At 62.8% G+C, this 54,504-nt stretch carries 57 protein-coding genes, 3 tRNA genes and 1 pseudogene (1 of these 61 only partly in view); 44 read left to right on the top strand and 17 right to left on the bottom strand.

What is annotated here, in order from left to right; genetic code table 11:
- Positions 1 to 527 (bottom strand): biotin/lipoyl-containing protein (locus ACFPU0_RS25395; RefSeq protein WP_377696066.1); only part of this gene is annotated, 527 nt, incomplete at its 3' end.
- 11 nt (positions 528 to 538) lie between these two features.
- A complete protein-coding gene (gene aceE, locus ACFPU0_RS25400; RefSeq protein WP_377696067.1) occupies positions 539 to 3,184 on the bottom strand; it encodes a pyruvate dehydrogenase (acetyl-transferring), homodimeric type in 2,646 nt (881 codons plus the stop codon).
- Between the two features lie 334 nt (positions 3,185 to 3,518).
- Here aceE and ACFPU0_RS25405 point away from each other — a divergent pair, with 334 nt between their 5' ends.
- The 8 genes from ACFPU0_RS25405 (at position 3,519) to ACFPU0_RS25440 (ending at position 11,291) form a co-directional block, all read left to right on the top strand.
- Entirely contained in the window at positions 3,519 to 4,385 is an 867-nt protein-coding gene (locus tag ACFPU0_RS25405; RefSeq protein ID WP_377696068.1) for a pirin family protein, read from the top strand.
- A 315-nt stretch (positions 4,386 to 4,700) separates the two neighbouring features.
- Positions 4,701 to 5,327: an isochorismate family cysteine hydrolase YcaC gene (gene ycaC, locus ACFPU0_RS25410; RefSeq protein WP_377696069.1), complete on the top strand. Its 627-nt coding sequence runs from the start codon at positions 4,701 to 4,703 to the stop codon at positions 5,325 to 5,327.
- A gap of 144 nt (positions 5,328 to 5,471) precedes the next feature.
- Positions 5,472 to 6,035 (top strand): NADPH-dependent FMN reductase, encoded by a 564-nt coding sequence (locus ACFPU0_RS25415; RefSeq protein WP_377696070.1) that lies wholly within the window; start codon positions 5,472 to 5,474, stop codon positions 6,033 to 6,035.
- 27 nt (positions 6,036 to 6,062) lie between these two features.
- Complete coding sequence (locus tag ACFPU0_RS25420; RefSeq protein ID WP_377696071.1) at positions 6,063 to 7,007, top strand: pirin family protein; 945 nt, start codon at positions 6,063 to 6,065, stop codon at positions 7,005 to 7,007.
- Positions 7,008 to 7,032: 25 nt separating this feature from the next.
- Entirely contained in the window at positions 7,033 to 9,189 is a 2,157-nt protein-coding gene (locus ACFPU0_RS25425) for an FUSC family protein (protein WP_377696072.1), read from the top strand.
- On the top strand, positions 9,179 to 9,385 hold the full coding sequence (locus ACFPU0_RS25430) for a DUF1656 domain-containing protein (protein ID WP_377696073.1): 207 nt from the start codon (positions 9,179 to 9,181) through the stop codon (positions 9,383 to 9,385). The genes ACFPU0_RS25425 and ACFPU0_RS25430 overlap by 11 nt, the downstream gene beginning before the upstream one ends.
- A gap of 10 nt (positions 9,386 to 9,395) precedes the next feature.
- Positions 9,396 to 10,337 carry an HlyD family efflux transporter periplasmic adaptor subunit gene (locus ACFPU0_RS25435; protein WP_377696074.1) on the top strand — a complete coding sequence of 314 codons (942 nt, stop codon included), beginning with the start codon at positions 9,396 to 9,398 and terminating at the stop codon, positions 10,335 to 10,337.
- A gap of 42 nt (positions 10,338 to 10,379) precedes the next feature.
- Complete coding sequence (locus tag ACFPU0_RS25440) at positions 10,380 to 11,291, top strand: LysR substrate-binding domain-containing protein (RefSeq protein ID WP_377696075.1); 912 nt, start codon at positions 10,380 to 10,382, stop codon at positions 11,289 to 11,291.
- 482 nt (positions 11,292 to 11,773) lie between these two features.
- Here the strand turns inward: ACFPU0_RS25440 and ACFPU0_RS25445 are convergent, their stop codons facing one another.
- Entirely contained in the window at positions 11,774 to 11,974 is a 201-nt protein-coding gene (locus tag ACFPU0_RS25445) for a hypothetical protein (RefSeq protein WP_377696076.1), read from the bottom strand.
- Positions 11,975 to 12,505: 531 nt separating this feature from the next.
- The gene (locus tag ACFPU0_RS25450) at positions 12,506 to 12,988 is read right to left on the bottom strand and encodes a hypothetical protein (protein ID WP_377696077.1); all 483 of its coding nucleotides are present in this window, start codon (positions 12,986 to 12,988) and stop codon (positions 12,506 to 12,508) included.
- On the opposite strand from ACFPU0_RS25450, the gene ACFPU0_RS25455 reads away from it, so the two are divergent.
- From ACFPU0_RS25455 to ACFPU0_RS25505, 11 genes are all read left to right on the top strand, one after another.
- Entirely contained in the window at positions 12,987 to 13,424 is a 438-nt protein-coding gene (locus ACFPU0_RS25455; protein ID WP_377696078.1) for a hypothetical protein, read from the top strand. The genes ACFPU0_RS25450 and ACFPU0_RS25455 overlap by 2 nt on opposite strands.
- Before the next feature lie 442 nt (positions 13,425 to 13,866).
- On the top strand, positions 13,867 to 14,619 hold the full coding sequence (locus tag ACFPU0_RS25460) for a tetratricopeptide repeat protein (protein WP_377696079.1): 753 nt from the start codon (positions 13,867 to 13,869) through the stop codon (positions 14,617 to 14,619).
- A gap of 102 nt (positions 14,620 to 14,721) precedes the next feature.
- Positions 14,722 to 15,144, top strand: coding sequence for a hydrogenase (locus ACFPU0_RS25465; protein ID WP_377696080.1), 423 nt, complete (start codon positions 14,722 to 14,724; stop codon positions 15,142 to 15,144).
- A gap of 181 nt (positions 15,145 to 15,325) precedes the next feature.
- Entirely contained in the window at positions 15,326 to 15,859 is a 534-nt protein-coding gene (locus ACFPU0_RS25470) for a DUF4345 domain-containing protein (protein WP_377696081.1), read from the top strand.
- 493 nt (positions 15,860 to 16,352) lie between these two features.
- The gene (locus ACFPU0_RS25475) at positions 16,353 to 18,026 is read left to right on the top strand and encodes a multicopper oxidase family protein (protein WP_377696082.1); all 1,674 of its coding nucleotides are present in this window, start codon (positions 16,353 to 16,355) and stop codon (positions 18,024 to 18,026) included.
- Between the two features lie 39 nt (positions 18,027 to 18,065).
- Positions 18,066 to 18,689, top strand: a complete 624-nt coding sequence (locus ACFPU0_RS25480) for an SCO family protein (protein WP_377696247.1) — start codon at positions 18,066 to 18,068, stop codon at positions 18,687 to 18,689.
- 290 nt (positions 18,690 to 18,979) lie between these two features.
- Complete coding sequence (gene uvrY / locus ACFPU0_RS25485; RefSeq protein ID WP_377696083.1) at positions 18,980 to 19,624, top strand: UvrY/SirA/GacA family response regulator transcription factor; 645 nt, start codon at positions 18,980 to 18,982, stop codon at positions 19,622 to 19,624.
- Between the two features lies 1 nt (position 19,625).
- On the top strand, positions 19,626 to 21,449 hold the full coding sequence (gene uvrC / locus ACFPU0_RS25490; RefSeq protein ID WP_377696084.1) for an excinuclease ABC subunit UvrC: 1,824 nt from the start codon (positions 19,626 to 19,628) through the stop codon (positions 21,447 to 21,449).
- Positions 21,450 to 21,481: 32 nt separating this feature from the next.
- Positions 21,482 to 22,042 (top strand): CDP-diacylglycerol--glycerol-3-phosphate 3-phosphatidyltransferase, encoded by a 561-nt coding sequence (gene pgsA / locus ACFPU0_RS25495; protein WP_377696085.1) that lies wholly within the window; start codon positions 21,482 to 21,484, stop codon positions 22,040 to 22,042.
- Positions 22,043 to 22,112: 70 nt separating this feature from the next.
- Positions 22,113 to 22,188, top strand: a tRNA-Gly gene (locus tag ACFPU0_RS25500).
- A gap of 41 nt (positions 22,189 to 22,229) precedes the next feature.
- A tRNA-Cys gene (locus ACFPU0_RS25505) sits at positions 22,230 to 22,303 on the top strand.
- A gap of 566 nt (positions 22,304 to 22,869) precedes the next feature.
- Here ACFPU0_RS25505 and ACFPU0_RS25510 read toward each other — a convergent pair.
- On the bottom strand, positions 22,870 to 23,157 hold the full coding sequence (locus tag ACFPU0_RS25510; protein WP_377696086.1) for a hypothetical protein: 288 nt from the start codon (positions 23,155 to 23,157) through the stop codon (positions 22,870 to 22,872).
- A 347-nt stretch (positions 23,158 to 23,504) separates the two neighbouring features.
- On the opposite strand from ACFPU0_RS25510, the gene ACFPU0_RS25515 reads away from it, so the two are divergent.
- Together ACFPU0_RS25515 and ACFPU0_RS25520 are read left to right on the top strand one after the other, a co-directional pair.
- Entirely contained in the window at positions 23,505 to 23,717 is a 213-nt protein-coding gene (locus tag ACFPU0_RS25515) for a BPSL0761 family protein (RefSeq protein ID WP_377696087.1), read from the top strand.
- Positions 23,718 to 23,837: 120 nt separating this feature from the next.
- Complete coding sequence (locus ACFPU0_RS25520) at positions 23,838 to 24,536, top strand: hypothetical protein (protein WP_377696088.1); 699 nt, start codon at positions 23,838 to 23,840, stop codon at positions 24,534 to 24,536.
- A 111-nt stretch (positions 24,537 to 24,647) separates the two neighbouring features.
- Here the strand turns inward: ACFPU0_RS25520 and ACFPU0_RS25525 are convergent, their stop codons facing one another.
- Positions 24,648 to 25,007 carry a hypothetical protein gene (locus ACFPU0_RS25525; RefSeq protein ID WP_377696089.1) on the bottom strand — a complete coding sequence of 120 codons (360 nt, stop codon included), beginning with the start codon at positions 25,005 to 25,007 and terminating at the stop codon, positions 24,648 to 24,650.
- A gap of 284 nt (positions 25,008 to 25,291) precedes the next feature.
- Here ACFPU0_RS25525 and ACFPU0_RS25530 point away from each other — a divergent pair, with 284 nt between their 5' ends.
- On the top strand, positions 25,292 to 25,546 hold the full coding sequence (locus ACFPU0_RS25530) for a hypothetical protein (RefSeq protein WP_377696090.1): 255 nt from the start codon (positions 25,292 to 25,294) through the stop codon (positions 25,544 to 25,546).
- 170 nt (positions 25,547 to 25,716) lie between these two features.
- On the opposite strand, the gene ACFPU0_RS25535 is transcribed toward ACFPU0_RS25530, so the two are convergent.
- Positions 25,717 to 25,944, bottom strand: coding sequence for a hypothetical protein (locus ACFPU0_RS25535; protein ID WP_377696091.1), 228 nt, complete (start codon positions 25,942 to 25,944; stop codon positions 25,717 to 25,719).
- Positions 25,945 to 26,214: 270 nt separating this feature from the next.
- Here ACFPU0_RS25535 and ACFPU0_RS25540 point away from each other — a divergent pair.
- From ACFPU0_RS25540 to ACFPU0_RS25570, 7 genes and pseudogenes are all read left to right on the top strand, one after another.
- Positions 26,215 to 26,300 (top strand) — tRNA-Leu (locus tag ACFPU0_RS25540).
- A gap of 160 nt (positions 26,301 to 26,460) precedes the next feature.
- Positions 26,461 to 27,774: a tyrosine-type recombinase/integrase gene (locus tag ACFPU0_RS25545; protein WP_377696092.1), complete on the top strand. Its 1,314-nt coding sequence runs from the start codon at positions 26,461 to 26,463 to the stop codon at positions 27,772 to 27,774.
- A gap of 289 nt (positions 27,775 to 28,063) precedes the next feature.
- Positions 28,064 to 28,585, top strand: a pseudogene (locus ACFPU0_RS25550) (DUF3631 domain-containing protein); the annotation flags it as partial.
- Positions 28,534 to 29,298, top strand: a complete 765-nt coding sequence (locus tag ACFPU0_RS25555; protein ID WP_377696248.1) for a phage major capsid protein — start codon at positions 28,534 to 28,536, stop codon at positions 29,296 to 29,298. The pseudogene ACFPU0_RS25550 and the gene ACFPU0_RS25555, both read left to right, overlap by 52 nt.
- Before the next feature lie 45 nt (positions 29,299 to 29,343).
- On the top strand, positions 29,344 to 30,006 hold the full coding sequence (locus ACFPU0_RS25560) for a hypothetical protein (RefSeq protein ID WP_377696093.1): 663 nt from the start codon (positions 29,344 to 29,346) through the stop codon (positions 30,004 to 30,006).
- Complete coding sequence (locus ACFPU0_RS25565; RefSeq protein ID WP_377696094.1) at positions 30,006 to 30,335, top strand: hypothetical protein; 330 nt, start codon at positions 30,006 to 30,008, stop codon at positions 30,333 to 30,335. The genes ACFPU0_RS25560 and ACFPU0_RS25565 overlap by 1 nt, the downstream gene beginning before the upstream one ends.
- Positions 30,336 to 30,648: 313 nt before the next feature.
- Entirely contained in the window at positions 30,649 to 30,960 is a 312-nt protein-coding gene (locus tag ACFPU0_RS25570) for an HNH endonuclease (RefSeq protein WP_377696095.1), read from the top strand.
- 633 nt (positions 30,961 to 31,593) lie between these two features.
- Here the strand turns inward: ACFPU0_RS25570 and ACFPU0_RS25575 are convergent.
- The 4 genes from ACFPU0_RS25575 to ACFPU0_RS25590 all read right to left on the bottom strand — a co-directional run bounded on the left by ACFPU0_RS25575 (position 31,594) and on the right by ACFPU0_RS25590 (position 34,461).
- Positions 31,594 to 32,082 carry a hypothetical protein gene (locus ACFPU0_RS25575; RefSeq protein WP_377696096.1) on the bottom strand — a complete coding sequence of 163 codons (489 nt, stop codon included), beginning with the start codon at positions 32,080 to 32,082 and terminating at the stop codon, positions 31,594 to 31,596.
- Positions 32,083 to 32,384: 302 nt separating this feature from the next.
- Entirely contained in the window at positions 32,385 to 33,428 is a 1,044-nt protein-coding gene (locus ACFPU0_RS25580) for a serine/threonine-protein kinase (protein ID WP_377696097.1), read from the bottom strand.
- Position 33,429: 1 nt separating this feature from the next.
- The gene (locus ACFPU0_RS25585; RefSeq protein WP_377696098.1) at positions 33,430 to 33,876 is read right to left on the bottom strand and encodes a hypothetical protein; all 447 of its coding nucleotides are present in this window, start codon (positions 33,874 to 33,876) and stop codon (positions 33,430 to 33,432) included.
- 45 nt (positions 33,877 to 33,921) lie between these two features.
- A complete protein-coding gene (locus ACFPU0_RS25590) occupies positions 33,922 to 34,461 on the bottom strand; it encodes a hypothetical protein (RefSeq protein WP_377696099.1) in 540 nt (179 codons plus the stop codon).
- 955 nt (positions 34,462 to 35,416) lie between these two features.
- Between ACFPU0_RS25590 and ACFPU0_RS25595 the strand changes: the two genes are divergently transcribed.
- The 3 genes from ACFPU0_RS25595 (at position 35,417) to galU (ending at position 38,070) form a co-directional block, all read left to right on the top strand.
- On the top strand, positions 35,417 to 35,728 hold the full coding sequence (locus ACFPU0_RS25595; RefSeq protein ID WP_377696100.1) for a hypothetical protein: 312 nt from the start codon (positions 35,417 to 35,419) through the stop codon (positions 35,726 to 35,728).
- 93 nt (positions 35,729 to 35,821) lie between these two features.
- Entirely contained in the window at positions 35,822 to 37,183 is a 1,362-nt protein-coding gene (locus ACFPU0_RS25600) for a UDP-glucose dehydrogenase family protein (RefSeq protein ID WP_377696101.1), read from the top strand.
- A 47-nt stretch (positions 37,184 to 37,230) separates the two neighbouring features.
- A complete protein-coding gene (galU, locus tag ACFPU0_RS25605; protein WP_377696102.1) occupies positions 37,231 to 38,070 on the top strand; it encodes a UTP--glucose-1-phosphate uridylyltransferase GalU in 840 nt (279 codons plus the stop codon).
- 423 nt (positions 38,071 to 38,493) lie between these two features.
- Here galU and ACFPU0_RS25610 read toward each other — a convergent pair whose 3' ends face one another.
- Entirely contained in the window at positions 38,494 to 38,916 is a 423-nt protein-coding gene (locus ACFPU0_RS25610) for a VOC family protein (RefSeq protein WP_377696103.1), read from the bottom strand.
- Between the two features lie 94 nt (positions 38,917 to 39,010).
- Here ACFPU0_RS25610 and gorA point away from each other — a divergent pair, with 94 nt between their 5' ends.
- The 9 genes from gorA to ACFPU0_RS25655 all read left to right on the top strand — a co-directional run bounded on the left by gorA (position 39,011) and on the right by ACFPU0_RS25655 (position 48,325).
- Positions 39,011 to 40,369 carry a glutathione-disulfide reductase gene (gene gorA, locus ACFPU0_RS25615; RefSeq protein ID WP_377696104.1) on the top strand — a complete coding sequence of 453 codons (1,359 nt, stop codon included), beginning with the start codon at positions 39,011 to 39,013 and terminating at the stop codon, positions 40,367 to 40,369.
- A 6-nt stretch (positions 40,370 to 40,375) separates the two neighbouring features.
- Positions 40,376 to 40,999, top strand: a complete 624-nt coding sequence (locus ACFPU0_RS25620; protein WP_377696105.1) for a trimeric intracellular cation channel family protein — start codon at positions 40,376 to 40,378, stop codon at positions 40,997 to 40,999.
- A gap of 118 nt (positions 41,000 to 41,117) precedes the next feature.
- Entirely contained in the window at positions 41,118 to 41,927 is an 810-nt protein-coding gene (locus ACFPU0_RS25625) for a dienelactone hydrolase family protein (RefSeq protein ID WP_377696106.1), read from the top strand.
- Positions 41,928 to 42,027: 100 nt separating this feature from the next.
- Entirely contained in the window at positions 42,028 to 42,537 is a 510-nt protein-coding gene (locus ACFPU0_RS25630; protein WP_377696107.1) for a TRAP transporter small permease subunit, read from the top strand.
- On the top strand, positions 42,534 to 43,868 hold the full coding sequence (locus ACFPU0_RS25635; protein WP_377696108.1) for a TRAP transporter large permease: 1,335 nt from the start codon (positions 42,534 to 42,536) through the stop codon (positions 43,866 to 43,868). Before ACFPU0_RS25630 ends, ACFPU0_RS25635 begins: the two co-directional genes overlap by 4 nt.
- A 157-nt stretch (positions 43,869 to 44,025) precedes the next feature.
- The gene (locus ACFPU0_RS25640) at positions 44,026 to 45,075 is read left to right on the top strand and encodes a TRAP transporter substrate-binding protein (protein ID WP_377696109.1); all 1,050 of its coding nucleotides are present in this window, start codon (positions 44,026 to 44,028) and stop codon (positions 45,073 to 45,075) included.
- A gap of 58 nt (positions 45,076 to 45,133) precedes the next feature.
- On the top strand, positions 45,134 to 46,522 hold the full coding sequence (locus ACFPU0_RS25645) for an aldehyde dehydrogenase family protein (RefSeq protein ID WP_377696110.1): 1,389 nt from the start codon (positions 45,134 to 45,136) through the stop codon (positions 46,520 to 46,522).
- An 8-nt stretch (positions 46,523 to 46,530) separates the two neighbouring features.
- On the top strand, positions 46,531 to 47,700 hold the full coding sequence (locus ACFPU0_RS25650) for an iron-containing alcohol dehydrogenase (protein WP_377696111.1): 1,170 nt from the start codon (positions 46,531 to 46,533) through the stop codon (positions 47,698 to 47,700).
- 175 nt (positions 47,701 to 47,875) lie between these two features.
- Positions 47,876 to 48,325 (top strand): GFA family protein, encoded by a 450-nt coding sequence (locus ACFPU0_RS25655; protein ID WP_377696112.1) that lies wholly within the window; start codon positions 47,876 to 47,878, stop codon positions 48,323 to 48,325.
- A 90-nt stretch (positions 48,326 to 48,415) separates the two neighbouring features.
- On the opposite strand, the gene ACFPU0_RS25660 is transcribed toward ACFPU0_RS25655, so the two are convergent.
- On the bottom strand, positions 48,416 to 49,291 hold the full coding sequence (locus ACFPU0_RS25660; protein ID WP_377696113.1) for a LysR family transcriptional regulator: 876 nt from the start codon (positions 49,289 to 49,291) through the stop codon (positions 48,416 to 48,418).
- A gap of 94 nt (positions 49,292 to 49,385) precedes the next feature.
- On the opposite strand from ACFPU0_RS25660, the gene ACFPU0_RS25665 reads away from it, so the two are divergent.
- Positions 49,386 to 50,435: an NAD(P)H-dependent flavin oxidoreductase gene (locus ACFPU0_RS25665; RefSeq protein ID WP_377696114.1), complete on the top strand. Its 1,050-nt coding sequence runs from the start codon at positions 49,386 to 49,388 to the stop codon at positions 50,433 to 50,435.
- A gap of 286 nt (positions 50,436 to 50,721) precedes the next feature.
- Here ACFPU0_RS25665 and ACFPU0_RS25670 read toward each other — a convergent pair whose 3' ends face one another.
- Complete coding sequence (locus ACFPU0_RS25670; RefSeq protein ID WP_377696115.1) at positions 50,722 to 50,928, bottom strand: tautomerase family protein; 207 nt, start codon at positions 50,926 to 50,928, stop codon at positions 50,722 to 50,724.
- Positions 50,929 to 50,941: 13 nt separating this feature from the next.
- Entirely contained in the window at positions 50,942 to 51,679 is a 738-nt protein-coding gene (locus ACFPU0_RS25675) for an SDR family NAD(P)-dependent oxidoreductase (RefSeq protein ID WP_377696116.1), read from the bottom strand.
- Positions 51,680 to 51,813: 134 nt separating this feature from the next.
- On the opposite strand from ACFPU0_RS25675, the gene ACFPU0_RS25680 reads away from it, so the two are divergent.
- The gene (locus ACFPU0_RS25680; protein WP_377696117.1) at positions 51,814 to 52,770 is read left to right on the top strand and encodes a LysR family transcriptional regulator; all 957 of its coding nucleotides are present in this window, start codon (positions 51,814 to 51,816) and stop codon (positions 52,768 to 52,770) included.
- A 37-nt stretch (positions 52,771 to 52,807) separates the two neighbouring features.
- Positions 52,808 to 53,308: a VOC family protein gene (locus tag ACFPU0_RS25685; protein WP_377696118.1), complete on the top strand. Its 501-nt coding sequence runs from the start codon at positions 52,808 to 52,810 to the stop codon at positions 53,306 to 53,308.
- 150 nt (positions 53,309 to 53,458) lie between these two features.
- Here ACFPU0_RS25685 and ACFPU0_RS25690 read toward each other — a convergent pair whose 3' ends face one another.
- Both ACFPU0_RS25690 and ACFPU0_RS25695 read right to left on the bottom strand, forming a co-directional pair.
- Positions 53,459 to 54,442 carry an MDR family oxidoreductase gene (locus ACFPU0_RS25690; RefSeq protein ID WP_377696119.1) on the bottom strand — a complete coding sequence of 328 codons (984 nt, stop codon included), beginning with the start codon at positions 54,440 to 54,442 and terminating at the stop codon, positions 53,459 to 53,461.
- A 48-nt stretch (positions 54,443 to 54,490) separates the two neighbouring features.
- Positions 54,491 to 54,504, bottom strand: the 3' portion of a protein-coding gene (locus tag ACFPU0_RS25695; protein WP_377696120.1) for a TetR/AcrR family transcriptional regulator. The gene runs 619 nt beyond the window's last position; 14 of the gene's 633 nt are visible here — the last part of the coding sequence; its start codon lies beyond the right edge, outside the window; the stop codon is at positions 54,491 to 54,493.

A 54,504-nucleotide genomic window follows, 5' to 3' on the forward strand; every position in this document is an offset into this window, starting at 1 on the left:
TGCATCATGGCCTTGACGTAGGCCTGCACGTCTTCCTTGAGCACACGACCGTGCGGGCCGGTGGCCGGAACGGCGGTCAGGTCGACGCCGAACTCACGGGCCAGCTGGCGGACCGCCGGACCGGCATGGACCTTGGCGCCGCTGGAGCGCTCCGGCACGCCGGGGCTGCCGGCGGCAGCGGCGGACAGTGCGGCAATGGCCTTGACCTCGGCGGCGGCGATCGGGTGGGCGCCTTCCGGGATGCGATGCACAGGCTGCTCTGCGGCGGGGGCCGGCGCGGGCGCTGCGGCGGCACCCTCTGCTTCCAGTTCCAGCAGCTCGTCGCCTTCCTTCAGGTGATCGCCGAGCTTGACCTTCAGGCTCTTGATCACGCCGGCCTTGGGGGCCGGGATTTCCATGCTGGCCTTGTCGGATTCCAGGGTCAGCAGGCTCTGGTCGGCCTCGATACGGTCGCCAACCTTGACGAACAGCTCGATCACTTCACCTTCGCCGCTGCCGATGTCGGGTACGCGAATCAGTTCACTCATCGCTAGGCTCCTTAGCAGTCCAGCGGGTTGCGTTTTTCAGGATCGATGCCGAACTTGGCGATGGCTTCGGCCACCACCTTGGGTTCGATCTCGCCGCGGTCCGCCAGCGCTTCCAGGGCCGCCAGGACTACCCAGTTACGGTCCACCTCGAAGAAGTGACGCAGTTTCTTGCGGGTGTCACTGCGGCCGAAGCCGTCGGTGCCGAGGACCTTGTATTCCTTGCTCGGCACCCACTGGCGGATCTGGTCGGCGAACAGCTTGATGTAGTCGGTGGACGCCACGACCGGGCCCTTGCGGTCGGCCAGGCACTGCTCGACGTAGGTCTGCTTGGGTTTCTGCTCCGGGTGCAGGCGGTTGTGACGCTCGACGGCCAGGCCTTCGCGGCGCAGTTCGTTGAAGCTGGTGACGCTCCAGACGTCGGCACCGACGTTGAACTGCTCGCGGAGGATCTTCGCCGCCTCGCGGACCTCGCGCAGGATGGTGCCCGAGCCCAGCAGCTGCACGTGGTGCGCGGCGTCCTTCTTGTCCTCTTCGAGCAGGTACATGCCCTTGATGATGCCTTCCTCGGCACCGATCGGCAGCGCGGGTTGCTGGTAGGCCTCGTTCATCACGGTGATGTAGTAGAAGACGTGTTGCTGTTCTTCGATCATCTGGCGAATGCCTTCGCGGATGATCACTGCCAGCTCGTAGCCGTAGGCGGGGTCGTAACTGCGGCAGTTGGGGATCACTGAGGCCAGGATATGGCTGTGGCCATCCTCGTGCTGCAGGCCTTCGCCGTTGAGGGTGGTCCGGCCGGAAGTGCCGCCGACCAGGAAACCGCGGGCGCGGCTGTCACCCGCCGCCCAGGCCAGATCGCCCACGCGTTGCAGGCCGAACATCGAGTAGAAGATGTAGAACGGCAGCATCGGCTGGTTGTGGTTGCTGTAGGAGGTGCCGGCGGCGATGAAGGAGGACATGGCGCCCGCTTCGTTGATGCCTTCTTCGAGGATCTGGCCCTTCTTGTCCTCGCGGTAGAACATCACCTGGTCCTTGTCGACGGGCTCGTAGAGCTGGCCGACCGAGGAGTAGATGCCGAGCTGGCGGAACATGCCTTCCATGCCGAAGGTACGGGCTTCGTCCGGGATGATCGGGACGATGCGCTGGCCCAGTTCCTTGTCCTTGACCAGCTGCGCGAGGATGCGCACGAAAGCCATGGTGGTGGAGATTTCACGGTCGCCCGAGCCGTCGAGGATGGCTTTCAGGGTGTCCAGCGGCGGGGTCGGGATGCTGAAGCTGTTGGCGCGGCGCTTCGGCATGAAACCGCCCAACGCGGCGCGGCGTGCCTGCATGTACTTGAATTCGGGGCTGTCCTCGGCGAAGCGCACGAAGGGCAGTTGTTCCAGGTCGGCGTCGTTGACCGGGATGTCGAAACGGTCGCGGAACAGCTTCAGGCTTTCGATATCGACCTTCTTGACGTTGTGGGCGATGTTCTTCGCTTCGCCGGCGCCAGTGCCATAACCCTTCACCGTCTTGGCCAGGATGACCGTGGGCTGGCCCTTGTGGTTGACCGCCTGGTGGTAGGCCGCATAGAGCTTGTAGGGGTCGTGGCCGCCACGGTTGAGCCTCCAGATCTCATCGTCGGACAGGTCCTTGACCATCTCCTTGAGTTCCGGGGTGTTGAAGAAGTTCTCGCGGACGTACGCGCCGTCCTTGGCCTTGTAGTTCTGGTACTCGCCGTCGACCACTTCGTCCATGCGGCGCTGCAGGCTACCGTTCACGTCCTTGGCGAACAGCGGGTCCCAGAAGCGGCCCCAGACCACCTTGTTGACGTTCCACTGGGCTCCACGGAACACGCCTTCCAGTTCCTGGATGATCTTGCCGTTGCCGCGAACCGGGCCGTCGAGGCGCTGCAGGTTGCAGTTGATGACGAAGATCAGGTTGTCCAGTTTCTCGCGGCCGGCCAGGGAAATGGCGCCCAGCGCCTCGGGCTCATCACACTCCCCATCACCGAGGAAGCACCAGACCCGCTGCTTGCCGGCGGGAATGAAGCCGCGGCTTTCCAGGTACTTCATGAAGCGTGCCTGGTAGATCGCCTGGATCGGGCCGAGGCCCATGGACACGGTGGGGAACTGCCAGAAGTCCGGCATCAGCCAGGGGTGCGGGTAGGAGGACAGGCCCTTGCCGTCCACCTCCTGGCGGAAGTCATTCAACTGCGCTTCGCTGATGCGGCCTTCGAGGAAGGCACGGGCGTAGATGCCGGGGGCGATCGGCCCCTGGATGAAGATCAGGTCGCCGCCATGCTCGTCGGTGGGGGCCTGGAAGAAGTGGTTGAAGCCAACGTCGTAGAGGGTGGCCGAGGAGGCGAAGGTCGAGATGTGCCCGCCAAGGTCCGGATCCAGCCGGTTGGCACGCATGACCATGGCCACCGCGTTCCAGCGGATCAGCGAGCGGATGCGGCGTTCCATGAACAGGTCACCGGGCATGCGGGCTTCGTGGGTCACCGGAATGCTGTTGCGATACGGCGTGGTGATGGCGTAGGGCAGTTGGGTACCGCCGCGGGTGGCCAGCTCGCCCATGCGGGTGAGCAGGTAGTGCGCGCGGTCTTCGCCTTCGTACTCGAGAACGGACTCCAGGGAATCCAGCCATTCCTGGGTTTCGACGGGATCGAGGTCTTGCATGACGGGCTCCACAGGTTGGGCCCCACCGGCGTGGGGCTGGTGTCATCGTCTGTGCCCACCGTCTGGTCGAGCACTGTAATGGCCGACGACATCCTGAGGCGCACTCCTCGGGACAATGTCAGTCGCGCCGTGGAAACGGGTATCAATCCAATGGGGCGTCCTACCGATTGTCGCGCCTGGTTGGAGAGTTACCGCGCTTGAAGGACCACGTTTTTACCACCGATGGGAGAGGATTCGGTGTTCACGAAATAGAACTCTGAGGGCGAATCAATGGGGCTACCGAGGTTGTCGTTGCGGAGCTAGCGTTACTGCCACTGGCTTCAGGAGCTCCGCAATGAAGAAGATTCTCGGCGTCTACACCAGTCCTCGGCCCCATTGGGTGGGTGACGGCTTCCCGGTTCGCACGCTGTTTTCCTACGATAGTCTGGGCAAGCATGTGAGTCCCTTCCTGCTGCTCGACTTTGCGGGGCCGCATGATTTCCCACCGACCTCCCAGCGCCGAGGTGTAGGTCAACATCCGCATCGTGGCTTCGAGACGGTGACCATCGTTTATCGGGGAGAGCTTGCGCACCGCGACTCCACCGGTGCCGGCGGATTGATCGGCCCCGGTGACGTGCAGTGGATGACAGCGGCCTCGGGCATCCTCCATGAGGAGTTCCATTCCGAGGCCTTTGCCCGCAGCGGCGGCACCCTGGAAATGGTGCAGCTCTGGGTAAACCTGCCGGCCCGCGACAAGATGTCGGCTCCGCGCTATCAGACCATCCTTGACCAGTCTATTCCTGCCATTCCTCTTGCCGGCGGCGCCGGGTCACTGCGGCTGATCGCCGGGGAATTCGAGGGGCGCCGAGGGCCGGCGCAGACCTTCACGCCGATCGATGTCTGGGACCTGCGGCTCAAGCGCGAAAAGCCGGTGTCATTGCCAATGGTCGAGGGGCGCACCTCTGCCTTGGTGGTACTGCGCGGCACAGTGCAGGTGAATGGTTCTCAAGTGGTCCGCGAGGCGCAGACAGTACTTTTCGATCGGACCGGCGACGAGGTTCTGCTGGAGGCCAACGATGAGGCGCTGGTGCTACTGCTCTCAGGCGAACCCATCGATGAGCCCATCGTTGGCTACGGGCCCTTCGTCATGAACAGCGAAGCAGAGATACGCCAGGCGATCGAGGATTTCCAGGCCGGCCGCTTCGGCCAGATGAACGACTGACGGTCAGATTTCGGACCGGGTCATTGCCTAGTCTGATTAATCCCCACAGTGGACTTGTGGGCCTGCGGCTCGACCGCCATGGCCGGGATGGCCGGTTCCCGAACAAGAGGAGAGGACTATGAGCAATTTTGCACAGGTCGCCAACTTCAACGGCAGGGTCCCAGGATTGACCGCGATGACGTAGCGATGCTTCAGAGCGATCAACATGAACGCCCGGCACGGGCCAAGGACAAGAAAGTGCTGGATTCCCGGCACAACTGATCCCCAGACCTGCCCCATAAGGACGGGTCCTTAACCAAAGCAAGGAGACTCACCATGTCTTTCCAATACAAGCGTCTGGACAAGAACAACGCCGCTGTACTGCTGGTTGACCACCAGACCGGTCTGCTCTCGTTGGTGCGGGATATCGAGCCGGACAAGTTCAAGAACAACGTGCTGGCCCTCTCCGATCTGGCCAAGTACTTCAAGCTGCCGACCATCCTCACCACCAGTTTCGAGAACGGCCCCAACGGCCCGCTGGTGCCGGAGCTGAAGGAACAGTTCCCCGATGCGCCCTACATCGCCCGTCCCGGCAACATCAACGCCTGGGACAACGAAGACTTCGTCAAGGCGGTGAAGGCCACCGGCAAGAAGCAGCTGATCATCGCCGGCGTGGTCACCGAGGTGTGCGTGGCCTTCCCGGCACTGTCGGCGCTGGAAGAGGGCTTCGACGTGTTCGTGGTCACCGACGCTTCCGGCACCTTCAACGAAGTCACCCGTGACGCCGCCTGGCGCCGCATGGAAGCCGCCGGCGCCCAGCTGATGACCTGGTTCGGCGTGGCCTGCGAACTGCACCGCGACTGGCGCAACGACATCGAAGGCCTGGGCACGCTGTTCTCCAATCACATCCCGGACTACCGTAACCTGATGACCAGCTTCTTCACGCTGAATTCGGGTAAGTGACCTTCAATCCTGGTAGCCATGCCTCAGTGCATGGTTACCGGGCTGGCCACTTCAATATTCGCGGGAGGTGCAGGGTTGCACCTCCCGTGATGAGAGGATCAGGCGTTTCACAATCAGCCAGATTATCGAGTGAGGAGAGCGGCCATGACCGATGCGCCCTTGATCAAGGTATTGGGCATTTCCGGCAGTTTGCGGCGCGGCTCCTTCAATACCGCGGCGCTGCATGAGGCCACGCGCCTGGCGCCAGCGGGCATGGTCATCGAGCTCGCCGATATCAGCGAGATTCCGCTCTACAACGAAGACATTTACGCGCATGGTTTTCCGCCCGCCGTCGAGCGCTTGCGCGAACAGATCCGCGCTGCCGATGCGCTGCTGATCGCCACGCCGGAATACAACTATTCAGTGCCAGGGGTGCTGAAGAACGTCATCGACTGGGTTTCGCGTCCGCCGGAGCAACCCTTCGCCGGCAAGCCTGTCGCCCTGATGGGGGCCAGTGCCGGCCGCTTCGGCACGGCGAGGGCCCAGTACCACTTGCGGCAAAGCATGGTCTTCCTGGACATGCGGCCGCTGAACCGGCCCGAGCTGATGATCGCCACCGCCCAGAAGCTGTTCGATGAGCAGGGGAACCTGACCGACGAGGCGACCCGCGAGTACCTTCGCGGCCTGCTCGTCGCGCTCCAGGACTGGGCCCTGAGTCACAGGAGCTGAGTGGCCCCGGATGATGGAGACCAAGCGATGAGTACCCACGAAACCCGCTGTGAGCTGTCCTCTTCCTGCGACTGTCCGGTGAAGGATGGCACTCGCGCCATCCAGCGGATCACCTCCCGTAGTGCCGAGATCGGCGGTGGCATTTCGGTCAGCCGGCTGCTGCCCTCGCGGCATCGGCGCATGGTCGGCGCCTGGTGTTTCCTCGACCATGCCGGCCCGGCGGTCTTCAAATCCGGCGATGGCCTGCGGGTCGGGCCGCATCCGCATATCGGCCTGCAGACCTTCACCTGGATGATCGAAGGCGAAGTGTTGCATCGCGACAGCCTGGGCAATGCCCAGGTGATCCGTCCCGGCCAGGTGAACCTGATGACCGCCGGTCACGGCATCGCCCATACCGAGGAGTCCTTGCTGGGCGAGGGCCGTCTTCACGCCGTGCAGTTGTGGATCGCCTTGCCGGCCGTGGAGCGTGATCGTGCCCCGGCATTCGAGCACCATGCCGAACTGCCTCGTTGGCAGGCCGACGGTTTCAGCTTCACGCTGCTCGCCGGGAATTCTGGCCGGCGCGGAGCTCCCGTCAGGACCTTCTCGCCACTGCTGGGCATCGACCTGGCCACCCTTGATGCCGCGAACACCCGGCTGGATCTCGATCCGACCTTCGAATACTGCGTCCTGCCGCTGATCGGCGAGTGGCGGATCAATGGCGAGTCCTTTGCCGAAAATGAACTGGCTTATCTCGGCCGCGGCCTGGAGTCGCTCGAACTGGGCGCCCCGGCCGGCGCGAGGGGCATCCTGCTTGGCGGCGTGCCATTCACCGAGGAGATCTTCCTGTGGTGGAACTTCGTCGGTCACAGCAAGGCCGAGATTGCTGACGCACAGCGTGACTGGGAGGAGGGGAGCGCCAGGTTCGGTGAGGTGATCGGGTTCGATGGACCTCGCCTGGTTGCGCCCGCTCTGCCCTGGCGAGCGTCGTAGCGGCCGGTTTGTTCCAGGGCACTCAATGAACCCGCTGATCACCTACTTCAAGATTGCCCTGCGTCCGGGGCGTGAGGTCCTGCTGTTTGCGTTGCGTACCGTGGCGGCCGGCTTGCTCTGCCTGTACCTGGCTTTCATCTTCGATCTGGATCAACCGAAGTGGGCCTTGATGACGGTGGTCATCATCAGCCTGCCGTTGGCCGGCATGACGCTGAAGCGCAGTTTCGCCCAAGTGCTGGGGACCGGATTGGGCGCCGCCGTGGCAGTGTTGATCATGGCGGTGTTCCCGCAGGCGCCGGGGCCGTTCCTGATCTGCCTGGCGTTGTGGCTGGCGTTCTGCACGGCGGGCGGTACGCTGCTGCGTTACACGGATTCCCATGCCTTCGTGCTGAGCGGATTCACCGCCGTGATCGTCGCCATGCTGGCTATTCCGGAGCCGGATGGCACGCTGCTGCTGGCCATCACGCGGCTGACGGAGACCCTCCTGGCAGTGGCCTGTGTCGGTTTCGTCAGCCTGCTGACGGCGCGTCCCCAGGCGGTGGCCAAAGGTTACTTCGCCAAGGTCGACGGCCTGGTCAAACTCATCGCCGTTCACGCTGCTGCGGTGATTCGAACCGAAGAGGATGAGGCCGCATTTCGCCAGCGCCAGGCACAACTGGTCAGCGAGATCAGCGCACTGGAGAGCCTGCGCCGCCACCTCTACTTCGATGCGCCGCACCTGCGGAGCGCCGATGGCCTGGTGCAGCTGTTCGCCAATCAATTGGTCCTGCTGACCTCACGCCTGCTGGTCCTGCGGCAGCAGCGCGAGCTGATCCGGCAGCACTGGCAAGGGCCGTTGCCAGCCGACATCCAGCTGCTGCGCCAGCGCGAACTGGCCAGCCTGGACGAGCTGGCGCGTGATGGCATGGCCTTGCCACCGGCCAGCCGTGACGCTCTTCGGAATATTCATCAGGGCTTCGACGAGGCTGCTGACCGGGCCGAGTTCCTGATCGAACCGCTGCCTACCCACCTGCGCTCCCTGGCCTGGGCGTTGCGCTGGGAGCAAGCCCGCCTGCTGCAGCAACTGGATGAACTGATAGAGCTCAACGAGGCCATCCAGCAGGGGAGAGCGGCCAGTTGCCCCTATGGCCGGGGTGGCCTGAATGCGCTCCACCTGGACTTCCGCCTGGCCGGTATGAATGCCGTGCGTGCCTTCCTGGCGCTTTCCCTCGCGGGCTACCTCTGGATCGAGACGGCCTGGGACGGGGCGCGGGCCGGTCTGATCCTGGTGGCGGTCATGTGTTCGCTGATGGCCACTTTCCCGCGCCCGTTGCTGGCCAGCCAGAATTACAACAGAGGGCTGGTGGTGGCCATCGGCCTGTCGGCGATCTACCAGTTCGCCTTGCTGCCGGTCTTTGGCGATTTCGAGATGCTCGCGCTGTGCCTGGCGCCCTTGCTCTATCTGGTGGCGGTGGGGCTGGCCAGCCCCGTGACCGCCGGCATCGGCATGGGCATCGGCCTGATCACGCTGCTGATGGTCGGTCCGCAGAATGTCGGGATCTACCACAACACTGCGATGCAGTGGTTCGAGTTCGCCGGGGCGTACCTGGCAGGCGGGCTCCTCTCGATGGTGGTGTTTGCGCTGGTGTTTCCCTTCAATCCAGAGCAACGGATCGCCTGGCTGTTCCGCACCTCCCGCGAGGATGTCCGCCGGCAGGTCACCGGGACGGCCAGCCCAGCCGGGCAATTCGATTTCGAGAGCCGCATGCTGGATCGACTCGCGATGATGATCGGCCTGCTGCCGGCAACCACTGGTTCACGCTCCAGGGAGGTCTTCGAATGCAACCTGATGTGCGTCGGCCTGGCCGTGGCGCTGGCGCAAGCGAACGAACAGTGCGCGAGCAGCAAGGCGCTGCCAACGGAAGTCCGGGCGGCGTTGCAGCAGGGACTGCGGGATATGGCCGATTACATAGGGGGATGCCGGGTCGTCGACCTGAACGGACTGCTGCAGGAAATGCAGCGGATTGGCCGGTCGATGGACGAGCTTCATGAGGCGCACCTGAACCATGGCCGTGAAGAGCTGCGCAGGCTGTTCATCATGCGCGTGGCGCTGTCGATCGCGGTGGCGTTGTTGCAGCGCTACCACCATCTGATGGATTTGCCGGGTCCGTTGCCGCGAGAGGAGGGCGCCTATGCCCGCTGATTTCGAACTGGGCGGCGTCTACCTGCCGCCGATTGCCCAGGTGCTGCTGCTGAGCCTGCCGCTGTTCCTGCTGCTCGATGCGCTGTTGCGGCGCCTGGGCGTCCTGGCGTTCGCCTGGCATCCGGCGTTATTCCAGGGGGCCTTGTATGCAGCGATCTGTGCGGTTCTGGTGATTTTGATGGGAGTTAGTGTCTGAAATGCCTGCGATGAAACCCTTGCTGTCCAGGTCGCTGACCCTCGCCGCAGTGCTCGCTGCATTCGGCCTTGGCTGGTTCGCCTGGGAGCATTACACCCGTGCCCCCTGGACCCGTGATGCCCGGGTGCGGGCCGATGTGGTGACGCTCTCCGCCGAGGTGAGCGGGCGCATCGTCGAGCTGCCATTGCAGGACAACCAGTTCGTCAGGAAGGGCGACCTGCTCCTGCAGATAGATCCAGCCCGCTACGAGCTGGCCGTGCTGCATGCGCAACGGGCGGTGGAAGTGGCGCGCGCCGCACTGGGGCAATCGCAGGCATCCATAGTCGCCAACCAGGCGCTGCTGAGGCAGCGCCGCAGCGAGGAGCAGCGCCGCCAGAAGCTGAGGCTGAGCTCGGCGATATCCAACGAAGAGTGGGAAAAGGCCAGCACCGACGTCGCCGTCGCTGAGGCCGAACTGCTCAAGGAGCAGTCCAACCTGGGCCTGGCACAGGCCAACGTCCAGCTTGCCGAGGCTTCGTTGCAGCAGGCGCGCCTGGATCTGGAGCGCACCCGATTGCTGGCGCCGGTAAGCGGTTATGTCACCAACCTGCTGACACGCAAGGGCGATTTCGCCCAGCCGGGATCACCACTGTTGGCCCTGGTGGACAGCGACTCCTTCCATGTCAGTGGTTATTTCGAGGAAACCAAGCTGCCGCGCATCCGCGTCGGTAGCCGCGCCCGGATCGCGCTGATGAGCGGAGAGGAGCTGGAGGGCACGGTGGAAAGCATCGCCTTCGCCATCACCGATCGCGAGAACCTTCCGGGCAGCCGCCTATTGGCGAACGTCAATCCGAGTTACACATGGATAAAGCTCGCCCAGCGTATCCCGGTTCGCCTGCGCCTGGACCCGCGCCCTGAAGGGGCATCGCCGCTGCGGGCCGGGACCACTGCCACCGTCACCATTCTCGAGTAGGTCCGGGATGATGCATGCAGCAATGCGATCGGGCATGTCGCCATGTTCGATCTGAACGATCTGTACTTGTACGCCAAGGTTGTCGAACACGGCGGGTTCGCCCCCGCTGGCCGCAAGCTGGGCCTGCCCAAGTCCCGTCTGAGTCGGCGTGTTTCGCTGTTGGAAGAGCGCCTGGGCGTGCGCCTGATCCAACGCTCGACTCGACATTTTTCCGTCACCGAAGTCGGCCTGGAGTATTACCACCATTGCGTGGCGATGCTGGCGCAGGCCCGTGCGGCCGAGGACGTGATAGAACGGACCCGGGCCGAGCCACGCGGCGTGGTGCGAATCGCTTGTTCGACACCCTTGCTGGACTCCCGACTGGCGCCCATGCTGGCGCGATTCATGGCTCAGTGCCCGGTGGTGGAGTTGCTGGTCAAGAGCTTAAATCGGCGCGTCGATGTCATCAGCGAAGGCTTCGATCTGGTCCTGAGCGTCCGCCACCAGCCGTTGGAAAGCAGTGAGCTTGTCATGAGGACATTGGCGCAGAGTCGTCAGTGCCTGGTGGCGGCACCGTCCGTTCTTGCGGGGCACACGGGTTCCCTCGGGCCAGCGGACCTGTTCGAGCTGCCAAGCCTGTGCTGGGGGTCGAACGTGCAGGACTACACATGGGAGCTGGAGGGGCCGGACGGGGCGGTGGCGTCCATTCATTTTCGCCCGCGAATGGTTTCCGACGATGTCGCCGTGTTACGGGAGGGCGCGCTGGCAGGTGTTGGGGCGGTACTGCTTCCCGAGGCGTTCGTGAAGGATGACCTGGCGAGCGGGCGTCTGGTCAATGTGCTTGAAGGCTGGGTCCCCAGGATGGGGGAGGTGGTCGCCATTTTCCCCTCCCGTCGCGGCCTGATGCCCGCGGTGCGCAAGCTGATCGATTTCCTTACCGAGGCGTTCGAACAGGAGTCTTTGGCATTTTCATGAGCGTGCTGGCAGTGGCGCAGGCCCTGACTCGTGCTTTGGGCTGGTCCAAGGGCGGGCTGAGAAAAGCTGCGACTGGCCAGTGCCATAAAGGTGGTTTGAGTGAGATCATTTTCCAGTCGCCCATGCGTACCGCACGACGTCCCAGAAGCTCCCAGCCAATGACGCGTTCAGCCTGCTGCTGACCCGCGAGAGCGGGGAGCATGGAGCGGCCCTGCATTGGCAATGACCCGGGAAGTCTCGTCTGTTCATGGCGGCCTCCGGCCGGTGCGTTTCAGGTGGGCAGGCATCCACTATGGGCCCCGATACGGAAGAGCGCAGAAAACAGGCAAAGGGCCAGAAACACAAAACCCCGCGCGAGCAGGGGCGGGGTTTTGTGTACTTCGGATGGAGCTGGTCCTTCAGCTGAAATTCACTGTGCTCCCGGGCTTGTGAAAAGCTCGTGAAATCCCAGCGGCCTTCCCGGGTTCGACCCCTGGCGGAGTTCAGCTCCTGGTGTTCAGCTTCTCGCATTCGCCCACCGCCATGGCCTCTTCTTCATGCTTACCGCCCACAAAGTCGCCTGTCGCCCGGTCGATTATCCGGTACCAGTAAGCATCAAGCGTTGTTCCTCCTATGACTTCAACCTTTCTGATCCCTTTGGCCTGTGCTCGTGGGACCCTTTTCACCGAGAAGCGTGCACTCATGGTGGAACTCCTTGTGTAGGTAAGAAGTGGAACGTTTTTGATAGTCGGACATTGCCGGTCTCGCAACCCTGAAGTCGCTACGGATCTTTTCAGGCGGATAGGGGCGGCCGCCGTTTCGGTGGTGGGGGACAGCGCGCGATTCGGCATGCCGACGGTGTCGAGGCCGTCCGTGCTTATGAGTCAGGCGTTGGTGCCTGGAGAGCTTGACGGTAGAGCTGTACCCCGACTGTTGGCGCTGTTGTGGGGGGTGAGGCGCACCCGTCGTTGAATCGTGCGGTTGTCGCGCTCTGTGACCTGGATTTCCGGCGGCTCGGTGCGGTGGAGGGAGATGGTGAGGTTTGAAAAGGAATCCAGGCAGGCTCTCGAATTGGGCGTTCCCGAGCACGGTTGGGCAGGTGTGGTTCAAGTAGTCAGCGGATCAGGAAAATAAATGAGGAGGAGTCGCAAACCCCATGGCTCGTCTGGGTTGCGACTCCCTGCTGATACGTCCCTCAAGCTCCCGGGACCCTCTCTACTGGTACGCCAGTGTGTTCAGTCGGAACTCGCTGACCTAGTGCTGTACCTCAACCACGTCGACGTCCGGTGCGTCAGGGGCGTCCTCCGCAGCCTCTCTGGCAGCATCTGCGGCCTCTTCGGCGGCTTCTCTGGCAGCATCTGCGGCGTCATCGTCAGCCTCTCTGGCGGCGTCCGCGGCATCTTTCGCAGCGTCCCTGGCAGCATCTGCAGCGGCTTTGGCAGCGTCCCTGGCCGCGTCCGCCTCAGCTCTGGCAGCATCTCTCGCTGCATCGGCGTTCGGGTCGCCAGCCGCTTTGGCGGCGTCTCTGGCTGCGTCCGCCGTAGCTCTTGCCGCATCCCTGGCTGCATCTGCAGCATCTCTGGCCGCGTCCCTGGCAGCGTCTGCATCAGCTCTTGCCGCGTCTCTGGCGGCATCTGCAGCATCCCTGGCTGCGTCTCTGTCTGCATCCGCATCATCGTCATGGGCATTTCCAGGCCCTCGGTTGCCAGCGACTCCATGATCGGCATCTCCGCGCCCCGGGCCTCCATGACCATCGCCACCGTGGTCGCCGCCATCGCCAGCATGTCCGCCACCGCCGTGTCCACCTCCATCTCCGCCATGGCCGCCATCACCGTGTCCACCTCCATCGCCGCCATGGCCGCCATCACCGTGTCCACCTCCATCGCCGCCATGGCCGCCACCGCCGTGTCCGCCTCCATCGCCGCCGTGGCCACCGCCGCTGCCTCCACCGTGGCCACCACCGTGACCACTGCCGCCACCACCGTGACCGCCACCACCGCCTCCGCCGTCACCGCCATCTTTGGCATGCACGCTGGAGAAACTGCTGACGTAATCGGGCATCAGGACTGTCGATGCCGACAGGACTCCACCAATGGCCAGAGCCAACAAACATTTCTTGAGCAGCATGATGCACCTCCGCTTGGAGTTGCGTAGTCATCTCCTTATCGAACGCAATGACCAGTAAATTCCCAGCTGCCCATTTGAACGACCAGCGACCCGGCGCGGCCATCCATATGAAGCAAAGAATGAGCAACTGCCGTTTTCCGCACCCTCTCTTTGGGTCAGTAAAAGTGGTTTTGTGGGAAATTTTCCCACAAAACTAACTTAGTCCTCTCAGCCCGAGTGTCAACGACCGAACATCAGGACTTGGCCTGTATGCGGCCGACTTGAGTGCCAGGCTGGGCACAGCATCGGCATCGACAGGCGCTGGCGTCCGGTGGGAACTTCAGAGCGGTAGCCAGGGTCGGAAACCACCGCCATACGTGTGCCAGGCCCACCTGTGTGACGCCGGACTACAGCTGATGGCTGATAACAGAAAAATACTCATTGCCCGCGCGCCGTGACCTCGGTCCCGAATCAGGTGAGAACGCCCTCGATGCAACCCAAGAGTCTTATTTCGATCCTGATGCTGGCCACCTGGACGGTCGCTTCGCTATCTGCGCTTTCCGCTGATCGCGGGGTGGTCCAGCCGAACAACAGCGCGTCGACTGCGCTGCTGGAGGCAGCATCGCTGCAATTGGAGTTTGGCGAGGTGGAGCAGGCCGGCGATACGCTGGAGCGGGCCTTGCGGATCGAGCCGAACAACCCCGCTACCTTGCATTATCTGGGGCAAGTGCGGTTCCAGGAGGGGCAGTACGTGCAGGCCGTAGCCCTGGCCACAAGATCCAATGCGCGCGCTCGCAATGATGCCGAGTTGCGCAATCGCAATCTCCAACTGATCCAGGCAGCCCGGCAAGCCATGGGGCCAGGCGTGTCGACCGGTGCGGAGGCAGAGGTGGAGGTGGATGAGCTGGCTGAGATCCGGGTGGGCCTGGATCAGGAGGTAGATGGGCAGCGTGCGGCCGGAATAGCCGCTATCGAACCCGGAGGCGTGCAGCCCTATGCCGCAATGGTGTCGGCAGGTCAAGCAGGTGATTGGCAGGCTGCGGGTGAAGGCGGCCTACAGGCGACTTCCCTTGAGGCGCCGCCAGTCTATGGAGAGGTACGCATTCCCCGTGGCCACATGCCGCCGCGCGGCAAGTGCCGAATCTGGTTTCCTGATCGCCCGGCAGGACAGCAGCCAGCGCCTGGCAAGTGCAGGAAACTGCAGGGCCGAGTTCCGCAAGGTGCCTACCTGGTACGTGGCTGAGTCCTGAAACCCATGGCTTGAGGTTGACCAACTGGCGCCCCGTGAGACCCCGCCTAGATTTGACTGTGGAGCGAAGAGATCCGGCTCATGTCAGGGGGCGAAATGAACGAGGCCCGGCGGCGCTTGCTGTGCAATGGGATGTTTCTCTTTTTGCTCGGCCTGGTTACCGGCCTGGCCGAAGCGCAGTTCACCAATCCGCGGATGGGGCTGGCGGCGCATCTCGAAGGCATCATGAACGGCATGCTTCTCCTGGCCATCGGGGCTGCCTGGACGGAGGTGTGTCTTGGCTCGTCCGCACGCTCGCTTGCGTACTGGACGCTTCTATACGGCGCATACGCCAACTGGCTGTTCACGACGCTGGCCGCGGTCATGGGGACGGCTGCACTGTCTCCAGTCACCGGGGCGGGGTACGAAGCGGAGCCGTGGCAGGAGAGCCTGGTGACACTGGGCTTTGCCAGTGTCGGCATTTCGATGATCGTCGCCGCGCTGCTTCTGCTGTGGGGATTTCGACCGCGGGCCGGCTGAAGACTCCGCCGGCAGCACCGATACACCCAGGCGCGAAGGCGCGCCAGGGGCTGGTCGTCTCCAGCTGTCCTGCGCTTCTCGACGACACTATTCGACTCAGCGCCATCTGCGACGGATGGGCGAACGGAAGGCCCGGCTGAGTGTCTGCTGCAGATAGCTGCCGATCAGAGGAACAACGGAGATGCTACTTGCTCGGCTGGTTCTGATTCTTCAGGTCGTGGTGTTCGCCGGTTTTGGCCTGGCGTACTGGTTTCGCCCCTACGAAATGGCCAATCTCAATGGCATGTTGCTGATGGAGGCCGCTTCGGTCAGCAATGTCCGCGTCTACTACGGTGGCTTGCAGGTGGGGCTGGCGCTTTTCCTGCTTTGGTCGCTGCGAGGGCGCGAGCTGATGCGTGCGGCCTTGGTGATGCTGCTCCTGATGCAAACAATGCTGGTCCTGGCGCGTATCGGTTCACTGTGGCTGGACGACGGCACTTTGCAGAACTTCGATATCAGTTCGCTGATCTACAAGCTCGTCAGTGCCCTACTGGCTGCCGTTGCCCTGGGGCGGTTGGCGCAGCACCACGTACCGGCCGAAACGGAACCGATTGCCGATCTCGACGACGACCTGGAGTCGCTCCCTCGAGACAGCGTACGCCGGTCTGTCATGGAACGGGCCGACGAGGCGGTTACGCCGCCGCCCTCATCGGTTGATCCCGATCGGCGGGACTAGCAGCATCAGGCTCCCAGATCCCTGCCACCGAACCGGCACCTTGGTCCTCAGGTTTGCCAAGTCGCATCCGATATCGTCAAACAATCGTCATCCGGCAGGTTTTTCCCTGTCGCCCCCTTACCAGGAACTTTCGGCTGCTTACTCCCCGTTGCGGCCTGCTTTGTCGCCCCGGTCGGCCCTTCCGATGGAAGCGTCAATTTGGTGGCTATGTGGCATTTACATTTTGAAACAACTCCTCTTTAGTCATGTTATTGACGTTCTGCGGCGCTGAACCAAACGAGCGAATGCTCAATTAGCCCATATTCTCACCGGTGCGGTTCCCATTCGAGATGCCTCAAGGCGTCCTCCCGGTGTCGAGGGCTGGCAACTGGAGAGAGTCATGAAACGCCCTGACTGCGAGCACGCGACAGATCGGCCTGAGGACTCGGCCGACGGCGAGGGGAGAAGGACATTTCTGAAACTGACGGCAGCGACGATGGCGGCGCCGCTGCTTATGACCGGTACAAAGGCCCGGGCCGAAACCGCGCCGCCCGTGTTTCCTCCCAGCCCGGCCACTGTGCCCTGGGCCCATGAGTTGCCCAAGCAGGTGAATCCGGTGGCGGCGGTGCCGTCCCTGAGCCCTGCGCCCACCGGAACTGCCAACATCGCTGCGGGTGAGTGTGGGCGCAATACCCATCAACGCTGGGCGGAGTTCTCTCCGGGAGCGCTGTTCTACGAGATCAGCGCAACGGAGCGAAACGACTGGGTATACAGCCCCTCCTATCCGCCGCAGCGGATATGGGGCTACCAGGCCAACACCAATCCAGACCTGACCATGCCCAGCGCCACGTTCTTCGCGCGCTATGGCCGCCCGCTGATCTGCCGTATCCACAACAAGTTGCCACAGAACCATGTGGGGTTCGGGACTCCAGAAATTTCCACTCACTTGCACAACCTGCATTGCGGCTCGGAGAGCGATGGCTTCCCGGGTGATTACTACAGCCCCAACAAGCATGGCCCGACGCTTTCGGCCAACGGGAGGTTCAAGGACCATCTCTATTCCAACGTGAAGGCCGGATTCGAAGCGCGGCAGGACCTCGCTGGCGACCCTACCGAAGCGCTGGGTACGCTCTTCTACCACGACCATACCCTGGACTTTACCGCGCCCAATCTCTATCTCGGGCTGGCAGGATTCTATTGCCTGTTCGACGAACTGGACTCAGGCAATGAAGCCGATCCGAACCCCAATGCGCTTCGGCTGCCGAGCCATCCCTACGATTACCCGTTGAACTTCAATGATCGGCGCTTCGACGCCAGCGGCAAGTTGTTCTATGACCAGGTCAATCCGGAAGGGGTGCTGGGCGACAAGGTGCTGGTGAACGGGCGGATCGAACCGGTGCTGCGCGTGGCTGCGCGCAAGTACCGCTTCCGCCTGCTGAACACCGGACCGAGTCGCTTCTACAACTTCGCCCTGGTGTCGCCGAATGGCGTGATGCAGAAGTTCACCTATATCGCCAATGACGGCAACCTGCTTCCGGCGCCGCTGCTGAACCAGACCAGCGTGAGCCTCGGCGTGGCCGAGCGCGCCGATATAGTGGTCGACTTCTCCAGGTACTTGGTAGGAACCCAACTGTACCTGGTCAACCGGGTCCGCCAGGAGCTGACCCGCGGACCCAAGGACATCAGGGACCCCGGTGTTCGGGTGTTGAAGATCATCGTCGACCGTTTCCCGTCGGCACAGGACCTGAGCCGCGTGCCGACCAGCTTGCGGCCATTGCCGGTGATCACCCAGGCGGAAATCAATTCGGCGCCGGTGCGGCGCTGGATCTTCGAGCGCGACAAGGGGATGTGGGCGATCAATGGCAAGTTCGTCGATGTGAACGAACCACGGGCACAGATTCCCAAGGGCGGCTACGAGATCTGGGAACTGTCCAACGTCGATGACGGTTGGACCCACCCCATCCACATCCACTTCGAGGAAGGCAGGATCATCCAGAAGATCGTCAAGGGCGTCAGTGTTCCCATTCCTGCCCATGAACAAGGGCGCAAGGATGTCTATGTGGTCGAGCCGTTCACCACGTTGCGGGTGTTCCTGCGTTTCCGCGACTACAAGGGCAAGTACCCCATGCACTGTCACAACCTGATCCACGAAGACCACGCCATGATGTTGCGCTGGGACATCGTGTGAGGCCGACTGCGCAGCATCTCCGAGGTGGGAGGAATGATCATGAATACGCGAAGAACAATGCTGGCTGGAATCGGTGGCGCGGCCGCGTTGCTGGCCGGCTGGGCGGCCACTCGTAGCGGTGGCTTGCTGGAGGCCTCGCCTGAACCGGGGGGCGGAGCGATCCCGCTTCCGAATGTCACGCTTTACACCCATGAGGGCCGCAAGGTGAAGTTCTATGACGACCTCATCCGCGGCAAGGTGGTCACCTTCAATATGATGTACACCCAGTGCACCGGGAAATGCCCGACCATGACGGCCAATCTGCATCAGCTTCAACAGCTGTTGGGCGATAGGGTAGGGCGGAGTGTCTTCATGTACTCCATAACCCTGCAGCCATTGCTGGATTCTCCGGAGGTGCTCGAGGCGTATGTACAGAAGCACCACATCGGCCCCGGCTGGCAGTTCCTCACCGGAGAGCCCGAGGCTATCGAGGCGATCCGGTACAGCCTGGGCTTCTATGACATCAATCCCGAAGTCGATCGCGACCTGACCAGTCACACCGGTCTGGTGCGCATGGGGAACGACAGGTACCAGCGGTGGACCATGGCGCCGGCACTGACCGGTACGCAGCACATCCTTTCAACTCTGAACCACGTTGACCGCGAGTGGGGCGTTGCGTCCTGAAAGGTGCGAGGGTGTCTCTGGCTTTACAGGGGCACCCTCGGGCCTGCACATTCATACTTGTCAGCCAGCACATCAGCCGAACAGAGCAAGTGGTTGTAAACTATGCGCTTTGGTTTTTCGCTCGCGCGTGATTTTCATCCCGCTACTATAATTGGGGATTGAAAATTGACGCTTTTCATTTGACGCTCCCCGCATCTGGCTCTAGGTCATTCTGCGGTCATTTGCTAATGTGAGCCTCATTCGAACAAGCTTGCTGCCGCCGCAGCGCGCGATGCACTGAGAGGTGTCGCTTGATTAGGGTGCTGGTGGTCGATGACCACGATCTGGTAAGAACGGGGATTACCCGCATGCTGGCCGACGTTGACGGCCTGCAAGTGGTTGGGCAGGCCGATAGTGGTGAAGAGGCGCTGAAAAAAGCGCGGGAACTCAAGCCCGATGTGGTCCTGATGGACGTCAAGATGCCGGGCATCGGCGGCCTGGAGGCGACTCGCAAGCTGCTGCGCAGCCATGATGACATCAAGGTCGTGGCGGTGACCGCCTGCGAGGAAGATCCGTTCCCGACTCGATTGCTTCAGGCTGGTGCTGCCGGTTACCTGACCAAGGGCGCTGCCCTGGAGGAAATGATCCAGGCCATTCGCCAGGTCTTTGCCGGCCAGCGATTCATCAGCCCGCAGATTGCCCAGCAGCTGGCTCTCAAGTCCTTCCAGCCGCAGGCCAGTGGTTCGCCGTTCGACCTGCTCTCCGAGCGTGAGATCCAGATCGCCCTGATGATCGCGAACTGTCAGAAGGTTCAGAGCATTTCCGACAAGCTCTGCCTGTCGCCGAAGACGGTGAACACCTACCGTTATAGAATCTTCGACAAGCTTTCTATTTCCAGCGACGTGGAACTGGCGCTGCTGGCCGTAAGACACGGCATGGTGGACGCCGTCAGTTAAGATGTCCGACACCTTCGATGCGAGTGCTTTTCTTGCTGCCTGCAGCGGTCGTCCGGGCGTGTACCGGATGCTCGGTGCGGACGGCAAGCTGCTTTATGTGGGCAAGGCGAAGAACCTGAAGAAGCGCCTGGCCAGTTACTTCCGCAAGACCGGCCTGGCGCCGAAGACCGCAGCCCTGGTGGCGAGGATTGCCCAGGTCGAGACCACCATCACCGCCAACGAGACCGAAGCCCTGCTGCTCGAGCAGACGCTGATCAAGGAATGGCGGCCGCCTTACAACATCCTGCTGCGGGACGACAAGTCCTACCCATATGTGCACCTCAGCGATGGCGATTTTCCGCGTCTGAGCATTCATCGCGGCGCCAAGAAGCAGAAGGGGCGTTATTTCGGACCCTATCCCAGCGCTGGCGCCATACGGGAAAGCCTGAACCTGCTGCAGAAGGCCTTCCTGGTTCGCCAGTGCGAGGACAGCTACTACAAGAACCGCACGCGGCCCTGTCTGCAGTATCAGATCAAGCGCTGCAAGGCACCCTGCGTGGGGCTCGTGGAGCCCGGCGAATACGCCGAGGACGTGCGTCACTCGGTGATGTTCCTCGAGGGGCGCAGCAATGCGCTGACGCAGGAGCTTTCCACCGGCATGGAAGAGGCCGCGCAGCGTCTGGATTTCGAGCGGGCCGCGGAATTGCGTGACCAGATCGCTATCCTGCGCCGGGTCCAGGACCAGCAGAGCATGGAGGGTGGTACCGGCGATATCGACGTGGTCGCCGCCATTGCCACGCCGGGCGGCGCCTGTGTTCATCTGATCAGTGTCCGTGGCGGACGCGTGCTGGGCAGCAAGAACTTTTTCCCGCAAGTGGCCATCGAGGAAGAAGCGGGTGAAGTGCTGGTGGCTTTCATTGGCCAGTACTACCTGGGCAACCATGAGCGCGATTTGCCTGGCGAGCTGATCGTCAACACGATCCACGAAGATTTTCCCACACTGATTTCGGCCTTGGCGGAGTTTCGCGGGCGGGAGCTGGACATAAGCCACCGGGTGCGGGGTACCCGCGCGCGCTGGCAGCAGCTCGCCGTTACCAATGCCGAGCAGGCCCTGGCAGCGCGCCTGGCCAACCGCCAACACACGGCGGCGCGCTTCGAGGCGCTGGCCGAGGCCCTCGGCCTGGACGAGGCGCCACAGCGGCTGGAGTGCTACGACATCAGCCACTCCAGCGGAGAGGCCACGGTCGCTTCATGCGTGGTGTTCGGCCCGGAAGGGCCGTTGAAGTCGGACTACCGCCGTTACAACATCGAGGGCATCACCGCAGGCGACGACTATGCGGCCATGCACCAGGCGTTGTCCCGTCGCTTCAGCAAGCTGAAGGAGGGGGAGGGCAAGCTGCCCGACGTACTCCTGGTGGACGGTGGCAAGGGGCAGTTGGCCATGGCCCAGGAAGTGCTGCAGGAGCTGGCTGTGCCCGAGCTGATCCTGCTCGGCGTGGCCAAGGGCGTCACCCGCAAGCCGGGTTTCGAGACCCTCTACCTGAACGACGCGTCCCATGAGTTCACCTTGCCGGCGGACTCCCCCGCGTTGCACCTGATCCAGCAGATCCGCGACGAGGCGCACCGCTTCGCCATTACCGGACACCGGGCGCGGCGTGGCAAGGCACGGCGGACCTCGAGCCTGGAAGATGTTGCCGGTGTGGGGCCCAAGCGTCGTCGCGAGTTGCTCAAGCATTTCGGCGGGCTGCAGGAACTCAATCGCGCGAGCATCGAGGAGATCGCCAAGGCCCCCGGCATCAGCAAAAAGCTCGCTGAGTCGATTTATGCCGCCCTGCACAGCGAGTAGAATGCGGCCTTCCTTTGGAACCAGCCGTAACGATGAATATTCCTAATCTGCTCACCGTTCTGCGCGTACTGCTCATCCCTGTCTTCATCCTGCTGTTCTATCTGCCGTTCTCCTGGAGTTATCTGGCAGCCAGTGCGGTCTTTGCCATTGCGGCGATCACCGACTGGTTCGATGGCTACCTTGCCCGGCGCTGGCAGCAGAGCACGCCTTTCGGCGCCTTCCTCGACCCGGTGGCGGACAAGCTGATGGTCGCCGTGGCGCTGGTGCTGCTGGTGGAAGAGCACCACAACCTGTGGCTCACGTTGCCCGCGGCCACCATCATCGGCCGTGAGATCGTGGTCTCGGCGTTGCGCGAATGGATGGCGGAGCTGGGCGCTCGAGCCCATGTGGCGGTGTCCAACCTCGGCAAGTGGAAGACTGCGGCGCAGATGGTTGCGCTGGTGATTCTGTTGGCCAACCCACCCTTGTTCACCTTCTGGGTGGCCATTGGCTATTTCCTGCTGATCCTGGCGGCGGCCCTGACGCTCTGGTCGATGCTGCATTACCTGCTGGCAGCCTGGCCGCACCTCAGCGCTGACCCGAAGGAAAAATAAAAGTTTTTTTGAATCAAGGGGTTGACGGCTGTTCATGTTCCTATAGAATGGCGCCCGTCACCAAGACAAAGCGGGAATAGCTCAGTTGGTAGAGCACGACCTTGCCAAGGTCGGGGTCGCGAGTTCGAGTCTCGTTTCCCGCTCCAGTTTCACGCGATGACGCCGCCTCAAGCGGCGTCATCGTTTAGGCCGGATGGCAGAGTGGTCATGCAGCGGATTGCAAATCCGTGTACGCCGGTTCGATTCCGACTTCGGCCTCCATCTAAAAAGCCCCGTAGATCAAAAGCCTACGGGGCTTTTTTCATGCGCTCTGGAAAGTGCGATTTCCGCAACTTTTCGGATCGTGTCCCCAACCCGTGGTCACCTGGTCGGTTCGACGATCTCGCCTGTTGCGAAACTGGAACTGCCTGGTCCGTTGAGCCAGGTCGAGGTCGCCAGCCTCGGTCGCTTTCCTGGCGGCGGTGGCGTGCGTCTTATCCCAGCGGTTCCACAGCATCGATCGACCCCGGCCCTCACCTTGTGCAAGGATGCTGGCCAGTTACCTATAAGAACGAAGCACAGGAGCATGCCGTGACGTTTCACCCTAATTTCAAGGAAGGCCTCCACCCCCACCGGCAGCCTGAGAACCTGACTTGCTTCAGCTGCTGCGAACCGATTGATCACTCGGCAGTTCGTTTCGATGGGTATGACGCGCCAGGCGTTGGGCGATCACTGTATCTCCACCCGGTCTGCGCCTCGGAAATGGGCCAGCGTCTGATATGCGACGGCTGGCCGAATCGCAGAAAGCCCTGAGACTTCTCCCCGGCCAGCGAGGACGGGGAGGGTATTCACTGCAGTGTCTTGATTCGCGCTAGCACCATGGTCAAGGCGAACCCCAGGCCCCGGTCAAAGTCCGTCTTATGCAGCTCCTCGGAAGTGCTGGCGCCGGACTTCCTAAGTTCGCTAGCCAAGTCGAAGAGCTCGTCCAGTGCCGGGCGCCCAAGGGGTGAGTTGATCCCTTCGTCAATCAGAGCGTCGAGCATCGCGGGTATATCGTCGGGGCACACGCCTTCGCTGGTGACGACCTCTTTAGCCATTGTCAGGCCGGGTGCGTCCTGTTGAGTAGGCTTTTTCATGATGCTCTCCGGAGGTGGACTTAGTCGGTAGACACCCTGCCTCCGGACGCGATCAGGTTATTTTCCAGTCCAGGCTGCGGCCAGTGAGCTCGGATCCGGAGCCGTAGCAGGGCACCAGGAGCCTGTCACCGTACTGGCGCGTGCCCGTTCCAGCATTGCCGCAGCTCACCCCGGGCGCTCGATCGGTGTTTCTACCCGTAGCCGATCCACTACAAGCGCTTGGCCGCAATCGCCACACCAGGTTCCCGTGAACGGCGATATTTGGCCTTGCCCAGATTCAATACATTGACCTCCCCGTGGAACTCATCCATGGGCGCGAACCATTCAATCGAACGTTAGGACACTGTATGACTCTCTCGAATCAGCGAATTCAATCGGTCTACCAGACTTGGGACTTACTGGTTGGGCTATCCCGTAACGCCGAACTGCCGAAAGAGATCCGCCAAGAGGCGGATCGCTTGCTGAGGCACTATCTGTACTCCCAGAAGGTCCACCCAATCTTCCCCGACACTCCTGACACGGGGAAACTGGTGGTAGATACAACGTGCACAGACCTGTGACCGGTCAAGCGATGCTGTACCTCTGGTGCGGCTGGCGGGGGATTCATTCAAACGAATGAAGGCGAAAGGCCACGGAGCCACTAGAATTCGGGCGACTGATCCGGGGAGGGATCTGATTACATGGACCGAATTCAGAAGGCCCTGGTGGGCGGTGCTTTGGGGCTGATTGGCATTGCCGTGCAAGCTGAGCCTATGTGCGACTGCAGCAAGATCATTGGGCGGTGCGCTGCGTCGATCAAGATGAAATCACTGACGGGGGCTGCACCGTCCTACTCGGCCAACTTCTCGATTACTTCGACCACGGCGACGTGCTCGAAAGTGTCCTACTACATCGACGGTACGCCGTACTTCAATGTCCTGGCAAACACGAACTCGGTGGAAGACAGCGCGTTTGGCACGTCACCTATCTCCATGAAGAGCTTCTCGGAAGTGAAATGTGAGGTCTGTGCCGCTTCAGCTGCCGCTGCCGGTGGGGGGCAGTCTTCTCCTGGCCAAGTGGCCGTTGACGAGAATACCGCTCGATTCCTTGGGACTTGGCAGGGCACGCTTCGATGGATGCTGTTTTCAGATGACGCGACCATTTACATCCGGTCCACAGGCGGGCATTTGACTGGGCGTGCCGACATGGAAAGCGGCCCGGTTGAGTTCACGAGCATGCGTATAAACGGCAGAACCTTGGTCTACACCTTCATCGGCCAGGATGGAGGGAACTACACCTACACCATGAACCTCACCGCCAATGGAGCGGCGCAGGTGTCTGGAAGTAGTACTTCCGGTCCCGGAATCAGCTTCAAAGGTACGCTGCGGAAGGTCCGGTAGAGGCCGATCTGTGACAGGGAATCGTGACGTGTCTCGGCATCGTGCCACGGCGTGGTGATCTCCTTCAGCGACTCTGTGCCTGCGAGTCAATTCGAAGCAACCAGTGAGGATTCAGCGGAGCATCCAGACCTGGTACGCCTGATAAAGGATCACTGCAGCGATCCCCCATAGCATCAGCGCCCGGATTGTCTTGAGCGTAAGCGCCCAATAGACCGCGCCGGCCACCAGGACGTCGAGTATCAGCTTGTGCGTCAGGACCCACTGCTTGTCGATATTCGTAGCCAGGTATCCAGCGGCCAGGGCCACCAATACCTGCAGGGTTGTCAGAAAGGGAAAAAATCCGCTTTCAACCGGCTTCGAAGTGTTCACATACACCCGGCCCAGGCCTTGGCAATGGCGGCACTCGACCTTCTGCCCATTTTTCAGATTGATGCTGCTGCCATGACACACTGAACATTGTTGCCAAGCCATAACTTCGCTATGTCGCCTACTGAAGATTGTTACTCGGTAACGGTAGATTGACTGCGGCTACCCGGCATTACCGTTTGTTTGGGTAAGGCGGCCGCTGGGTTGTATAGGCTGGTCGCTGGCGGATGACGACAAGGGATGCTGGCGCTTCGGAAATGGCTCGGCAGGGCGATCTCCGGTTCCGGACAGGAAATATATCTGCAGCTCACCACAAATCCGCCAGCCGCCTGGCGCTGTTGAGACCCTAATCAGGTGCATCTGAAAGCGCGATGCACCGGGAGCGATCAGTGACCGAACCGACGCACTGGGCAGAGCTGCATCAGCTCTCGCTCGACGTAGCGGCTTCGCACATCGCCATAGTGGCCTTCCTGGAAGAAGCGGCAGTCCCCTGGTCGGATGACCAGATGGCGAAGTTCGAGCAGCTCATTCTCGCTGAGCGCATGGCGCTGAGTGCCTACGCGGCTTTCGCTGCCGACGCGAGTGATTGCCCCGCCGCGATCGGAGCCCGGAAGGGATGCGGGGCGGGATGGGCTACTGGTTGAATCGGTAAAAAGAGGTTAAGCGTCCGCAAAAAGGTTCCTTGTTCTGCAAAAGAGCAGGTGCAAAGAGAACGCGTCGACTTCCTGGAAGCGTTGCCCGGAGTGGTAACCCTGTTGTGGCAGCCAGGGGTTGGCAGGCTTCTGGGCCAATGGCCCTGTGGAAAGTGCCGGTATCATTTGTTCTTGTGCTCGGCTCTGGCTGCGTGGAGCTCGTTGATCGCCTTGGAAATGGCGTCTGAATTGTCCAGCAGCGTCTGCAGATGGTATCGGGTTTTCTCGGCTACCTCGGGGTTGCCGCAGGAGTCTGCCCATTTGGCCAGCTCGGCAATCGCGCAGCCAAGTGCATTCTGATTCTCGCTGATCCGGTAGATGGCGGCTGTAAGCGGATCCCTGCCGGGCATTGCATCCTCCTTGTGCAGTCAGCCTTGGCAGAAGCGTAGCCCAGCGCCATCAAAGTAGCGGTACACGGCGCTGCCGCGCTTCTCGGTGCCAAGTCGTTTGTGCAACGCGTCCTCGACCGCTGCTCCGAGCCCCCGGAAAAACGAAGCTCCCGGTTCCCTGGATGATTTCGGCCTGGGCGGTGGCTTCACATTGCCAGCCTTGCGTGCGTAAGTGATTGATTCGGAATTTTATTTGGGCTTAAATCAGCGCCTTGCCTCAGTACCCCTCCAGCCCGGATGGCGAAATCGGTATACGCAGAGCACTTAAAATGCTTCGCCCTTTGGGCTTGCGGGTTCGAGTCCCGCTCCGGGCACCATTGAGATGGTTTCAGATGTCTCCATATGAGTCTGAAACCCAGAAAAACTGGCCATCTTGGCCGGTTTTTTGTGCCTGTACGTTTCCTCATGCTTCCACACATATACCCATTTTAGGTATACGTATAGGTATACGCCGGTTCGGCAAGGAGTCGTATACCCATGGCGCGTACCGTAACCCCGCTCTCGGATACCAAATGCGAGGCCGCCAGGCCGCGCGAGAAGGATTACACCCTGTTCGATGGCCAGGGCCTGTTCCTGCTGGTGAAGGCCAATGGCAGCAAGGTCTGGCGCTTCAAGTACACCCGGCCGAACGGGAAGGGCGGTTTGGCGACATTCGGCAGCTATCCGGCCCTGGGGCTCAAGTCCGCCCGCAACCGGCGCGCCGAGGCCCTGGAGCTGCTGGCTCATGGGATAGACCCCATCGAGCACGCCAAGCGCGAGAAGGCCGAGGTGCTGGCCGCCGCGACCAACACGTTCAAGGCGATCGGGCTTGAGTGGCATGCCGCGGGCGCGCGCAAGTGGTCGAAGGACCACGCAGCGAAGATCCTGACGAGGATGGAGCAACACCTGTTTCCGACGCTGGGTGATCGGAGTGTCGCCGATTTGAAGGTGCGTGACCTGCTGGTGCCCCTGAAGAGCGCGGAAAAGAACGACCACCTGGATCTCGCCAGTCGCCTGCGCCAATACATCAGCGGCGTGATGCGCTTCGCCGTGCAGCATGGGCACCTCGAGACCAATCCGGCCAACGACCTGGTGGGCACCACCGCCACCCGCAAGACCCAGCACCGCCCGGCGCTGCCGCTGGAGCGCCTGCCCGAGCTGTTGCAGCGCCTCGAGGTCTACAAGGGACGTCCCCTGACCCGCCTGGCGGTCTCACTGACGCTGCTGGTGTTCATTCGCTCCAGTGAGCTGCGCTTCGCCCGCTGGGGAGAGATCGACATGGAGCGCAGCCTCTGGACGATCCCGGGCGAGCGCGATGCTATCGAGGGAGTGAAGCACTCCGAGCGCGGCGCCAAGATGCGCACCCCGCACCTGGTTCCGTTGAGCCGTCAGGCCCTCGGGTTGCTGGGCCAGGTGCACATGCTGTCGGGGCGCTTCGAGCTGGTGTTCCCCGGCGACCACTACCACCACAAGCCGATGAGTGAGAACACCGTCAACGCTGCCCTACGGCGTCTGGGCTACGACACCAAGACCGAGGTCTGCGGGCACGGCTTCCGCACAATGGCCTGTTCCGCCCTGGTGGAGTCCGGACTGTGGAGTCGGGAGGCGGTGGAGCGGCAGATGAGCCACCAGGAGCGCAACAGCGTGCGGGCGGCCTACATCCACAAGGCCGAACACCTGGAAGAGCGCCGGCTCATGGTCCAGTGGTGGGCGGATTATCTGGATGCCAACCGGCAGAAACACGTTACGCCCTACGATTTCGCTCATCAGGGGGCGGAAAGCACCAACGTAGTGGAGATCAAGCGGGCATGATTTCAGCGCAATCACCTTTCCACGATTTTGACCCGGATTGGTCGCGCGAGCAGGCTTGCGCGGCTGGTGACGACGGTCCGCATAGCCCGTTTCAACGCTGGCAGGCATGGACACTGATGATGGAGGCGTATCGAACAGGGTTCGAAGGAGGAGATAACACCAACCTCCTAGAAGCAATGCGCCTGTGTGCGGTCCACTTGCTTCCGATGCCGGATTGGGTAGCTAGCGCATACCTTGCCAGCTTCGGAATGTGGCGATTTCATCGCGTTGCTACTCTGGATGAGGCTTTCGGAGTACAACCGCCTCTGGCGTGATGCCCGTCGCGCCGATCCCGAGCATCCCTACCTGGTCACCAAGCGGGTTCCTGGCCGCGCATGAGGACGCCCGCGGCATCCTCAATGCTGGCTTCACCCGGGACAGCGCCATCGTGATCCGCTGCGTCGGTGACGATCACCTGCCCACCCCGTTCAACGTCTGGGGCGCCAAGGCCCTGTGTGGTATTGGCAAGATCGCCGACACCCTGGCCGACCGCAGCGTGCCACTGCGCCTGCGCCGGCGTACCCCAGGGGAGAGCGTGGAGAGCCTGCGCCACTCCGATCCGGCGCTCTGGGAAAAGCTGCGCTCCCGTCTGGCCCGCTTCGCCCAGGACAGTGCCGAGGCCATCGGCAAGGCCAGGCCCACCCCGATCACGGGTCTGAACGACCGCGCCAACGATGCTTGGGAGCCGCTGCTGGCCATCGCCGATCTGGCGGGTAGCCACTGGCCCAAGTCGGCCCGTCATGGTTTCGCGGTCGCCAGGTTGCTTACTGGACTTCCGAGGGGGCGCAGAAGGTTGCCACGCATACCGCCTTCGAGCGGAAGCGCCTCGACTCCAAGAAAATCACCGGCCTGCTGGTACTGACCCAGGAACTCCTGGACGGGCAGGGCGCTGCCTTCGAATCGGCAGTGACCAACGACCTGGTGACCCCCATTGCCGCTCTCGAGGGGATTTCTTTCCTCGATCCCAGTAACGGCGGAATTCCCAATCAATCCCCGGCATCGGTCACCAATGGTGTGACGCCCGTGCCGTCATCGGGCACCGATGCCGACGCCGTGCGGGCAGACATCAGGGCCCTCTTCGCAGCCTTTGATGGCTCGCTTGAAACTGCTGTGATAGCGATGCACCCGGAGACCGCCCTGTCCTTGTCGCTCATGCAGGCAGCGCTCGGTGAAACCGGCCTGACGGTACGCGGTGGCGACCTTTTCGGTGTGCCGGTGGTAACCAGCGATTCAGTGCCGGTCGACTCCAACGGCGCAATAGTGGCGTTGATCGATCCAGCTGGAATTCTGCTCACCGATGAAGGTGTTCAGATCAAGCATTCCATGCTCTCCACCATTGGGATATCTGGCGGACCCGATGGTCAGCATTTCCTCTCCCTCTGGCAGAACAACCTGACCGCTGCCTTGGCCGAACGCTTCCTGAACTGGGAAGTCGCGCGCGCAGGCTCCGTCGCCTGGCTGTCCGGCGTTCAGTGGGGTGCGTGATGACTGCCACCCAAGACCGTGCCGAAGACCTGGTGAAACGAATCGGTGAGCCGCAAGGACAAGGCCGAACTCAACGAGGAATGGGACGCCAAGGAACTGGAGCTCAAGGATCAGCATGAGCAGGCGCTGGCTGACCTGGAGAACGCCCGCCAAACGGCATCATTGGCCGCCGCCGGCAACCTGTTCGGCAACCTGGCCAACCTGGCCAAAACGTTCTACGGGGAGCAGTCCGGCCTGTACAAGGCGGCCTTTGCGGCCCAGCAGGCGATGGCTATCGCTCAGACCATTATCAACACCGAGACTGCTGCTACTGCCGCCCTTGCACCTCCGCCTATCGGTCTCGGCCCCCAGGCTGGCGCTGTGTATGCCCAAGTCATTCGTGGCATGGGCTATGCGTCTGCCGCGCTCATTGGCGCGCAGACCATCGCGGGCCAAGCGCACGACGGGATCATGTCTATCCCCGAGGATGGCACCTGGAACCTGAAGAAGGGCGAGCGGGTCACCACTGCGGAAACCAGCGCCAAACTGGATAGCACATTGGACCGGGTACAGGCCGACATCGCCGCCAACGGCGGAGGCCGTCGCACAGTCAACAACATCACCATCAATCAACCCAACATCACCAACGCGAAGGAAGCAAGGGCGGCAAGCGCTCAAACCTACAGAGACACCGTCCGAGCCTTTCGCTCTGCTGGGAGGTACGACTAATGGCAGAGATCATGAAATTTCCCGCCAGCCACGCCAGAACCTGGAGGAAGTGGGAGCAATTCTGGCGGGAACAGATCGCTGCGAAAGGCGTTGCCGCCGCCGCCGCAGAGAAAGTCCTGGCTGAGTTCAAGGGTTATCACGCAGAGCTCTTCTCGGACCAGGCGATCGACTTCCAGATGAAGTGCGATGAGCCGCTCTCTGAGGCTCAGCAGGCCGCAATGAAAGAAGCGCTTCACACCATGGCCGAGGGCTACGAACGGTACTGCGATAGCAGGATAGGAATCGCAAAGGACATCATCTTGGACTTGCTGGTGGAGAAGCACCGCTAAATCATCGAAATAGTGTTTTCCTAGAAAGGCATTAAAGCTTAGTGCCGCGCGGTTTTCAGCCGAAATTTAACTTTCTAAATGAGGTAGATAAAAAAGCGCCATTCGGGCGGACACCAATTCCCGAAAACACCCGAAACTGCGTTTTCTGAAAATCGACTCCAAGCCTAGTGCGGCGTGGCCTGCGGACGAATAAATTTTATCTGATTGAAGTATATGCAGAAATGCCCGGGCCCCGGCTCCAGGCCATCCAGTTCCACAATCTGTCCGCGTGCGAAGCGGACAAAACACGGACCAGAAACGAAAAGGTGTACTGATGGCCAGGCTCCAGACGCTGAAGCCCCGTGTGGGTGAAGTGAAGCAGACACGTATCCAGCCACTGCCCACCGTGGCCGAACGCAGGATCACCGGCAGGAAGCTCCAGGACAGACGCCTGAAGGTCTGGGCCCGTAACCCCCACTGCGCAGAGTGTGGGAAGCTCTGCGACTTCCCGGCCGGCTTCGAGCTGGACCACAAGATCCCCCTGTTCCTGGGCGGATCGGACACCGAAGACAACTGCCAGGTGCTGTGCTCTGGCCTTGATGGTTGTCACGCCAAGAAGACGGCGAGCGATCTCCGTGGGGTATGAGTTATGGGGGCGTGGGGTGAACCTTGCCGGTCGCCCCTTGCTGACCGCCCGCCAAACTCGTCGATCATTAATCCGAAGAATTTTCCTGAAATCTCAGTCCAGGCCCGGGGGGGGGGGGGTAGTCGGATATTCCAAACCCCTTCCCTTGGGAAACCCCCCGCCAACCCATTCGCAGAAAAAATCCCCTCTACAGCCTCCGGTTAACACCCTGTTAATCAGCAAATGAATTCATCAAATACCCTGGAACCCTTGCGGCTCTAGGGCTTAACGCATTTGCTGATTTGTTAAAGGCTGTTAACTTTTCAAATCCAGGAGCTTTGCCAGTAAACCTTACCGACGTCGCAGTTGATTCAGCTCTTTCACTGCCGCAGCGCGCAGATCGTCCAGGTAGCTGGCCAGGTCCCGGAGGTGGATACACCGCTCGGTGGCAGGGCTACTTAGTGCAGTCTCGATACGAGATAGATCCCCAACGCTAGAGCAGCAATGTTCGCTGCGCTGCCGGTCGCGAGGCACAATCCGAACCAGAGCTGCTCCGGCCAGGGAATCGACCGCGTGACAGAGCTCTGAGTATTCGGTGTCCGAGGCGATAGCACAGGTCATTGACGAATAAATCGATCAGAGCATCAAGCATGCTCACCCCTTGGGTTGGTTGAATTCACCAGCAGCCCACTTCTGCTCGAACTCACGCTTGGCGTGCAGTTTGTGGTTCTGGCACTCGACCATGTGAGAGTCACTTTGCCAGTTGTCGCAGCCACGCATTGGCTTGTAGAAGCTCTCCCAGGCCGCATCCCTCTGTCGCTGCTGATCTACCCGGGCGCGCTGCGCCTCGACTGCCCGCTGTGCGTCTATTGCTGACTGCCTGCGCGCTTCCTGCTCGGACATCGTTTGCTGATGTTGGCGCTGCAGTCGTCGGGCTTCTTGCTGAGCCTGCACTTCTCGCAACTGCGTCTGGGCCTTCGCTTGAGCGGCACGATTGTTCGCCAGCATCTCATCCTGCATGTTTTTGAGGGTGTGGGTGATGACCTGGGCCGTAATGAACCACATCAGCAACCCAAAACCGAGGCCAAGGGCGAGCCGAAGAAGGATGCGGGAGAGTTCCTGCGAGAGGGAGAAGCGAGCCATTCCTTGGTTCCACTGCAAGCAGATGGCGCAATGCTATCCGGCGGGGGAGTAAGAGGGAAGGGAGTTCAGAAACGAAAAGCCCCGCTGGTGGCGGGGCTTGGTTGACGCGAGCAAAAGTCAGCTGCTCTTGGATGCTTCCGCTTGAAACGTAAAATAGAAACCGGCGTCGATTTCTACCTTAGAGAAATCGCGCTCTTTTGGCTTTCTCTCTATCGCGTCCTTCGCCTTCAAGGCATAGGAAGACCGTCCGGGAAGATCAGATCGTTTCACGTAGTTCTCTGGACGGTTTCTTAATTTCATAATCAGTAGCTCGCGAAAAGTTTTCTCAACTCCTGATCGGTGATCCTCGCCTTGCAAGCATCACCCACACGCCGCTTCGTGCCACCATTTACAGTCTTGTAGCAGACAGAACTCCGGTCTGCATTGACGCTTAGCTCGTAGGCTATCCCGTTGTCGCTCTTTGTCCAGGTCATTGTGTCTGCCTGTGGCACGAATTGCCAGTCTAGGCAGCTTCCATCAATACCCGCCATCGCATTGGCCACTTCGATGGCAGACTGGTATCGCTGCGTCGGATCTACAGAGAGACATTTTTTGATCACATTTCGTAAGGTAGACGGAATGTGCGGCAAAAATGAAGATCGGTCCGGAAACCTGCCATTACGGACGTCGTATCGGTACGCGTCACGGTCGAAGTTGCTCGGGGCTCCATATTTTTGGAGTTGTGCGTAAAAGTGATCGTTCCCATTGCACATTCGATACAAGGTCAGGCCAAATTGATAGATGTCGAATGTCCGATCAAAGTGATCTGTTTGCATCGCCTCTGGCGGAATCATTTTTCCATAATGCCTGTCCTGAGCGGCAACGCCTGAATAATTCATCTGCTTCGCTTGGCCAAAATCGGAGATAAGGGCTTCCCCGCGCGGTGAAAGCAGAATGTTGTCAGGTTTAACGTCGAAGTGAATAAGGTTTTTTGAATGTATGTTATGAAGGCCGCTAAGAGTTTGAGTGCCTAGGGTGATTATCTGTCGAACAGTCAGATAGCCCTGGGTCATTAAGTCCTTAACGGAGCCTCTTTGGTAGTATGGCATTGCTACGTATACATGGTCGGTGTCGAAGCATGCATAGTGGATTTGCACTACATTCGGATGCGCGCTGGCGTACAGAGCCTGGGACTCTGTGAAAAAATCATCTGGAGAACTTAAAGTTCCTTTGCGAATTTGCTTGGTGACAATTTCTGCGTTTAGTTGATGGTCGCGAGTTACGAAGGTCTTAGAGTTTCGGCCATCTTGTCCGATTTCCCTGATTACGTCGAACGTCAGCTCTGCCTTCTGGTAGGGCTTAAGCATTTCAGGCTCCCATCGCGCACAGGATTGCTTCCCGTGCCTCCTTGCTTAGTGAATTCCAGTTCTCTATGCCGGGATCGTCCTCGCCGGCTACCAGCGGCTTGAATCGTGTACGTTCGTAGCCTAGCCGTTTTGAGATCGATGAGATTTGGCCTACGTAGTAGGATTGGAGTTCCGAGCTTGCGAAGGCTTCCTGAATCACACCTTCAATCTGAATGCGTTCGATGTTCATCGATTGTGCATTCGGTTCAGTTACTCGGACGCCAGCTCGTTCAATCTCATATTCTCTGAGAATGTCTAATAGGTTAGAGCGGATGTACTTCAGTGCGTCTGGCGTCTCAAATGCCGCAGGTACCTTTAGCTCTTCGATGTTAAGAACTGCATTTTGGTCGGTATCCAATATGGCAAATGTGATAGACCTTGGTGCGGCTCGAATTCCTATCTTCCTCATTCTCAATCCTTGCGTGAAATTTTGGATTTTCGGTGCCCGTCTAGCTCAATGCCCCACAATCTCCCGATACCGCCGCTGGTACTCCTCGTAGCTCAGGGTGCCCTGCTGCTGCTCCAGTTGCTGCAACTGGGCTTCCTTGGCGCGATAGGGCGATGTCTGCACCGGGGCAGGGGCCGGCTGGTAGCCCTCGGAGGCATAGCCACCGCAGCCTGGCAGCGCGCGATCAAGGATCAGGTTGCCTTCCACGTTCACGGCGACGTAACCGACCAGAAATACGAAGGCTTCTTGGTTGATCACAACGTTGGAAAGGCCAACGGCGCAGCGCTCTTTTTCAACGGCGCGGTCAATCGCTTCCTTCATGTTGGGCTGGCCCAGGGGGAACAGCACCACGGCCACCTGGTCCTTCCCTTCGACACGCCGACCCGTTTCCAGCGCGTTGGAGTTCATGTTGAAGTTCTTGGTACTGGCCACCGTCAGATCCGCAACTCGGATGGAGCAACCGGCGAGGGTCAGGGTGGCAGCTAGGGAAAGCAGAGCGAGGGAAACGGCGCGCACGGCGACCTCCTTGTCGAAAATTCGCGGCATTCTGCCACCACCGAATCGGCTCGGGCTATAGGCGAATCGTGGGAGATCTACTGGTCGAATCGTCTGGCTTGCGTCGCATCATTACATTAGACGGAGATTTAGGTGTTTTCTGTCCCCCCGAAACCCGCCGTTGCAGGGGGCTGTGACTATAGGACTAAATCCCCCTGTTTCAGGGCTCCGCAGGAGTGCTTTCGGATTTAGGTATACGTTTTGGTATACGGCTGCTGGATGAAAGGCTAAGAATCCAGATTTTACGGGGCTTTCATTGGTTTGCTTCGAGTCCCGCTCCGGCACCATTCAAAATCAGCGTGTTACGCAACTTTCCTCGAGTCGTTTCAGATGAGTAGCAGCGGCCTATGGCCCAGCTCGCTGGCCTTGAAGCGATGTGGCTGTCGCACGTGAAGTTCGCGGTTGCCGAGGATCGGCCTTCGTCGTACGAAGAAACGAGGCTGAAGTCGTTTTCGCGTTCCGTTTCAGCTCGCCGCCCGGCCGGAAGAAAATGGTCTAAAAACGCGCTGCCGGAAGCGGAGGGCTTTGCTAACCTGAATATCAGTAGGTGGATACGCAGACTGATGCGCAAGCGGATAGTGAGGAAACGTGGGGCGCGTTCCGAAGGGTACACGGTTAGAAAGATCTCCCCGATGAGATCCAGCCCTTACGCCGTGTGAAGCAGAAGAGTTGACATGCTTCTGCGAGAAGCCTGATAAACCTCGCAAGCCGGAAACCAGCGCCGGCCACCTACTACGAATTCCAGGCCCGCCTCGCGCGGGCCTGATCGTTTCTGGTGATTTCTGCATGACAGTCCTTCCTATATCATCGTCGCACGCGCGGTATGGATGGGACGCGTCCGATGCTGGCGTCGAACCTTTCGCCTGGGCGAATGGACTAAGTCTGAATTGGCGGCGCGCCCTGAGCGTGCCGGTTGTGCAATTCGACCGACTTTTGGGGAGCCTGAATGACTCGGGTGATAGAGGGGAATCGAATGGAATCGAAAGAGCAGCAGCTGGTGCGTTTGCTCAGCCTGACCACACGGAGTCTCACGCACCTTACGGCGGCGGTGAGTGAAATGTCCTTCGAGATGATGCGCAGTGAGGATCCCGCGGTGAAAAGTGCGGGAACGCGCATGATCGAGCATCTTGCCGCCATCGGTGCGGGGCTGGATCAGAACTGGGAAACCCTGGCCAGCTTCAGCGGAATGCCGATTCCCTACGAGATCACCGAAGCGCTGGTGGAAATGGAGCTCAAGGAACTCCCGCTGGAATCCTGACCACGACAGCCGTCGCCGTACTGTCATGGCGCCGTCACGCGCCTGCCATCAGCCTTGGATGGAATCCGCCTATCACTGGCGGAGGTTCTATCCATGCGGCTATGCGTGATCGGAGCGGGTTATGTGGGTTTGGTAACGGCGACCTGTTTTGCCGAAATGGGCAACCAGGTCACCTGTGTTGAACGCGATCCCTTTCGCCTGGCGCGCCTTTCCCGCGGCCAGGTGCCGATCTACGAGCCCGGCCTGGAACCCATGCTCCAGGCCCATCTCTCCAGTGGCCAACTGAACTTCACTGCGCGGATCGACGACGGCGTCGAACAGGCCGACATTGTCTTCATCGCCGTCGGCACGCCCAGCGGAGAGGATGGATCGGCCGATCTTTCCCACGTCCTGGCGGTGGCCGAAGAGCTGGGGAGCAGTCTCAGGCACCGCTGCCTGGTGGTGGACAAGTCCACCGTCCCCGTAGGCACTGCGGAGCGGGTCGCCGAGCGCATCAATGCCGGTATAGCGGCGCGCGGGTTGTCTTTCAGGGTGGAGGTTGCGAGCAACCCGGAGTTTCTCAAGGAAGGCTCGGCCATCGACGACTTCATGCGCCCGGATCGGGTCATCATCGGTTGCGACGAGCCGGAGGCGACTGAACAGCTGCGTCGCCTCTACGCGCCGTTCCTGCGCAATCACGAGCGGGTGCTGGCCATGGGGGTGCGCGCGGCAGAGTTCACCAAGTACGCCTCGAACGCCTTCCTCGCGACCAAGATTTCCTTCATGAACGAGATGGCCGGCATTTGTGCGCGACTGGGCGTGGATATCGAGGATGTGCGCCGCGGCGTCGGCAGCGACAAGCGCATAGGTACGCACTTCATCTATGCCGGCTGCGGCTATGGTGGGTCCTGCTTCCCCAGGGATGTGCGCGCGCTGATCCGCACGGCGGAGCAGGAGGGCATGGAACCCGGCATCCTGCGTGCCGTGGAGGCGCGCAACGCGCTGCAGAAGACCCTGCTGTTCCAGGCCCTGCGCGAACACTTCGATGGTTTCCTGCAGGGCAGGGTGGTGGCGCTCTGGGGGTTGGCCTTCAAGCCGGGTACCGACGACCTGCGCGAGGCCCCCAGCCTGGTGCTGCTGGACGCATTGCTGCAGGCGGGGGCGCGGGTCCAGGCCCACGATCCGGCGGCCAACGCCGGGGTCGCCGCGCGCTACCCCAGGGCCGTGGAGTCGGGGCAATTGCGCCTGCTGGACTCGCCCTATGCCGCCAGCGAGGGGGCGGATGCCCTGGTGCTGGTGACCGAATGGAAACAGTTTCGCCAGCCGAACTTCGAGCGGATCCGTGGTCTTATGCGCGTGCCCGTGATCTTCGATGGACGCAATCTCTACGCGCCGGAGCAGTTGGCCGACGCGGGGTTTCTGTACCGAGGCATAGGAAGGCCCGCAAGCGGCCATTGTAAGGCGAGTGCCGCCTGATTAGACTGCGCGGCGATCCGCCCAAAACCCACCTCTCAAGGTTCGAAATGATCAAGAAATGCCTGTTCCCCGCCGCCGGTTACGGTACCCGCTTCCTGCCGGCCACCAAGGCGATGCCAAAGGAAATGCTGCCTGTGGTGAACAAGCCGCTCATCCAGTACGGTGTTGAAGAGGCCCTGGATGCCGGCCTCAGCGAAATCTCCATCGTGACCGGCCGCGGAAAGCGTGCCCTCGAGGACCACTTCGACATCAGCTACGAGCTGGAGCACCAGATCAAGGGTACCGACAAGGAAAAATACCTGGTCGGCATCCGTCGCCTGATCGATGAGTGCAGCTTCTCCTACACCCGCCAGGTCGAGATGAAGGGCCTGGGTCATGCCATTCTCAGCGGCCGCCCGCTGATCGGCGACGAACCTTTCGCCGTGGTCCTGGCCGACGACCTCTGCATGCACCTGGAAGGCGACGGCGTGCTGACCCAGATGGTCAAGCTGTACAACCAGTTCCGCTGCTCCATCGTCGCCATCCAGGAAGTGCCGCGCGAGGAGACCTCGAAATACGGCGTGATCGCCGGCGAGATGATCCGCGATGACATCTTCCGCGTGAACAGCATGGTGGAAAAACCCAAGCCGGAAGATGCCCCGTCCAACCTGGCGATCATCGGCCGCTACATCCTGACCCCGGACATCTTCGACCTCATCGAGCAGACCGAGCCGGGCAAGGGCGGTGAGATCCAGATCACCGACGCCCTGATGAAGCAGGCCCAGGACGGTTGCGTGCTGGCTTACAAGTTCAAGGGCAAGCGCTTCGATTGCGGTGGTGCGGAAGGTTACATCGAAGCCACCAACTACTGCTTCGAGAACCTGTACAAGACCGGCAAGGCCTTCTGATCGGCTACGCCAGAGAAGAGGCCGCCTGCGGGCGGCCTTTTTCATTGCCGGGGGATTGCCATCGTGGCAGCGAATTCATTCGAACTTGGGAAACCACGTCCTGAGGACGTGGTCATGAGTCAGCGGCTCTGCCTGTGACGATTCGAATGTCCGGGCTGGCAGGATGAAGCCGATGGGGTAGGGTGCACCGTGCGCACCGGCGGTTCGACGTGGTGCCGAAGCCGATCCCGGAATCGGTGCGCGCAGCGCACCCTACGGTCCAGGCCAGGCGAACGGGGGCGGCCTTGTGCGCGGGGGAGGATTCGCTCCCACAGCGCGTAGGGTGGAAATCCCTTGGGGATTTCCACCATTGGTGCCTTGCGCCGCCTCGCTGGTGGATAGAAAAGCGCTATCCACCCGGGTCAACCCATCCCACAGGAAAGCTCAGGGAATCGGCAACGCCTCCGAGCCCGGCCCCAGCGGCTGGCCATAGCTGAACTCCACATAGTTGCCCGCGGGATCGCGCAGGCCGCAGTAATAGCCCACCGGGTAGGGTTCGTCCCGAGGCGGCCAGATCAGGCAGCCAGCGGCTTCGGCGCGGGCGGCGATGGCATCGACCCGTTCGCGGCTGTCGACCGCGAAGCCGAAGTGGCTGTAGTCATCGGCGGCGAGGTGGCGGTCCTGGCCGCCGGGCATGATGACGAAGATGAATCGGTGCTCCTTGCCGGGCTCGGCCATCCAGACGATCTTCGCGCCCTTGCCGGCGCGTTCGTGGATCACCCGCATGCCGCAGAATTCCTCGTAGAAGCGGATGCAGGGCTCCAGTTCCGGTACATGCAAGGCGACGTGGGTGAGGGTGGGACGCATGGTGATCTCCTGGTCGATGCCTCAAGGATAGGCCCGGCAACTGGCCAGATACAGATCTTCCGGTATGCTGGCGGCTTGTTTCCGGAGACTTTCCATGGCTTACGACTTCGACCTCTTCGTAATAGGCGCCGGTTCCGGCGGTGTGCGCGCTGCGCGCTTCGCGGCCGGCTTCGGGGCCCGCGTGGCCATTGCCGAGAGCCGCTACCTGGGCGGCACCTGCGTCAACGTCGGTTGCGTGCCGAAGAAGCTGCTGGTCTATGGCGCCCACTTCGCGGATGACTTCGAGCAGGCCGAAGGCTTCGGCTGGTCCCTGGGCGACGCTGGCTTCGACTGGCCGACCCTGATCGCCAACAAGAACCGCGAGATCCACCGCCTCAACGGCATCTACCGCAATCTGCTGGTGAACAGCGGCGTCACCCTGCTCGAAGGCCACGCCAGGCTGATCGACCCGCACACCGTGGAAGTGGCCGGCCAGCGTTGCACCGCCGGGCACATCCTGATCGCCACCGGAGGCTGGCCGCAGATCCCCGACATCCCCGGTCGCGAGTTGGCCATCAGTTCCAACGAGGCCTTCTTCCTCGAACAGTTGCCCAAGCGTGTGCTGGTGGTGGGCGGTGGCTACATCGCCGTCGAGTTCGCGTCCATCTTCCATGGCCTGGGCGCGCAGACCACGCTGCTCTATCGTCGCGAGCTGTTCCTGCGCGGCTTCGATGATGCCGTGCGCCATCACCTGCGCGACGAGCTGGGCAGGAAGGGCCTGAACCTGCAGTTCAACGCCGACATCGCGCGCATCGAGAAGCAGGCCGACGGCAGCCTGCTGGCCACCCTCAAGGACGGCCGTCACCTGGAAACCGACTGCGTCTTCTACGCCACCGGCCGCCGGCCGATGCTCGACAACCTCGGCCTGGAGAACACCGGCGTCGAACTGGACGCGCGCGGCTTCATCAAGGTGGACGACCAGTACCAGACCAGCGAGCCGTCCATCCTCGCCCTGGGCGACGTGATCGGCCGCGTGCAGCTGACTCCGGTGGCCCTGGCCGAAGGCATGGCCGTCGCCCGCCGGTTGTTCAGGCCCGAGGAGTACCGTCCGGTGGATTACGAGCACATTCCCACCGCCGTCTTCAGCCTGCCCAACATCGGCACCGTCGGCCTGACCGAGCAACAGGCGCGAGCCAAGGGTCACAAGGTGAAGCTGTTCGAAAGTCGTTTCCGGCCGATGAAGCTGACCCTCACCGAGAACCAGGAGCGCACCCTGATGAAGCTGGTGGTGGATGCCGAGTCCGACCGCGTCCTCGGTTGCCACATGGTCGGCCCGGAGGCCGGCGAGATCGTCCAGGGTCTGGCGGTGGCGCTCAAGGCAGGGGCCACCAAGCGTATCTTCGACGAAACCATCGGCGTGCATCCCACCGCCGCCGAAGAGTTCGTCACCATGCGTACCCCGGTAGGCGCCTGACCCTGAATGGAGCAGCTCTTCTACCTGTCCGACCTGTTCGGCGTGGCGGTGTTCGCCATCACCGGTGCGCTCATGGCGGGGCGCAAGTCCATGGACCTGTTCGGCGTGCTGGTCATCGCCATCATCACGGCGCTGGGGGGAGGCACCCTGCGTGATGTCATCCTCGGCAATCACCCGGTGAGCTGGATCAGGGACGACACCTATATCCTGATCGCGTCCCTGGCGGCGGTGGGTACCGTGCTCTGGGTGCGCCTGACCCGGCCCATCAACGAAAGCGGCCTGTTGCTGGCGGACGCCTTCGGCCTGGCGGTGTTTACCGTCTACGGCACCGAAGTCGCCCTGCAGCACGGTTTGCAGCCGGGCACGGCGGTGATCATGGGTGTGATCACCGGTGTCGGTGGCGGCGTTCTGCGGGACATCATCTGCAACGAGGTGCCGCTGATCTTCCAGAAGGAGATCTACGCCATCGCCTGCATCGCCGGTTCCCTGGTCTTCATCGGCCTGCGCGAAGTGGCGCTGCCGGGCTGGCTGGTCACCTCGGCGGCCATGCTGGTGGTGCTGCTGATCCGCCTGGCGGCCATCCACTGGAAACTCTCGCTGCCGCGCTTCCATCTGCTCGACCGGGATTGAATTCCCCCCCGCGGCGCCTGCCGCGGGGGCATTTGCAACGCCTCTGCTGGCGAAATCCGGCAAACCCGCAACACTGGGTGCAGTCGTTCTTCGGCACTTCAGGTTGGAGGAAAGCCCCATGCCCAGAATCGCCTTGTCGCTCGCGCTGCTCCTCGGCGCCGGTCTGGTCCAGGCCGAGATCAAGACCACCGAGATCCCCTACAAGGGCCCGGACGGCACCTCGCTGGTCGGCTACTACGCCTACGACGACGCCATCGCCGGCAAGCGCCCCGGCGTCGTGGTGGTCCACGAATGGTGGGGCCTGAACGACTACGCCCAGCGCCGCGCCCGCGACCTCGCCGCCCTCGGCTACAGCGCCCTGGCCATCGACATGTACGGCGAGGGCAAGAACACCGAGCACCCGGCCGATGCCCAGGCCTTCATGCAGGCAGCGCTGGCCAGCGCGCCGGCGGCCAAGGCGCGCTTCATCGCCGGCCTCGACCTGCTCAAGGCGCAACCGCAGACCGACCCCGCCAGGCTGGCCGCCATCGGCTACTGTTTCGGCGGCAAGGTGGTGCTCGAAATGGCGCGCCAGGGCGTGCCGCTGGCGGCCGTGGTCAGCTTCCATGGCGTACTGGCCGCCACCACCGCCGCCAAGCCCGGTGCCGTCAAGGCCAAGGTGCTGGTGGAGCATGGCGAGAACGACACCCTGGTGCCCGCGGCCTCGGTCAATGCCTTCAAGCAGGAGTTCGACGAGGCGGGGGCCGACTACCGCGTGGTGATCCAGCCCAAGGCCAAGCACAGCTTCACCAATCCCGACGCCGACCGCCTCAGCCACGCCGGGCATGGCGGCGAGAAGGGGCCGGACCTGGGCTACAGCAAGGTGGCCGACGAGAACTCCTGGGCCGACATGCAGGCCCTGTTCAAGGAGGTATTCGCCCAGCCCTGATCCCCCTTGGCCGTAGCCCGTGCCAGCCGCGGGCTGCCTTGGCATTCGCCGCTCATCGTCTATCGTTTCGGAGGATGGCAACTTTCACGGGGTTGGCGGCATGTTCAATGCCATGGGCGCCTATGTCAGGGCAGTGGAGTGGTTCAACCGCCTGGTTGGCCGTTTCACCATGTACCTGATCTTCGTGATGCTGGCCGTCCTGCTGTACTCATCGATTTCCAAGACCTTCTTCCAGCCTTCGATCTGGACCCTGGAGTCGGCGCAGTTCCTCATGGTCGCCTATTTCCTCCTGGGCGGCGCCTATTCCATGCAACTCGACGCCCATGTCCGCATGGACCTGATCTACTGCCGCTTCGGCCCGCGTGCCCGCGCCGTCATCGACGTGCTGACGGTGGGGTTTCTGCTGTTCTACCTGGCGCTGCTGCTCTATGGCGGCGTCTCCTCGACCCAGTACGCCCTGGAATACAAGGAAACCAGCTATTCGGCCTGGTCGCCGCAAATGGCGCCGATCAAGGTGCTGATGACCTTCGGTATCCTGCTGATGCTGCTGCAGGCCATTGCCAGCTTCTTCCGCGACCTCGCCACAGCCCTCGGCAAGGAACTGCCATGAGCTACGAGCTCATCGCCCTGCTGATGTTCAGCTCGATGATGCTGCTCCTGCTCACCGGCAAGCGGGTGTTCGGCGCCATCGGCTTCGTTGCGGCGGCGGCCTCGTTGCTGCTCTGGGGCGACGGCGGTTCCGAGATGGCCTTCAGCGCCGCCATGAAACTGATGAAGTGGTACCCGCTGCTGACCCTGCCGATGTTCGTGTTCATGGGGTACATGCTTTCCGAGTCGCGCGTTGCCGATGACCTCTACCGCATGTTCCACGTCTGGATGGGGCCGCTGCATGGCGGCCTGGCCATCGGCACCATCCTGCTCATGGTGGTGATCTCCGCCATGAACGGCCTCAGCGTCGCCGGCATGGCCATCGGCGCCACCATCGCCATGCCGGAACTGCTCAGGCGCGGCTACGACAAGATCATGGTCACCGGGGTGATCCAGGCTGGCAGCACCCTCGGCATCCTGATTCCGCCCAGCGTGGTGCTGGTGCTCTACGGCATGATCGCCCGCCAGCCCGTGGGGCAGCTGTGGCTGGCGGGAGTGTTCCCGGGCCTGTTGATGGCGAGCCTGTTCATCCTCTACATCGTCGTCCGCTGTCGCCTGCAACCCTGGGTCGGCCCGCCGCTGAGCCGCGAGGAGCGCGAGCGGATCACCTGGAGCGAGCGCATTCAGGTACTCCGCGCGGGGCTGGTTCCGCTGTTCATCTTCCTGGCCATGACCGGGCTGTTCCTGCTCGGCTACACCAGCCTGGTGGAAAGCTCGGCCGTCGGGGCGCTGGCGGCCGCCCTGGCCGCGCTGTTCCAGGGGCGGCTGACGCGGCAGGTGATGGAAGCCACCCTGCGCAAGACGCTGGGCATCACCTGCATGTTCATGTGGATCATCCTCGCCGCCCTGTGTTTCGGCGCGGTGTTCGACGGCCTGGGCGCGGTCAGGGCCATCGAAGGGATGTTCGTCGAGCAGATGGGGCTGAGCCCCTGGCAGATCCTGATCCTGATGCAGCTTTCCTTCATCGTCATGGGCATGTTCCTCGACGACACCGCCATGCTGGTGATCGTCGCGCCGCTCTACATTCCGCTGGTGGGAGCACTGGGCTTCGACCTGGTGTGGTACGGCGTGCTCTACACCATCACCTGCCAGATGGCGTACATGACGCCGCCCTTTGGCTACAACCTGTTTCTCATGCGGGCCATGGCGCCCCCGGAAGTGACACTGGGCGACATCTACCGTTCGGTGGTTCCCTTCGTGTTCATCATGATCGTCACCCTGGCGCTGGTGATGATCTTTCCCCAGATCGCCCTCTGGCTGCCCCAGTGGCACTACGGCGTCGGGGGAGGCTGATTCGTCAGGAGCGGCACTCTGCGCCGTGCGGTTGGCGGCGCAACGGAACAGGCGGAGTAGAGCAGGGCCCATGCCGACCTGAGAACGCTGCGTCGTCAGTGACGGCGCAGGGCTGGGCGGGTGCCAGGCACCCCTTTGACTCTCCTGGAGGTAACCCATGAGTACCAGACGTACGTTCCTCAAAGGCGCCGCCGTCGCCACCGGCGCGGTGGGCGCTACGCTGGGCGCGCCCTTCGTGCACGCCCAGTCCGGCAAGAAGATCACCTGGCGCCTGCAGACCTACGCCGGGCCGGCGCTGGCCGAGCACGTGATCAAGCCGTCCATCGACGCTTTCAACAAGGCGGCCAACGGCGAGATGGAAATCCAGCTCTACTTCGCCGACCAACTGGTGCCCACCGGCGAACTGTTCCGCGCCATGCAGAAGGGCACCATAGACGCGGTGCAGAGCGACGACGACTCCATCGCCGCGCCCGTGGACGTCGCCGTGTTCGGCGGCTACTTCCCCTTCGCCACCCGCTACAGCCTGGACGTCCCTGCGCTCTTCCACACCTATGGCCTGAACAAGATCTGGGAAGAGGCCTATGGCGAGGTCAAGGACGTGGTCTGGCTCGGCGCGGGCTCCTGGGACCCGTGCAACTTCGCCACCGTCCAGCCCATCCGCAGCCTGGCCGATCTCAAGGGCAAGCGCGTCTTCACCTTTCCCACGGCGGGCAAGTTCCTCACGCGCTTCGGCGTGATCCCGGTGACCTTGCCCTGGGAGGACGTGGAGGTGGCCATTCAGACGGGGGAGCTGGACGGTATCGCATGGTGCGGTATCACCGAGGACTACACCGTCGGTTGGGCCAACGTCACCAAGTACTTCCTCACCAACAACATCTCCGGCGCCTGGATCGGTTCCTACTTCGCCAACGCCAAGCGCTGGGCCGAAGTGCCCGAGCACCTGAAGACCCTGTTCCGCCTGTGCATGGACAGCTCCCACTATTACCGCCAGCACTGGTACTGGGGCGGCGAGGCCAGGCTGCGGGTGGAAGGCACCAAGCTGCAGCTCACCTCCATCCCCGACGCGGAATGGAAGACGGTAGAGGACGAGGCCCTCAAGTTCTGGGACGAAATCGCCAAAACCAGCCCGCGTTGCGCCAAGGTCGTCGAGATCTTCAAGCAGTACAACGCGCTGATGGCCAAGGCCGGCCCGCCGTACCGCTACTGAAATAGACCGGCCCGGTCCGCTGCCCGCGGGCCGGGCGTCCGACCACAAGGAATTGCCCATGGACCTGTTGCGTTGTGTTTCGCCCATCGACGGCTCCACCTATGTCGAGCGCCCCCTGGCGACCCGTGCCGAAACCGCCGCCGTGCTCGCGCGCGCCGAAGCCGCGCGAATGCCCTGGCGGGTGACCCCGGTGGCCGAGCGCGTCGCCATCACCCGTCGCGCCATCGCCGCCTTCGCCGCCCGCGAGGCGCAACTGGCCGAGGAACTCTGCTGGATGATGGGGCGGCCGATCCGCTACGCGCCGGGGGAGATCCGTGGTTTCGTCGAGCGCGCCAGCTACATGGCGGATATCGCCGAAGAAGCCCTGGCCGACATCCGCCTGCCGGACAAGCCCGGCTTCACCCGCCTGATCCGCCGCGAGCCGCTGGGCCTCGCCCTGGTCATCGCGCCCTGGAACTACCCCTACCTGACGGCGGTGAACGCCGTGGTGCCGGCCCTGCTGGCGGGTAACTGCGTGCTGCTCAAGCACTCGGCGCAGACCCCGCTGTGCGCCGAACGCATGGTGGAGGCCTTCGCCGAGGCCGGTTTGCCGGCCGGGGTGCTGCAATACCTGCACCTGACCCACAGCGATACGGAGCGGCTGATCCAGGCCGACCCCGTGCGCCATGTGGCCTTCACCGGCTCGGTGGCCGGCGGGGCCATGGTCGAGCGCGCGGTGGCCGGGCGCTTCATCAGTTCCGGGCTGGAGCTGGGTGGCAAGGACCCGGCCTACGTGCGCGCCGATGCCGATCTCGGCCACGCCGTGGAAACCGCCATCGACGGCGCCTTTTTCAACTCCGGCCAGTCCTGCTGCGGTATCGAGCGCATCTACGTGCACGCCGATCTCTACGATGCCTTCGTGGAGCAGGCGGTGGCCCTGGTTGGGCAATACCGCCTGGGCCGCTCCGACGACCCGGAAACCACCCTCGGCCCGCTGGTGCGCGCCGAGGCGGCGGAGTTCGTCCGTGGGCAGATACGCGAGGCCGTGGGGCAGGGCGCCCGGCCGCACCTGGACGTTGCCGCCTTCCCGCTGGACCGCACCGGCAGCGCCTACCTGGCGCCGCAGGTGCTGACCCAGGTGCATCACGGCATGCGGGTGATGAACGAGGAATCCTTCGGGCCGGTGGTGGGGATCCAGAAAGTGCGCGACGATGAGGAGGCGCTGGCGCTGATGAACGACAGCCCCTACGGCCTCACCGCCGCCATCTTCAGCCAGGACGAGGAGATCGCCCTGGCGCTGGCCGACCGGGTGGACGCCGGCACCGTCTTCCTCAACCGCTGCGACTACCTGGACCCGGCCCTGGCCTGGACCGGCGTGAAGAATTCCGGACGCGGCTGCACCCTGTCGCGGGTGGGGTACGAACACCTGACGCGGCCCAAGTCCTTCCACTTCAAGACCCGCCTGTGAGGTGTGCCATGGACCCGAGCCATTTCCGCATGAACTGGAACTACCCGACCTCGGTGCGCGTCGGCGTCGGCCGCATCGCCGAGCTGGGCGCGGCCTGCCGCGAGCTGGGCATGCAGGCGCCGCTGCTGGTCACTGACCCCGGCCTGGCGGCCCTGCCGATGGTCGAGGCGGCCCTGCGGCAGTGCCGCGACGCCGGGCTCAACGCCGGGTTGTTCCACGGCATCAAGGGCAACCCCACCGGGCCGAACGTGATGGATGGCGTGGCCGCCTTCAAGGCCGGCGGCCATGACGGGGTGATCGCCTTCGGCGGCGGCTCGGCCCTGGACGCCGGCAAGGCCATCGCCCTGATGGTGGGGCAGGACCGTCCGCTGTGGGATTTCGAGGACGTCGGCGACAACGCCTCGCGGGTCAATGTCGCCGGCATGGCGCCGGTGGTCGCGGTACCCACCACCGCCGGCACCGGCTCGGAAGTGGGGCGCGCGGCGGTGATCACCGACGACCAGGCACAGGTCAAGCGCATCATCTTCCATGCCCGGATGCTGCCGGCCATCGTCATCCTCGACCCCGAACTCACCCTCGGCCTGCCGCCGAAGATCACCGCCGCCACCGGCCTGGACGCGCTGTCCCACAGCCTGGAGGCCTACTGCTCGCCGCTCTACCATCCGATGGCCGAAGGCATCGCCCTGGAGGGCATGCGCCTGGTCAAGGACTACCTGCCGCGCGCCACCAACCGGGGCAGCGACGTCGAGGCGCGCCTGCAGATGCTGGTGGCCTCCTGCATGGGCGCCACTGCCTTCCAGCGCGGCCTCGGCGCCATGCATGCCCTGGCCCACCCCCTCGGCGCCCTCTACGACGCCCACCACGGGCTGCTCAATGCGGTGCTGATGCCCTATGTGCTGCAGGCCAACCGTGCTCATATCGAGGGGCCCATGGCGCGGCTGGCGCGCTACCTCGGCCTGCCGAAGGCGGGATTCGCCGGGGTGCTGGACTGGGTGGTGAGCCTGCGCGGCGAGCTGGACATTCCCCACAGCCTGGCCGAGATCGGCATCGATGACGCCCGCATCGAACAGGTGGGACGAATGGCCGAAGCAGACCCTTCCGCCGCGACCAACCCGGTCCGCTACGACGCCCAGGCCTACGCCCGGCTCTTCGAGAAGGCGCTGCATGGTCGGCTCTGAACTAATCTGATCAATGCAGCGGTGAGGTTCACCTGATCCGTGGCCACGCGGGCCGTGGCCCGCTCCGGGGCCGGTGCCCCGGCGTTATTCCAACACCCGCGAACCAGACCCTCGCCGATGCACGCCGGCGCCACAGGGCGTCGGTCCCGGATTCAACCTTGTTGGGAGAGCGGAAATGACTGAGTCATTCAGGGCGGTCGGGGGTTGCCGCTGCGACCAGAATCCCGTGCGCTACGAGTACAGTGCCCGTCCAGCGGAGTTGCACTACTGCCTGTGTACCGACTGCACCGACATCTGCGGCGGTGCCATGGCGATCATCGCGGTGGTGGACAGGAGTGCCTTCAAGATCACCGCCAACGCCGACAAGCTCAAGTGCTATCACTCCAAGGCCACCTGCCATCGCTACTTCTGTTCCGAGTGCGGCTGCCACATGTACCTGCACGTGGACGGCTTCCCCGATTTCGAGTTGGTCCACATCCCCACCCTGGACCGCGATTCCGACCCTGGCGGCAAGCCGGACCGCTATGTGTTCGTGCGCTCGAAGCACCCGCTCCTGACCCTGCCGGACGACGGCCTGCCCCGTCACCAGGGCTGGGCCAGCAGCGGAGACCCGGTGACCGACTGACAGGTATCGACCTGGCAGGGTGACAGGCTCCTCCCACCTTCAGGGAAAGGGGTGCCGGGAAATGCGCTGGTTTTTGGCCAGCGTCGCCTGTCACGCGGCACTGGCCAGGGTTTCGCGGAAGGCCTCGAAGGCCGCCGTGGAGTACCCCTGGCGCCAGACCAGCAGGGTTTCCACCTGCATCAGCGCGAGCGTGCGCAGCGGCGGGGGTTCGCGCTGCAGCTCCAGCACCGAGCGCGGCAGGATGCCGACGCAGGAACCGGCCGCGACGCAGGCGAGTATCGCGTGGTAGGAGCCCACCTGCTGCACCTTCGGCACCGGGCGGCCGCCGGCGGACAGCCAGCGCTCGGCGATCTGCCGGTAAGTGCAGCCCTCGGCGAAACCGGCCAGGCCGGGCACCTGCACGTCCGCCGGGTTACTCACCGGTGGGTGGCTGGCCGATAGCACCAGCAGCAGCTCCTCATCGAATACCGGCAAGGCTTCCAGCCCCAAACCTGCGACCTCCTCCTGCCAGGCCTGCTTGCCTCGGGGCCAGGCTACCAGCGCGCAGTCCAGCCGCCGGGCGAGTACGCCTTCAACCAGGGCCTGGCTGGTACCGGTGCTCACTTCCAGCGCCACCTCCGGGTAGCGCCCATGGAAGCGGCCGAGTGGGCCGGGCAGGCGGCTGGCGGCGGTACTCTCCATGCTGCCCAGGCGCAGGCGGCCGCCCGGCCTCTGCGGGTGCATGGCCTGGCGCGCCTCGTCCGCCAGGGCCAGCAGCCGTTCGCTGTAGTCGAGGAAGGCCTGGCCGCGGTCGGTGAGGGTCATGCGCTTGCCGTCACGGAGAAAGAGCGCGGCGCCCAGTTCTTCCTCCAGTTGGCGAATCCTGGTGGTGACGCTCGACTGCGCACGCTGCAGGCGTTGCGCCGCACGGGTCACACTGTTTTCCAGGGCCACGGCGCGGAAGATCTCCAGGCTGGATAGATCCATGGGTTTTGATCTCTAATGGAGAATGAATTATTAAAATTATTCTCGATATACGATAGATTGGCCAGGTTTTCACGCGCCAGGGAGTCGCTGCCTCATGTCCATCACCCAACTGCTCGGCATCGAGCACCCCATCATCCAGGCCCCCATGGTGGGCGTATCCACCCCGGCCCTGGCGGCTGCCGTGTCCAATGCCGGCGCCCTGGGCTCGATCGGCATCGGCGCCAGCACCCCGGCCCAGGCCCGCGTCATGCTGGCGGAGACCCGCGCGCTCACGGATGGTCCGTTCAACGTCAACCTGTTCTGCCATCGGCCGGCCAAGGCCGATCCGAAGCGCGAGGGCGCCTGGCTCGAGCACCTGCATCCGTTTTTTGCCGAGTTCGGCGCCGAGCCGCCGGCGGCGATCCGGGAGATCTACAAGAGTTTCCTCGATGACCCGGACATGCTGCAGATGCTGCTGGAGGAACGCCCTGCGGTGGTCAGCTTCCACTTCGGCCTGCCGCCGGGGGACTGGATCCGGGCGCTGAAGGCGGCCGGCATCCGCCTGCTGGCCAGCGCCACCACGCTCGAAGAGGCCAGGCTGGTCGAGGCCGCGGGTGTGGATGCGATAGTCGCCCAGGGCGTGGAAGCCGGCGGTCACCGGGGCGTCTTCGAGCCCGAAAAAGGTGACGCGGGCATCGGTACCCTGGCGCTGCTGCGGCTGATCGCGCGCCACTGCAGCCTGCCGGTGATCGCCGCCGGCGGCATCATGGACGGGCAGGGCATTTCCGCCGCCCTGGCCCTGGGCGCACAGGGCGTCCAGCTGGGGACTGCCTTCGTGCCGTGCCCCGAGTCCGCCGCCAACGCCGCCTACCGCGCTGCGCTGAAAAGCGAACGTGCCCATCACACCCGCATCACCGCCGTGATCTCGGGCCGCCCGGCGCGGGGAATGGTCAATCGGCTCTGGACCGATCTCGATACCCTCGCCGCGCCGGCACTGCCGGACTATCCCACCACCTACGATGCCGCCAAGGCCCTGCACGCCGCCGCGATTGCCAGGGGGTGCAACGATTTCGCCGTGCAATGGGCCGGCCAGGGCGCGCCGCTGGCGCGGGAGCTGCCAGCGGCGGAGTTGGTGAAGCTGTTGGTGGAGGAAATGAAGGGTTAGTCCGGAGGGCAGGCCTGTGGCCTCGCCCCTACAGAAGACCCTGGAACCTCGCACCGACTGCCCCCTTTCCCTTCAGGGAGAGGGCCGGGGAGAGGGGGCGCACCCGGAATCCACAAAAAAGCCCGAACGACCTCAGGGCCATTCGGGCAGTGGGGCCTTGGGCCCCGGCGGATCCTTTTGGTTATGTCTGCGTTAGCTGTTGCCAGGTTTCAACCATCGCGCTGAGAACTTCCTACGGGGAATAGCCAGTCGCAACACTTGATGCAGACAGAGCCGATCCTTTCGCTCAGCCAGGCGGCTGCTTGCGGTACTCGGTGGTGGTCATCCCGGCATAGCCCCAGTTATCGGTGTCGACCTCCTCGATGACGATGTGGGTCAGGTCGGGGCGCTTGCCGAGGACCCGCTGCAGGGTGTCGGTGATCTCGGCGATGACCTGGGCTTTCTGCTCGCGGGTCACGCCGTCGCGGGTGATGCGTACGCTGACGAAGGGCATGGTGTTCTCCTCCTTACCAGGTGCCGGTGCTCATGCCGCCGTCCACCGCCAGCACTATGCCGGTGGTGAAGCTGGCGTCGGTGAGGTAGAGCACCGCGTCGGCGATGTCCTGCACCTGGCCGATGTGGCCCACCGGCTGCAAGCCGTTGAGGAACTCGCGGATGGACGGGTCGTGCATCGGCGTCTCGATGATCCCGGGGGCCACGGCGTTGACCTTGATATCGTGGGTCGACAGTTCCAGGGCCAGGGCGCGGGTGAACTGGTTGAGCCCGCCCTTGATCAGGGTCGGCAGCGCGGCCGGCACATCGCGGTTGGGCTGGATTCCAACCGACGCGGTGATGGTGACTATATGGCCCTGACGACGGGGGACCATGTGCCGTGCGGCCTCCTGGGAGGCGTAGACCACGCCCTTGAGGTTGGTGGCGAGCATCGATTCCAGGTCGTCCTCGCTGTACTCGGTGAAGGGGCTGGGCACGAAGATCCCGGCATTGTTCACCAGCACATCCACCTGGCCGAAGCGCTCGATGGCGCGTTCGAACAGACGCTTGGAGGTTTCCGGCCTGGCGATGTCGCCCGCCACGCCGATGAAGTTCTTCGGGCTGCCCAGTTGTTCGGCGGCAGCTGCCAGGCGTTCTTCGCTGCGGGCGGAGCCGACGACGTTGAAGCCGCGTTCCAGATAGGCCTTGGCCAGGCCGAAGCCGATGCCGCTGGAGGCGCCCGTGATCACTACGGTTCTGTTGATGCCTTGCATGTCGATGGTCCTCGAATGAAACGATCGGGAGGTTCTGCAGAGGGCGCCTCTCTGTTGGAGTCGACTATATTTGTGTCGCTTAAGTGGATAAATATGGCCTCCAACACTTCAGTTGATACCTGGTGTAACTAATCTTGAAGCGCCAGTTCGACGACATCCTGCTCGGCAGCATCGAGCTCTTCTGCCTGGCGGCGGAGGAGGGCAGCTTCACCGCGGCGGCGCTGGTGGCCGGGGTCACTCCCGCCGCGGTCAGTCGTTCCATCTCGCGCCTGGAGGAGCGCCTGGGGGTGCGGCTGTTCGTGCGCACCACCCGCAGCATCCGCCTCACCGAGGGCGGCCGTGGCTACTACGAGGAATGCCGCCAGGCCCTGGCGCAACTGGTGGAGGCCGAGCGTGCGGTGATGGGCCAGCAGCAGGAGCCGAGCGGCGTACTGCGTATCAGCATTCCCACCACCTACGGCCATCACCGCGTGCTGCCGCTGTTGCCGGAGTTCCGCCGGCGCTATCCGCAGGTGAAGGTGGAAGTGCACCTGAGCAACCGCAATATCGATTTCGTCACCGAGGGCTATGACCTGGCGATCCGTGTGCGCGCCCAGCCGGATTCGACCCTGATCGCCCGTCATCTGGAGGATGCCGCGCTGGTGGTGATCGCCACCCCGGATTACCTGCAACGCGCCGGTACGCCCCTGACCCTGGAGGACCTGGCGCGGCACGAGTGCATCCAGTTCGAACTGCCCAGCAGCGGCCGGCGCATCTCCTGGCTGTTCCGCGACCAGGGGCGGGAGCGGGAGATCTTCGCCGAGGGAAGCTACCTGTTGTCCGATGATGTGGTGCAGGGGGGCGTTACCCTGGCCAAGCACGGTGCCGGACTGTTCCAGACCTACCGTTTCGTCGTCGAGAAGGAACTGGCCGACGGCAGCCTGGTGGAAGTGCTGCAGCCCTATGGCGGGCGTTCGCGGCCGTTCACCCTGCTGTATCCGCAGAACCGCCACGTGCCGCTGCGCCTGCGCGCCTTCGTGGATTTCCTGATGGGCTATCGCGAGCAATGGCGCGCTGTCGATCCGCCGGGCGGCCAGACGACCAATGGGTGATCGACTATCGTCTTCCAACTCCACCAGGACGTGCGCCATGAACAAACGGATCCACGCCATCACCCCATGCCTGTGGTTCGACGACCAGGCCGAGGCTGCCGCCAACTTCTACATCGGCATCTTCCCCAACTCGAAGATCACCGCCATCAGCCATTACGGCGAAGCGGGCAAGGAAATCCACGGCAAGGAGCCGGGCTCGGTCCTGACCGTCAACTTCGAGCTGGACGGCCAGGCTTTCACCGCCCTCAACGGCGGGCCGATCTTCACCTTTACCGAGGCGGTGTCCTTCCAGGTCCACTGCGAGACCCAGGACGAGGTGGATCACTACTGGGAGCGGCTGTCGGCCGGCGGCGACGACAACGCCAAGCAGTGTGGCTGGCTCAAGGACAGGTATGGCTTGTCCTGGCAGGTGGTGCCCGCCGCGCTTGTGGCCATGTTGACGGACCCCGACACCGCCAGCGCCCAGCGCGTCTTCACCGCCATGCTGCAGATGAAGAAGCTGGATATCGCCGCGCTGAAGAAGGCTTTCGCCGGCTGAGGCCGGTTTTCTGTGGCGGTGCAGTGTCAGTCGTGTAGGGGGATAGCGTTTTTCTATCCACCAGCGCGGCCACGCAAGGCCCCGATGGTGGAAATCCCGCAAGGGATTTCCACCCTACACGCCGATTGACATGGAATCTCTCACGAGCCGTCAGGCGTCGACGTTCACCACCACCCGCCCGCGCACCTTGCCCGCCAGCAGGTCGCCGGCCACTGCGATGGCGTCGCCCAGGCCGATCTCGCGGGTAATGGCGTCCAGCCGGGCGATGTCCAGGTCCCGCGCCAGGCGCTCCCAGGCCTGGATGCGCTCGGCACGCGGGCGGGTGACGCTGTTGATGCCCAGCAGGCTCACGCCGCGCAGGATGAAGGGCGCCACCGTGGCCGGGAGGTCCATGCCCTGGGCCAGGCCGCAGGCGGCCACGGCGCCATCGGCGCGCAGGCCTGCGCAGACGTTGGCCAGGGTATGGCTGCCCACCGAATCGATGGCGGCGATCCAGCGCTCCTTGCCCAGCGGACGACCCGGCTCGGAGAGTTCGCTGCGATCGATGATTTCGGCCGCGCCCAGGCCCTTCAGGTAGTCCACCTCGCTGGTACGGCCGGTGGCGGCCACCACCCGGTAGCCCAGGCGGGCGAGCAGGGCGATGGCGAAGCTGCCCACGCCACCGTTGGCACCGGTTACCAGCACGTCGCCCTGGCCCGGCTTCAGGCCATGGCGCTCCAGGGCCAGCAGGCAGAGCATGGCGGTGTAGCCCGCGGTGCCGATGGCCATGGCCTGACGCGGGCTGAAGGCGGAGGGCAGGGGAATCAGCCAGTCGCCCTTCAGCCGCGCCTTCTGCGCCAGACCGCCCCAATGGGTCTCGCCGACGCCCCAGCCGTTGAGCAGCACCGAGTCGCCCACCTTGTAGTCCGGATGGCTGCTGGCTTCCACCGTGCCGGCCAGGTCGATGCCCGGGACCATGGGGAACTGCCGTACCACCGGGCTCTTGCCGGTAATGGCCAGGCCGTCCTTGTAATTCAGGGTGCTGTAGGCCACCCGCACGGTCACATCGCCCTCCGGCAACTGTGCCTCGTCCAGCCGGGTGTTGTGGGCGCGGTAACCCGCCTCGTCCTTCTCGATCAGGATTGCGTCGAACATACTCACACCTCTATTTAGACCAGTCGTCTACAAATGGACCCGGAAAACCTATCGTGGCAATC

Source organism: Pseudomonas sp. GCM10022186, from assembly GCF_042656385.1.
Classification (GTDB): domain Bacteria; phylum Pseudomonadota; class Gammaproteobacteria; order Pseudomonadales; family Pseudomonadaceae; genus Metapseudomonas.

What these genes read in the sequence shown, in the direction of transcription:
- ACFPU0_RS25600 (WP_377696101.1), top strand. Translation starts at nt 35,822, where the DNA reads ATGCGGCTATGCGTGATCGGAGCGGGTTATGTGGGTTTGGTAACGGCG.
- ACFPU0_RS25465 (WP_377696080.1), top strand. Translation starts at nt 14,722, where the DNA reads ATGAACGAGGCCCGGCGGCGCTTGCTGTGCAATGGGATGTTTCTCTTT.
- ACFPU0_RS25655 (WP_377696112.1), top strand. Translation starts at nt 47,876, where the DNA reads ATGACTGAGTCATTCAGGGCGGTCGGGGGTTGCCGCTGCGACCAGAAT.
- ACFPU0_RS25480 (WP_377696247.1), top strand. Translation starts at nt 18,066, where the DNA reads ATGAATACGCGAAGAACAATGCTGGCTGGAATCGGTGGCGCGGCCGCG.
- ACFPU0_RS25575 (WP_377696096.1), bottom strand. Translation starts at nt 32,082, where the DNA reads ATGGCTCGCTTCTCCCTCTCGCAGGAACTCTCCCGCATCCTTCTTCGG.
- ACFPU0_RS25675 (WP_377696116.1), bottom strand. Translation starts at nt 51,679, where the DNA reads ATGCAAGGCATCAACAGAACCGTAGTGATCACGGGCGCCTCCAGCGGC.
- ACFPU0_RS25665 (WP_377696114.1), top strand. Translation starts at nt 49,386, where the DNA reads ATGTCCATCACCCAACTGCTCGGCATCGAGCACCCCATCATCCAGGCC.
- ACFPU0_RS25670 (WP_377696115.1), bottom strand. Translation starts at nt 50,928, where the DNA reads ATGCCCTTCGTCAGCGTACGCATCACCCGCGACGGCGTGACCCGCGAG.
- ACFPU0_RS25420 (WP_377696071.1), top strand. Translation starts at nt 6,063, where the DNA reads ATGAGTACCCACGAAACCCGCTGTGAGCTGTCCTCTTCCTGCGACTGT.
- ACFPU0_RS25515 (WP_377696087.1), top strand. Translation starts at nt 23,505, where the DNA reads ATGACTCTCTCGAATCAGCGAATTCAATCGGTCTACCAGACTTGGGAC.
- ACFPU0_RS25545 (WP_377696092.1), top strand. Translation starts at nt 26,461, where the DNA reads ATGGCGCGTACCGTAACCCCGCTCTCGGATACCAAATGCGAGGCCGCC.
- ACFPU0_RS25415 (WP_377696070.1), top strand. Translation starts at nt 5,472, where the DNA reads ATGACCGATGCGCCCTTGATCAAGGTATTGGGCATTTCCGGCAGTTTG.
- ACFPU0_RS25585 (WP_377696098.1), bottom strand. Translation starts at nt 33,876, where the DNA reads ATGAGGAAGATAGGAATTCGAGCCGCACCAAGGTCTATCACATTTGCC.
- ACFPU0_RS25570 (WP_377696095.1), top strand. Translation starts at nt 30,649, where the DNA reads ATGGCCAGGCTCCAGACGCTGAAGCCCCGTGTGGGTGAAGTGAAGCAG.
- ACFPU0_RS25455 (WP_377696078.1), top strand. Translation starts at nt 12,987, where the DNA reads ATGATCGGCATCTCCGCGCCCCGGGCCTCCATGACCATCGCCACCGTG.
- aceE (WP_377696067.1), bottom strand. Translation starts at nt 3,184, where the DNA reads ATGCAAGACCTCGATCCCGTCGAAACCCAGGAATGGCTGGATTCCCTG.
- ACFPU0_RS25565 (WP_377696094.1), top strand. Translation starts at nt 30,006, where the DNA reads ATGGCAGAGATCATGAAATTTCCCGCCAGCCACGCCAGAACCTGGAGG.
- ACFPU0_RS25450 (WP_377696077.1), bottom strand. Translation starts at nt 12,988, where the DNA reads ATGGAGTCGCTGGCAACCGAGGGCCTGGAAATGCCCATGACGATGATG.
- ACFPU0_RS25405 (WP_377696068.1), top strand. Translation starts at nt 3,519, where the DNA reads ATGAAGAAGATTCTCGGCGTCTACACCAGTCCTCGGCCCCATTGGGTG.
- ACFPU0_RS25520 (WP_377696088.1), top strand. Translation starts at nt 23,838, where the DNA reads ATGGACCGAATTCAGAAGGCCCTGGTGGGCGGTGCTTTGGGGCTGATT.
- ACFPU0_RS25430 (WP_377696073.1), top strand. Translation starts at nt 9,179, where the DNA reads ATGCCCGCTGATTTCGAACTGGGCGGCGTCTACCTGCCGCCGATTGCC.
- ACFPU0_RS25535 (WP_377696091.1), bottom strand. Translation starts at nt 25,944, where the DNA reads ATGCCCGGCAGGGATCCGCTTACAGCCGCCATCTACCGGATCAGCGAG.
- ACFPU0_RS25470 (WP_377696081.1), top strand. Translation starts at nt 15,326, where the DNA reads ATGCTACTTGCTCGGCTGGTTCTGATTCTTCAGGTCGTGGTGTTCGCC.
- ACFPU0_RS25620 (WP_377696105.1), top strand. Translation starts at nt 40,376, where the DNA reads ATGGAGCAGCTCTTCTACCTGTCCGACCTGTTCGGCGTGGCGGTGTTC.
- uvrC (WP_377696084.1), top strand. Translation starts at nt 19,626, where the DNA reads ATGTCCGACACCTTCGATGCGAGTGCTTTTCTTGCTGCCTGCAGCGGT.
- ACFPU0_RS25435 (WP_377696074.1), top strand. Translation starts at nt 9,396, where the DNA reads ATGAAACCCTTGCTGTCCAGGTCGCTGACCCTCGCCGCAGTGCTCGCT.
- ACFPU0_RS25685 (WP_377696118.1), top strand. Translation starts at nt 52,808, where the DNA reads ATGAACAAACGGATCCACGCCATCACCCCATGCCTGTGGTTCGACGAC.
- ACFPU0_RS25525 (WP_377696089.1), bottom strand. Translation starts at nt 25,007, where the DNA reads ATGGCTTGGCAACAATGTTCAGTGTGTCATGGCAGCAGCATCAATCTG.
- ACFPU0_RS25660 (WP_377696113.1), bottom strand. Translation starts at nt 49,291, where the DNA reads ATGGATCTATCCAGCCTGGAGATCTTCCGCGCCGTGGCCCTGGAAAAC.
- ACFPU0_RS25595 (WP_377696100.1), top strand. Translation starts at nt 35,417, where the DNA reads ATGACTCGGGTGATAGAGGGGAATCGAATGGAATCGAAAGAGCAGCAG.
- ACFPU0_RS25475 (WP_377696082.1), top strand. Translation starts at nt 16,353, where the DNA reads ATGACCGGTACAAAGGCCCGGGCCGAAACCGCGCCGCCCGTGTTTCCT.
- pgsA (WP_377696085.1), top strand. Translation starts at nt 21,482, where the DNA reads ATGAATATTCCTAATCTGCTCACCGTTCTGCGCGTACTGCTCATCCCT.
- ACFPU0_RS25610 (WP_377696103.1), bottom strand. Translation starts at nt 38,916, where the DNA reads ATGCGTCCCACCCTCACCCACGTCGCCTTGCATGTACCGGAACTGGAG.
- ACFPU0_RS25440 (WP_377696075.1), top strand. Translation starts at nt 10,380, where the DNA reads ATGTTCGATCTGAACGATCTGTACTTGTACGCCAAGGTTGTCGAACAC.
- galU (WP_377696102.1), top strand. Translation starts at nt 37,231, where the DNA reads ATGATCAAGAAATGCCTGTTCCCCGCCGCCGGTTACGGTACCCGCTTC.
- ycaC (WP_377696069.1), top strand. Translation starts at nt 4,701, where the DNA reads ATGTCTTTCCAATACAAGCGTCTGGACAAGAACAACGCCGCTGTACTG.
- ACFPU0_RS25630 (WP_377696107.1), top strand. Translation starts at nt 42,028, where the DNA reads ATGTTCAATGCCATGGGCGCCTATGTCAGGGCAGTGGAGTGGTTCAAC.
- ACFPU0_RS25635 (WP_377696108.1), top strand. Translation starts at nt 42,534, where the DNA reads ATGAGCTACGAGCTCATCGCCCTGCTGATGTTCAGCTCGATGATGCTG.
- ACFPU0_RS25645 (WP_377696110.1), top strand. Translation starts at nt 45,134, where the DNA reads ATGGACCTGTTGCGTTGTGTTTCGCCCATCGACGGCTCCACCTATGTC.
- ACFPU0_RS25690 (WP_377696119.1), bottom strand. Translation starts at nt 54,442, where the DNA reads ATGTTCGACGCAATCCTGATCGAGAAGGACGAGGCGGGTTACCGCGCC.
- ACFPU0_RS25510 (WP_377696086.1), bottom strand. Translation starts at nt 23,157, where the DNA reads ATGAAAAAGCCTACTCAACAGGACGCACCCGGCCTGACAATGGCTAAA.
- ACFPU0_RS25460 (WP_377696079.1), top strand. Translation starts at nt 13,867, where the DNA reads ATGCAACCCAAGAGTCTTATTTCGATCCTGATGCTGGCCACCTGGACG.
- ACFPU0_RS25625 (WP_377696106.1), top strand. Translation starts at nt 41,118, where the DNA reads ATGCCCAGAATCGCCTTGTCGCTCGCGCTGCTCCTCGGCGCCGGTCTG.
- ACFPU0_RS25580 (WP_377696097.1), bottom strand. Translation starts at nt 33,428, where the DNA reads ATGCTTAAGCCCTACCAGAAGGCAGAGCTGACGTTCGACGTAATCAGG.
- ACFPU0_RS25650 (WP_377696111.1), top strand. Translation starts at nt 46,531, where the DNA reads ATGGACCCGAGCCATTTCCGCATGAACTGGAACTACCCGACCTCGGTG.
- ACFPU0_RS25445 (WP_377696076.1), bottom strand. Translation starts at nt 11,974, where the DNA reads ATGAGTGCACGCTTCTCGGTGAAAAGGGTCCCACGAGCACAGGCCAAA.
- gorA (WP_377696104.1), top strand. Translation starts at nt 39,011, where the DNA reads ATGGCTTACGACTTCGACCTCTTCGTAATAGGCGCCGGTTCCGGCGGT.
- ACFPU0_RS25590 (WP_377696099.1), bottom strand. Translation starts at nt 34,461, where the DNA reads ATGCCGCGAATTTTCGACAAGGAGGTCGCCGTGCGCGCCGTTTCCCTC.
- ACFPU0_RS25425 (WP_377696072.1), top strand. Translation starts at nt 7,033, where the DNA reads ATGAACCCGCTGATCACCTACTTCAAGATTGCCCTGCGTCCGGGGCGT.
- ACFPU0_RS25640 (WP_377696109.1), top strand. Translation starts at nt 44,026, where the DNA reads ATGAGTACCAGACGTACGTTCCTCAAAGGCGCCGCCGTCGCCACCGGC.